The sequence below is a fragment of the Neobacillus mesonae genome, assembly GCF_023715155.1.
Lineage (GTDB): Bacteria > Bacillota > Bacilli > Bacillales > Cytobacillaceae > Neobacillus > Neobacillus mesonae_A.
This window is the reverse complement of the sequence record NZ_JAMBNQ010000038.1, coordinates 1-52,387: the sequence shown is the minus strand read 5'-3', so window position 1 is coordinate 52,387 and position 52,387 is coordinate 1. Positions and strand designations below refer to the sequence as shown.

The 52,387-nt window shown below is 40.0% G+C and carries 44 protein-coding genes, 4 tRNA genes and 1 rRNA gene; 36 read left to right on the top strand and 13 right to left on the bottom strand.

What is annotated here, in order from left to right:
• A 16S ribosomal RNA gene (locus tag M3183_RS21945) occupies positions 1–217 on the bottom strand; the annotation flags it as partial.
• Between the two features lie 410 nt (positions 218–627).
• Between M3183_RS21945 and M3183_RS21940 the strand changes: the two genes are divergently transcribed.
• The gene (locus M3183_RS21940; RefSeq protein WP_251472974.1) at positions 628–1,398 is read left to right on the top strand and encodes a nuclease-related domain-containing protein; all 771 of its coding nucleotides are present in this window, start codon (positions 628–630) and stop codon (positions 1,396–1,398) included.
• A gap of 351 nt (positions 1,399–1,749) precedes the next feature.
• Here M3183_RS21940 and gyrA read toward each other — a convergent pair whose 3' ends face one another.
• The 7 genes from gyrA to dnaA all read right to left on the bottom strand — a co-directional run bounded on the left by gyrA (position 1,750) and on the right by dnaA (position 10,974).
• Positions 1,750–4,323 (bottom strand): DNA gyrase subunit A, encoded by a 2,574-nt coding sequence (gene gyrA, locus M3183_RS21935; RefSeq protein WP_251472972.1) that lies wholly within the window; start codon positions 4,321–4,323, stop codon positions 1,750–1,752.
• Positions 4,324–4,453: 130 nt separating this feature from the next.
• A complete protein-coding gene (gene gyrB, locus M3183_RS21930; protein ID WP_251472980.1) occupies positions 4,454–6,376 on the bottom strand; it encodes a DNA topoisomerase (ATP-hydrolyzing) subunit B in 1,923 nt (640 codons plus the stop codon).
• A 68-nt stretch (positions 6,377–6,444) separates the two neighbouring features.
• Complete coding sequence (gene remB, locus M3183_RS21925; protein ID WP_251472970.1) at positions 6,445–6,696, bottom strand: extracellular matrix regulator RemB; 252 nt, start codon at positions 6,694–6,696, stop codon at positions 6,445–6,447.
• A 41-nt stretch (positions 6,697–6,737) separates the two neighbouring features.
• Positions 6,738–7,853, bottom strand: a complete 1,116-nt coding sequence (gene recF, locus M3183_RS21920) for a DNA replication/repair protein RecF (RefSeq protein WP_251472968.1) — start codon at positions 7,851–7,853, stop codon at positions 6,738–6,740.
• Between the two features lie 53 nt (positions 7,854–7,906).
• The gene (gene yaaA / locus M3183_RS21915) at positions 7,907–8,122 is read right to left on the bottom strand and encodes a S4 domain-containing protein YaaA (protein ID WP_251472967.1); all 216 of its coding nucleotides are present in this window, start codon (positions 8,120–8,122) and stop codon (positions 7,907–7,909) included.
• Between the two features lie 165 nt (positions 8,123–8,287).
• Positions 8,288–9,424: a DNA polymerase III subunit beta gene (dnaN, locus tag M3183_RS21910; RefSeq protein WP_251472966.1), complete on the bottom strand. Its 1,137-nt coding sequence runs from the start codon at positions 9,422–9,424 to the stop codon at positions 8,288–8,290.
• A gap of 203 nt (positions 9,425–9,627) precedes the next feature.
• Complete coding sequence (dnaA, locus tag M3183_RS21905) at positions 9,628–10,974, bottom strand: chromosomal replication initiator protein DnaA (RefSeq protein WP_251472965.1); 1,347 nt, start codon at positions 10,972–10,974, stop codon at positions 9,628–9,630.
• Positions 10,975–11,630: 656 nt separating this feature from the next.
• On the opposite strand from dnaA, the gene rpmH reads away from it, so the two are divergent.
• From rpmH to M3183_RS21850, 11 genes are all read left to right on the top strand, one after another.
• Complete coding sequence (rpmH, locus tag M3183_RS21900) at positions 11,631–11,765, top strand: 50S ribosomal protein L34 (RefSeq protein ID WP_074033983.1); 135 nt, start codon at positions 11,631–11,633, stop codon at positions 11,763–11,765.
• A 148-nt stretch (positions 11,766–11,913) separates the two neighbouring features.
• A complete protein-coding gene (rnpA, locus tag M3183_RS21895) occupies positions 11,914–12,270 on the top strand; it encodes a ribonuclease P protein component (RefSeq protein WP_251472964.1) in 357 nt (118 codons plus the stop codon).
• 162 nt (positions 12,271–12,432) lie between these two features.
• Entirely contained in the window at positions 12,433–13,179 is a 747-nt protein-coding gene (spoIIIJ, locus tag M3183_RS21890; RefSeq protein WP_396953750.1) for a YidC family membrane integrase SpoIIIJ, read from the top strand.
• Entirely contained in the window at positions 13,176–13,799 is a 624-nt protein-coding gene (gene jag / locus M3183_RS21885) for an RNA-binding cell elongation regulator Jag/EloR (RefSeq protein ID WP_251472960.1), read from the top strand. Before spoIIIJ ends, jag begins: the two co-directional genes overlap by 4 nt.
• Before the next feature lie 638 nt (positions 13,800–14,437).
• Positions 14,438–15,823 carry a tRNA uridine-5-carboxymethylaminomethyl(34) synthesis GTPase MnmE gene (gene mnmE / locus M3183_RS21880; protein ID WP_251472978.1) on the top strand — a complete coding sequence of 462 codons (1,386 nt, stop codon included), beginning with the start codon at positions 14,438–14,440 and terminating at the stop codon, positions 15,821–15,823.
• Between the two features lie 120 nt (positions 15,824–15,943).
• Entirely contained in the window at positions 15,944–17,839 is a 1,896-nt protein-coding gene (gene mnmG / locus M3183_RS21875; protein ID WP_251472957.1) for a tRNA uridine-5-carboxymethylaminomethyl(34) synthesis enzyme MnmG, read from the top strand.
• 18 nt (positions 17,840–17,857) lie between these two features.
• The gene (gene rsmG / locus M3183_RS21870; protein ID WP_251472955.1) at positions 17,858–18,574 is read left to right on the top strand and encodes a 16S rRNA (guanine(527)-N(7))-methyltransferase RsmG; all 717 of its coding nucleotides are present in this window, start codon (positions 17,858–17,860) and stop codon (positions 18,572–18,574) included.
• A gap of 148 nt (positions 18,575–18,722) precedes the next feature.
• Entirely contained in the window at positions 18,723–19,586 is an 864-nt protein-coding gene (gene noc, locus M3183_RS21865; protein ID WP_251472954.1) for a nucleoid occlusion protein, read from the top strand.
• Positions 19,587–19,808: 222 nt separating this feature from the next.
• On the top strand, positions 19,809–20,570 hold the full coding sequence (locus tag M3183_RS21860; RefSeq protein ID WP_251472953.1) for a ParA family protein: 762 nt from the start codon (positions 19,809–19,811) through the stop codon (positions 20,568–20,570).
• 4 nt (positions 20,571–20,574) lie between these two features.
• Positions 20,575–21,432, top strand: a complete 858-nt coding sequence (locus M3183_RS21855; protein WP_251472977.1) for a ParB/RepB/Spo0J family partition protein — start codon at positions 20,575–20,577, stop codon at positions 21,430–21,432.
• A gap of 130 nt (positions 21,433–21,562) precedes the next feature.
• Complete coding sequence (locus tag M3183_RS21850; RefSeq protein WP_251472952.1) at positions 21,563–22,264, top strand: DUF554 domain-containing protein; 702 nt, start codon at positions 21,563–21,565, stop codon at positions 22,262–22,264.
• A gap of 39 nt (positions 22,265–22,303) precedes the next feature.
• Here the strand turns inward: M3183_RS21850 and yyaC are convergent, their stop codons facing one another.
• Positions 22,304–22,903 carry a spore protease YyaC gene (gene yyaC / locus M3183_RS21845; protein WP_251472951.1) on the bottom strand — a complete coding sequence of 200 codons (600 nt, stop codon included), beginning with the start codon at positions 22,901–22,903 and terminating at the stop codon, positions 22,304–22,306.
• Positions 22,904–23,140: 237 nt separating this feature from the next.
• On the opposite strand from yyaC, the gene M3183_RS21840 reads away from it, so the two are divergent.
• On the top strand, positions 23,141–24,010 hold the full coding sequence (locus tag M3183_RS21840; protein WP_251472949.1) for a mechanosensitive ion channel family protein: 870 nt from the start codon (positions 23,141–23,143) through the stop codon (positions 24,008–24,010).
• 53 nt (positions 24,011–24,063) lie between these two features.
• Positions 24,064–24,261 (top strand): DUF951 domain-containing protein, encoded by a 198-nt coding sequence (locus M3183_RS21835; RefSeq protein ID WP_251472948.1) that lies wholly within the window; start codon positions 24,064–24,066, stop codon positions 24,259–24,261.
• Between the two features lie 96 nt (positions 24,262–24,357).
• Here the strand turns inward: M3183_RS21835 and M3183_RS21830 are convergent, their stop codons facing one another.
• Together M3183_RS21830 and M3183_RS21825 are read right to left on the bottom strand one after the other, a co-directional pair.
• Positions 24,358–26,352 (bottom strand): molybdopterin-dependent oxidoreductase, encoded by a 1,995-nt coding sequence (locus M3183_RS21830; protein ID WP_251472976.1) that lies wholly within the window; start codon positions 26,350–26,352, stop codon positions 24,358–24,360.
• Positions 26,353–26,498: 146 nt separating this feature from the next.
• Positions 26,499–30,077 carry an SH3 domain-containing protein gene (locus M3183_RS21825; protein WP_251472945.1) on the bottom strand — a complete coding sequence of 1,193 codons (3,579 nt, stop codon included), beginning with the start codon at positions 30,075–30,077 and terminating at the stop codon, positions 26,499–26,501.
• A gap of 277 nt (positions 30,078–30,354) precedes the next feature.
• On the opposite strand from M3183_RS21825, the gene ychF reads away from it, so the two are divergent.
• From ychF to rpsR, 4 genes are all read left to right on the top strand, one after another.
• Positions 30,355–31,455, top strand: a complete 1,101-nt coding sequence (ychF, locus tag M3183_RS21820) for a redox-regulated ATPase YchF (RefSeq protein ID WP_251472943.1) — start codon at positions 30,355–30,357, stop codon at positions 31,453–31,455.
• Between the two features lie 374 nt (positions 31,456–31,829).
• Entirely contained in the window at positions 31,830–32,117 is a 288-nt protein-coding gene (gene rpsF, locus M3183_RS21815) for a 30S ribosomal protein S6 (RefSeq protein WP_251472940.1), read from the top strand.
• Between the two features lie 107 nt (positions 32,118–32,224).
• Positions 32,225–32,737 (top strand): single-stranded DNA-binding protein, encoded by a 513-nt coding sequence (gene ssb, locus M3183_RS21810; protein ID WP_251472938.1) that lies wholly within the window; start codon positions 32,225–32,227, stop codon positions 32,735–32,737.
• A gap of 48 nt (positions 32,738–32,785) precedes the next feature.
• The gene (rpsR, locus tag M3183_RS21805; RefSeq protein WP_251472935.1) at positions 32,786–33,025 is read left to right on the top strand and encodes a 30S ribosomal protein S18; all 240 of its coding nucleotides are present in this window, start codon (positions 32,786–32,788) and stop codon (positions 33,023–33,025) included.
• 39 nt (positions 33,026–33,064) lie between these two features.
• Here the strand turns inward: rpsR and modB are convergent, their stop codons facing one another.
• Positions 33,065–33,721: a molybdate ABC transporter permease subunit gene (gene modB / locus M3183_RS21800; protein WP_251472933.1), complete on the bottom strand. Its 657-nt coding sequence runs from the start codon at positions 33,719–33,721 to the stop codon at positions 33,065–33,067.
• Between the two features lie 4 nt (positions 33,722–33,725).
• A complete protein-coding gene (gene modA / locus M3183_RS21795) occupies positions 33,726–34,520 on the bottom strand; it encodes a molybdate ABC transporter substrate-binding protein (protein ID WP_251472932.1) in 795 nt (264 codons plus the stop codon).
• Positions 34,521–34,687: 167 nt separating this feature from the next.
• Between modA and M3183_RS21790 the strand changes: the two genes are divergently transcribed.
• From M3183_RS21790 to rlmH, 18 genes are all read left to right on the top strand, one after another.
• Positions 34,688–35,632, top strand: a complete 945-nt coding sequence (locus tag M3183_RS21790; protein WP_251472931.1) for a YybS family protein — start codon at positions 34,688–34,690, stop codon at positions 35,630–35,632.
• Positions 35,633–35,657: 25 nt separating this feature from the next.
• Entirely contained in the window at positions 35,658–37,631 is a 1,974-nt protein-coding gene (locus M3183_RS21785) for a DHH family phosphoesterase (RefSeq protein ID WP_251472930.1), read from the top strand.
• Positions 37,628–38,074 (top strand): 50S ribosomal protein L9, encoded by a 447-nt coding sequence (gene rplI, locus M3183_RS21780; RefSeq protein ID WP_251472929.1) that lies wholly within the window; start codon positions 37,628–37,630, stop codon positions 38,072–38,074. Before M3183_RS21785 ends, rplI begins: the two co-directional genes overlap by 4 nt.
• 177 nt (positions 38,075–38,251) lie before the next feature.
• Positions 38,252–39,616 (top strand): replicative DNA helicase, encoded by a 1,365-nt coding sequence (dnaB, locus tag M3183_RS21775; protein WP_251472928.1) that lies wholly within the window; start codon positions 38,252–38,254, stop codon positions 39,614–39,616.
• 321 nt (positions 39,617–39,937) lie between these two features.
• On the top strand, positions 39,938–41,230 hold the full coding sequence (locus tag M3183_RS21770; protein ID WP_251472925.1) for an adenylosuccinate synthase: 1,293 nt from the start codon (positions 39,938–39,940) through the stop codon (positions 41,228–41,230).
• A gap of 439 nt (positions 41,231–41,669) precedes the next feature.
• Positions 41,670–41,745: transfer RNA gene (locus tag M3183_RS21765), tRNA-Lys, on the top strand.
• A gap of 13 nt (positions 41,746–41,758) precedes the next feature.
• A tRNA-Glu gene (locus M3183_RS21760) sits at positions 41,759–41,830 on the top strand.
• A gap of 71 nt (positions 41,831–41,901) precedes the next feature.
• Positions 41,902–41,978, top strand: a tRNA-Asp gene (locus tag M3183_RS21755).
• 105 nt (positions 41,979–42,083) lie between these two features.
• Positions 42,084–42,156, top strand: a tRNA-Phe gene (locus M3183_RS21750).
• A 387-nt stretch (positions 42,157–42,543) separates the two neighbouring features.
• Positions 42,544–43,998 carry a peptidoglycan DD-metalloendopeptidase family protein gene (locus M3183_RS21745; RefSeq protein WP_251472924.1) on the top strand — a complete coding sequence of 485 codons (1,455 nt, stop codon included), beginning with the start codon at positions 42,544–42,546 and terminating at the stop codon, positions 43,996–43,998.
• A gap of 399 nt (positions 43,999–44,397) precedes the next feature.
• Positions 44,398–45,108 carry a response regulator YycF gene (gene yycF, locus M3183_RS21740; RefSeq protein WP_251472922.1) on the top strand — a complete coding sequence of 237 codons (711 nt, stop codon included), beginning with the start codon at positions 44,398–44,400 and terminating at the stop codon, positions 45,106–45,108.
• Positions 45,109–45,114: 6 nt separating this feature from the next.
• On the top strand, positions 45,115–46,941 hold the full coding sequence (gene walK / locus M3183_RS21735; protein ID WP_251472921.1) for a cell wall metabolism sensor histidine kinase WalK: 1,827 nt from the start codon (positions 45,115–45,117) through the stop codon (positions 46,939–46,941).
• Positions 46,938–48,254 (top strand): YycH family regulatory protein, encoded by a 1,317-nt coding sequence (locus M3183_RS21730; RefSeq protein ID WP_251472919.1) that lies wholly within the window; start codon positions 46,938–46,940, stop codon positions 48,252–48,254. The genes walK and M3183_RS21730 overlap by 4 nt, the downstream gene beginning before the upstream one ends.
• The gene (locus tag M3183_RS21725) at positions 48,241–49,038 is read left to right on the top strand and encodes a two-component system regulatory protein YycI (RefSeq protein ID WP_251472917.1); all 798 of its coding nucleotides are present in this window, start codon (positions 48,241–48,243) and stop codon (positions 49,036–49,038) included. Before M3183_RS21730 ends, M3183_RS21725 begins: the two co-directional genes overlap by 14 nt.
• 6 nt (positions 49,039–49,044) lie before the next feature.
• Positions 49,045–49,839: an MBL fold metallo-hydrolase gene (locus M3183_RS21720; RefSeq protein ID WP_251472915.1), complete on the top strand. Its 795-nt coding sequence runs from the start codon at positions 49,045–49,047 to the stop codon at positions 49,837–49,839.
• 158 nt (positions 49,840–49,997) lie between these two features.
• Positions 49,998–51,236 (top strand): S1C family serine protease, encoded by a 1,239-nt coding sequence (locus tag M3183_RS21715; protein ID WP_251472913.1) that lies wholly within the window; start codon positions 49,998–50,000, stop codon positions 51,234–51,236.
• A gap of 128 nt (positions 51,237–51,364) precedes the next feature.
• Positions 51,365–51,523 carry a CxxH/CxxC protein gene (locus M3183_RS21710; protein WP_251472911.1) on the top strand — a complete coding sequence of 53 codons (159 nt, stop codon included), beginning with the start codon at positions 51,365–51,367 and terminating at the stop codon, positions 51,521–51,523.
• A gap of 101 nt (positions 51,524–51,624) precedes the next feature.
• On the top strand, positions 51,625–52,104 hold the full coding sequence (rlmH, locus tag M3183_RS21705) for a 23S rRNA (pseudouridine(1915)-N(3))-methyltransferase RlmH (protein WP_251472910.1): 480 nt from the start codon (positions 51,625–51,627) through the stop codon (positions 52,102–52,104).
• The last annotated feature ends 283 nt before the right edge of the window (positions 52,105–52,387 follow it).

Sequence of the window (52,387 nt, the reverse complement as noted above, 5' to 3'; positions counted from 1 at the left end):
AAACCGACTTTTAACTTATCTGCATGTGCAGATAAGAATTATCCGGTATTAGCTCCGGTTTCCCGAAGTTATCCCGATCTTACAGGCAGGTTGCCCACGTGTTACTCACCCGTCCGCCGCTAACTTTTGGGAGCAAGCTCCCAAAGATTCGCTCGACTTGCATGTATTAGGCACGCCGCCAGCGTTCGTCCTGAGCCAGGATCAAACTCTCCAAAAAAGTTGAGTTGATTAGCTCATAAAAGTTACGTTGGCTTCATCTCATTTAAGAAATGAATGATTATTGTTTGTTGACGTTTTGTTTGTTTAGTTTTCAAAGAACAACTTTATAACCAATCGCTCAATGCGACTTTATTAATATATCATCTGTCTCATGGTATGTCAACATTATTTCTATTTTTTCTACATGTTTTTTAAAATCGTTAGTGTCTTTTAAAATTATAGTAAAATATCTTTTTCGCTTAACCTTGAAGAGTTTTTTTGTATTTTATTTTAACCGTTAAAATAATCACTGAATTTTAAGAGAAATTCTTTTAAAATAGTCCTTATTATATTTAAGGGATGTGAACTTTGAAAAGATTTCGGCCTGTACCATATGAATTAAAAGTATTAAGAGTTTTAAACCCCTGAATGACTACTTCAGAAAAAGAAATGTTTGATTACCTTAATGCTGAGAAGGGATATGACGGGGAATTAATGTTTGATCAACTGACCGATAAGCTGCATGGCGAGAGAATTGTTTTAAAAGACTTGCTTTTAAAAACAAGCAGTACATATTTTCAAATTGATTCAGTTATTATTTCCCAGTGGAAAGTTGACTTATTTGAAGTAAAAAATTATGAGGGAGATTATTTTTCAGAATCGGGTAAGTTTTTTAAAGTCCCAAAAAGAGAAGTAAAGAATCCCTTTAATCAATTAGAGCGGAATACATCTCTTATGCGCCAATGGCTGAATCAACATGGATTTCAAATTGAAGTTAAAGGCTGGGTGACCTTTGTTAACCCTGAATTTTCACTTTTCCAAGCACCTCTTAATTTCCCTGTAATTCTCCCTTCACAACTTAACCGCTTCATGAGGAATTTGGACTTGCAGCCATCAAGATTAAATAATATTCATAAAAAGATTGCTGAAACATTGATTTCAAACCACCACGAAAAGAGTCCTTATACCCAATTACCGGCTTATGAATTGGGACTTCTTAAAAAGTTGATTTCTTGTCCTAAGTGTCTTCATTTTATGATTTTAATGGGTCGGAATAAATGTATTTGTAATAATTGTTCATACATAGAGAAAATTAACTCTTCTGTACTGCGTATTGTAGGGAATCATCAATTACTTTTTCCTAGTAGTAAAAATAACTACCCAAGAAATATTTCAGTGGAGTGGTGGAGTTGTGGCTGAAAAAGTAATTAGAAGGGTATTAAAGGAAAATTTTAATGAAGCAGGCTTTGGACGATGGGTTTATTTCAAATGATAAAGTAATTATTAAAGAGGGGGATAGTTCCAATAACTATTTCCCCTACTTTACTGAATTCTCTTGTGATGCTCCATTTCGAGCAGCTAGAGCCTTTCTACTTTACCCAATTCCTTTGTACTTCTCAGTTTCGGGCAGCTAGAACCCTTTCCACAACTCTATATCTAAATTTCCTTCGTCCTAGACCTATAGCACCATATCAAATTAGATTCCTGTCCTCATACTAAAAAAAGGAACACAATAAACTGTGCTCCTTTCTTCTTACTTTAAAAATGTACTTATTCCTCTTCATTCGATTCAGAAGTATCCTGATCTACAGGTCCACTGTTGTTCTCTCCAGCATCAACTGGGGTTCCTTCAGTTCCTTCACCTTCGACCAGTTCTCCCTCGTCAAGGATTTCTTCTTCTTCTTCATCTTCTTCTTTTTCTACCTTGGCTACGGTGGCTACGTATTCATTTTCGCTTTCCTTTATACTGATCAGTTTGACACCTTGTGTGTTCCGTCCCATTGTGGAGATACCGGCAACATCGATTCGGATCAGTACGCCGCCTGTTGTAATTAACATTAAGTCCTCTTCACCGGTTACGGCTCTTACCGATACCAGGTCACCATTTTTCTCTGTGACGTGGCAGGTCTTGATTCCTTTTCCGCCTCTGCCTTGAATGCGGTATTCGGAGGCTTGGGTCCTCTTGCCGTACCCATTTTTCGTAACAATTAAGACATCATTCTCTTCTTCCAGCACTTCCATGCCGACCACTTCATCATCTGCATCAAGGGTTATACCTTTTACACCAGTGGCTGTACGTCCCATTGATCTTACATCATCCTCTGGAAAACGGATTAACATGCCTTTTTTCGTCCCGATAATGATGTGCTTATTGCCGTCTGTTAAGCGGACAGAAATCAATTCATCACCTTCACGGAGATTCACTGCGATTAATCCATTATTGCGGATGTGGGCAAATGAAGATAATGGCGAACGTTTGGAAACACCTTCTTTTGTGGTAAAGAACAAGAACCAATCATCGACAAATTCCGTAACTGGGATAATGGCATTGACCCATTCCCCTTTATTAATACCCAGCAGGTTCACAATAGGAATTCCTTTAGCTGTCCGGCTGAATTCCGGAATTTCATAGCCTTTAGAACGATATACTTTCCCCTTGTTGGTGAAGAACAGAATGGTATCATGGGTTGAAGTTGTCATTAAATGTTCTACAAAATCATCATCATGTGTTCCCATTCCCTGAATTCCTCTGCCGCCCCGTTTTTGGGAACGATAAGTGGAAACTGGAAGGCGTTTAATATAGCCATTATGTGTAAGGGTAATAACGATATTTTCCCTTGGAATTAAATCCTCATCTTCAATATTCTCAATTCCGCCGGCGACAATTTCCGTGCGGCGCTTATCATTAAACCGTTCCTTTATTTCCAATAATTCCTCGCGGATAATTTCAAGTACCTTTTCATCATCTGCCAAAATTGCCTTTAACTCAGCAATTAATTTCACAAGTCCTTGATACTCGTCCTCAATTTTTTCTCTTTCCAAACCGGTTAAGCGCTGCAGACGCATATCTAAAATTGCCTGAGCCTGCTTTTCGGAAAGGCTAAATTCACTCATTAACCCTTCACGGGCAATATCTGTTGTAGCAGAATTACGAATAAGGTTTATCACAGCATCTAAATTATCCAGTGCAACACGTAATCCCTCTAAGATATGGGCACGGGCTTCTGCTTTACGCAGTTCAAACGCAGTCCTTCTGCGAATAACGACATTTTGGTGGTCCAAGTAATGGACAAGCATCTGCTTCAAGCTTAAAACCTTTGGATGCCCATTTACTAGTGCTAAATTATTAATCCCAAAGGTGGTCTGCAGGGCTGTTTGTTTATATAAGTTATTTAAAACAACATTGGCGTTGGCATCTTTGCGAATCTCAATAACAATTCGCATACCTCTGCGGTCGGATTCATCCCTAAGGTCTGTGATTCCTTCAATTTTTTTATCACGAGCAAGCTCGGCAATTCTTTCAATCAGTTTTGCCTTGTTTACTTGATAAGGGATTTCGTGGACAATAATCGTTTCTTTACCATTTGATTTTTGTTCAATGTCTACTTTTGCCCGCAGTGTAATGGAACCTCTTCCAGTCTCATATGCCTTCCTAATTCCGCTGCGGCCAAGAATGAGCCCTCCGGTAGGAAAGTCAGGACCAGGGATGATGTCCATTAATTCCTGTGTTGTAATTTCCGGCTCACGGCTGACAGCCAGTACGCCATCAATCACCTCACCAAGCTGGTGCGGCGGAATATTAGTAGCCATCCCAACCGCAATACCGGTTGTCCCATTAACCAAAAGGTTCGGGAATCTTGATGGAAGTACGACAGGTTCTTTTTCTTCACCATCATAGTTGTCTTGATAATCAATAGTATCTTTGTTAATATCTCTTAATAATTCCATTGAAATTTTGGACATTCTAGACTCTGTATAACGCATTGCTGCAGCAGAGTCGCCGTCTACAGAACCGAAGTTCCCATGTCCGTCCACAAGCATATAGCGATAGTTAAAGTCCTGTGCCATACGTACCATTGTTTCATAAACGGCTGCATCACCATGAGGGTGATATTTACCGATTACATCGCCGACAATACGGGCTGACTTTTTATAAGGTTTGTCCGCATGAATGCCAAGATCGTGCATAGCATAAAGAATACGGCGGTGGACTGGCTTTAATCCATCCCTTACATCCGGCAGGGCACGAGAAACGATAACACTCATCGCATAGTCAAGAAAAGATGTTTTCATTTCCTGGCTAATATTGACTTCTTTTATATGTGACTTTGGTGTTTCAGCCATTTTTGGTACCTCCTATTTGGATCCCCTTGCTTACTTAAAAAGAAAAGGAGGATAGTGGTTACCCCTCTACCCTTACTTTTTTTATTTACCTTTTCAAGACGTTAGGCCGTCAGCAAAGCGCCTGCCTTTTCTATACATCGAGATTCTTAACATATTGAGCATTTTCTTCGATGAAATTACGGCGCGGTTCAACTTTTTCACCCATTAACATCTCAAAGGTTTCATCTGCTTCAATTGCATCTTCAAGGCTTACTTGGAGCATGGTTCTTGTGTCTGGATCCATGGTTGTTTCCCATAATTGTTCAGGATTCATTTCTCCTAGACCTTTATACCGCTGAATATTTGGCTTAGGCTGGCTTGGCAGTTCAGCAAATATCCTCTCCAGCTCTTTATCATTGTAGGCATATTCGATTCGTTTGCCTTGCTGTACTTTATATAATGGCGGCTGTGCAATATAAACATAGCCTGCTTCTAGGATTTTCCTCATATAACGATAAAAGAAGGTTAGCAGAAGGGTTCGAATATGGGCACCATCAACATCCGCATCTGTCATAATCACAACTTTATGGTACCTGGCTTTCGCGATATCAAACTCTTCTCCAATACCTGTTCCAATGGCCGTAATCATAGCTCTGACTTCATTGTTGGACAGAATTCTGTCAAGACGTGCCTTTTCCACGTTTAAGATTTTCCCCCGGAGCGGTAAAATAGCCTGGAAGTGACGGTCACGTCCTTGTTTTGCTGATCCTCCTGCAGAGTCACCCTCAACGATATATAATTCACTTTCAGAAGGATCACGTGATGAGCAATCAGCTAATTTACCAGGAAGACTTGAAACCTCGAGGGCACTTTTCCTGCGGGTTAATTCCCTTGCCTTTTTGGCAGCCATCCTTGCTCTTGAAGCCATTAAACCTTTATCAACAATTTTTCTGCCAACCATAGGGTTTTCCATCAAAAACTTCTCAAAGGCACTTGAAAAAACTGTATCAGTTATCGCTCTAACTTCCGAGTTGCCAAGTTTTGTTTTGGTTTGCCCTTCAAATTGCGGATCTGGATGCTTAACAGAAACAATGGCAGTCAATCCTTCACGAACATCCTCACCAGAAAGGTTTGATTCACTTTCTTTAATTAATCCATTTTTCCGTGCGTAATCGTTGATAACTCTTGTTAAGGCCGTTTTAAAGCCAGATTCATGGGTTCCGCCTTCATAGGTATGAATATTATTTGCGAAGGAGTATATACTTTCGGTATAGCCCTCATTGTATTGAAGAGCTACTTCAACACTGATTCCCTCACGTTCTCCCAATACATCAATTGGTTCCTCATGAATTACTTCTTTTGAGCGGTTTAAATGTTCTACATAGGACTTTATACCGCCTTCATAGTGATATTCATTCTTTTTATCTTCAACACGCTTATCTTCAATCGTGATTCTAAGTCCGCGGTTTAAAAATGCTAATTCACGAATACGAGTGGCTAAAATATCATATTCATATTCTAAGGTTTCGGTAAAAATCTCACTATCAGGTTTAAAGTGGGTAATAGTACCAGTCTTATCAGTGTCGCCGATTATTTTTAAATCAGCAGCCGGGACTCCGCGCTCATATTTTTGATAATAGATGTGGCCATCCCGATGAACAAAAACTTCCAAATAAGTGGATAGAGCATTAACAACAGAAGCACCAACACCGTGAAGTCCGCCTGAAACCTTATATCCGCCTCCGCCGAATTTACCTCCTGCGTGGAGGACAGTCATAATGACTTCTACCGCCGGCCGGCCCATTTTTTCCTGTATTCCGACTGGAATACCACGGCCATTGTCTGTTACTGTAATGCTGTTATCCTCTTCAATCGTGACATTGATTTCAGTACAGTAGCCTGCGAGCGCCTCATCAATACTGTTATCAACAATCTCCCAAACAAGATGGTGAAGACCTCTGCTGCTGGTTGAACCGATATACATACCAGGTCTTTTTCTTACAGCCTCAAGTCCTTCCAAAACTTGAATCTGATCCGCTTCATATGCTTGCTCCTGAACTGCCTTTTGATCCATTGTCACTTGATTCACCTGCACTTTCTGAACATAAGTAAATCTATATTTTTAAAAAAATAAAAACTACACTAATATGATTCCTGTAAATTTATTTGTGTTGAACGCTTCTTTAAAGTTCCAGAAGCAATAGGGGATAAATAAACATACTGATCGGTTATGATAACTGATTTAAAAGGGTTTTTAGACAAATTCATTACCTTTTCCTTATGCTGGTTTAAGAATTCATCCAGCATTTCGGAATTTTGGACACTTTCCTTATCCAATACTGCAATGATGTCTTTCACCCTGATATTTAGATCCTCACCAATATGAATATACATACTTCACCTCATCCTAGCAATTGCTCAGAAGCCGTAAAAACTCACGCTTTTTTCATAATGCCGGAAGTGACCTCAAATGTTGAAGCCTCTTTTAAAGTTTGGTGGTCAATTCCGTCCACACTAGTGGTAGTAACAAAAGTTTGTACTTTACCCTGGATTGTATTTAATAAATGAGATTGGCGGTAATCATCTAATTCTGATAACACATCATCCAACAGCAATATTGGATACTCGCCAATTTCAGCATGTATTAATTCTATTTCAGCAAGCTTAATCGACAGTGCCGTTGTTCGCTGCTGGCCCTGAGACCCAAATGTTTGCACATCTCTGTTATTGACGAAGAATAATAAATCATCACGATGGGGGCCAAACAACGTTGTCCCCCTCTCCATTTCTCTATTTTTCACTTTTTCAAACTTTTCTTGAAACGTCGTTACCATTTTCGACAAATCTTGGTCTTCTAATACCTCTACAGACGGTTTATATTGAATTTCAAGGGTTTCCAGCCCTCTGGAAATGCCATGATGAATCGGTTTCGCCCAATTTTGCAGCAGCCGCAGGAATTCAAACCGTTTTGTCACAATTTTTACTGCCATTTGAATAAATTGTTCGGTTAGAATTTCAAGCATGGTCAAATCTGTTTGCTTTTTAATCTGCATCATTTTTAAAAAGTGATTGCGCTGCTGGAGAATTTTTTGATATTGGCTCATATCATGTAAATAAATGGGGGATACCTGGCCTATCTCCATATCAATAAACCTTCTGCGGACCTGTGGACTGCCTTTAACTAAATTAAGGTCTTCAGGGGCAAACATAACCACATTCATATTGCCCACATATTGGCTTAATTTTTGCTGTTCAATATGGTTGCATTTTGCCTTTTTGCCCTTTTTGGATATCACTAATTGTAAGGGTAAAGAACTGTGCTGTTTTTGAACCCTACCCTCTATTTTAGCATAATCTTGATCCCAACGGATAAGATCTTTATCATTTGAAGTTCTGTGTGACTTAGCCATGGCTAAAACATAAATGGATTCCATGACATTTGTTTTTCCTTGGGCGTTTTCACCTAAGATGACATTTACTTTATTTTCAAATTCTACGAATAACTCCTCATAGTTTCGATAATCTTTTAAGCTTAGCGATTCAATATACATAACGTCATCCTCTTCAGAAATGCTTGCCGCCCCTGACGCTTGAGCTGGACAGATTATTCGGTTATGACAAATTCACCGATGCTCTTAATTTGAATTTTATCACCCGCTCGAAGCTTCCTTCCTCTTCGCTGATCCTGTTCGCCATTAATAAAAACTTCATGTTCGCTTAAAAACCATTTGGCCATGCCGCCTGATTGAATAACTTCAGCCAGCTTTAAAAATTGACCCAATGTAATAAATTCCGTATCCAGTTTCACTTTTTCAGGCAAATCTTTCACCTTCATTTCCCAATTTCAGTATAGAGTCTTGAATTAGTCTTACGTCGCTCCATTTTTTATCCAAACAAAAGTCTCAATACTTTATTTTACTAAATGTAAAACTTATTTTCAAAAGAAACCCGAAAAAAAGCCACCGGTAATGGCGGCTTCATGTATTTAGTAAGTCCTGACAGGTAAAATAAGCTGCAGAATGGTTTCGTCATTTAACGGACGAATAACGAATGGACGCATGGCTCCAGTAAAGCTGATATTAATGTCTGTCCCCTCTAAGGCCTTGAGGGCATCCATCATATACTTTGCACTAAAGGAGATTTTTAATTCCTCGCCTGTAACCGTCTCACTTTGAACTTCTTCGATTACCTTCCCAATTTCTGGTGTATTGGAGGAAATTTCAATCACTCCTCCCTCATGGGTTGCCAGTTTCACAACGTTGTTTCTGCCTTCCCGAGCAAGTAAAGAAGCACGGTCAATGGCTTGTAAAAAATCCTTTGTATTAACAGTAATATCCGTTTTGCTTTCATTTGGGATTAATCTTGATGTATCTGGATAATTGCCTTCTAACAGTCTGGAGAAGAACAATAAATGTTTCGCTTTAAATAAAATTTGATTTTCAGTAATAACGATATCTATTAAGTCATTTGTATCATCAATAATTTTACTTAATTCATTTAGACTTTTTCCGGGAATGACAATATTATAACTGACATCACTGCCTGCTTCGATTTTTGCTTTACGGAGTGCCAACCGGTGGCTGTCTGTTGCAATACAGTTTAGCTCCCCATTTTCAATATTCCAGTTTACACCTGTCAAGATGGGGCGTGTTTCTGAAGTAGACACTGCAAAATGGGTTTGTCTAACCATTGCTTTTAAAAGATCAGCAGCAATTTGAAATTTATTATTCTCTTCTATCTGCGGCAAGTGAGGATATTCCTCTGCATCAAGGCCAATTAAGTTAAATTCAGACTTTCCTGAGCGAATAACAGTTTGCAGATGATTTAATACTTCAATCTCCACAAAGTCGGTAGGCAGTTTTTTAACAATTTCGCTGAAAAACTTTGCCTGAAGGACAATTGAACCAGGCTGTTTGATTTCAACAATTTCATTGCCTGACTCTTCTTTAGGAATAAAAGATTCAATTGAAATATCAGAGTCACTTCCGGTTAATGTTACACCTTCCTCAGCGGCAGTCATCTTAATTCCCGTTAAGATTGGAATCGTTGTTCTAGAAGTAATAGCTCTCATGACATCTTGAACACTTTGTACGAGTCGATCCCGTTGGATAATAAATTTCATTTTTAATCCTCCGTTTTAGCATAAATTTTTTACAGCAATATATAATAATATTTTTTTAAAAAAATAGAAGAAGTACTAGTAGGGCTTGTTAACATGTGGATAACTCAAGATAATAACGGAAACACAGCCTATCCACATGTGGACAGACTGTGCATATGTTACAGAAGGTTATTCACACTGTTAACAGACATGTGCTTTTCTAATTAAACCTTCAACATTTCATTTAATTCTTTTATTTGCTTTTGCAGCTGTGAATCTGTTTGAAGAAGCTTTGAAATCTTTTCATGAGCATGTATGACCGTCGTATGGTCACGGCCGCCAAACTCTTCTCCTATTTTGGGCAATGAATGGTCGGTTAATTCACGAGATAAGTACATCGCGATTTGTCTTGGGAAGGCAACAGACTTTGTCCGTTTTTTTGCCTTAAAGTCCTCAAGCTTGACGTTATATTGCTCTCCAACTATCTTTTGAATTTCAAGAATGGTAATGACCTTAGGCTTAGAACTTGGAATAATATCTTTTAAAGCTTCAGCAGCTAAATCTGCATTAATGTCTTTATTTATCAGCGATGAATAGGCAACAACACGGATTAATGCCCCTTCAAGTTCACGAATATTGGAATCAATTTGGTTCGCAATATAAAGCATGACTTCATTTGGAATATCCAGTCCATCTGCTTTTGCTTTTTTTCTAAGAATAGCAATTCTTGTTTCCAAGTCTGGTGGAGTAATATCGGTGATAAGCCCCCACTCAAACCTTGATCTTAAGCGGTCCTCTAATGTTGGAATCTCTCTTGGAGGACGGTCGCTGGAAATAACAATTTGTTTACTCTCTTCATGGAGGGCGTTAAAGGTATGGAAAAATTCCTCCTGGGTTGATTCTTTTCCAGCTAAAAATTGAATATCATCTATCAGCAGGACATCAACATTTCGATATTTATTACGAAAGTCTTCTGCACGATTGTCCCTAATTGAGTTGATAAACTCATTTGTAAATTTTTCAGAAGACAAATAGACTACTTTGGCTGCTGGATTGTGCTCTAAAACATAATGTCCAATGGCATGCATTAAGTGAGTTTTTCCAAGTCCAACTCCTCCGTAGATGAAAAGTGGATTATAAGCCTTAGCAGGTGCCTCTGCTACAGCAAGTGAAGCAGCATGAGCGAAACGATTACCGGAACCAATGACAAAAGTTTCAAAAGTGTATTTAGGAATTAATACGCTTGTCGGAAAATCTGTCTGGTCTTCATCCCTTTTTCCCCTTTTTGGCGGGGCTGTCATTTCTATTTCTTCTTCTTTTTGATCCTGCGGAATGATGAACTTTGCTGCTAGTTTTTCTCCGGTAATTTCGTATAAAATGTCCGAAATCAGCGCCGAATAACGTTCCTCAAGCCAATCACGCGCGAACTCGTTTGGAACATGTATGATGAGCAAATCACCTTGAAGGGAATGGGCCTTCGTTGATTTAAACCATGTTTCAAAACTTGGCTTGCTTATTTTCTTTTCAATATTAGAAAGAGCTGCCTGCCAAAGATCCGCAATATTTTCCAACTATTTTCCCTCCCTTTTTTATATAAATGCTGGTATTCTCCGTGCTCCTATTTCGAAATTGTTAATTTTAACGTACGTTCATCTTAAATAGAGCTATAAAATTATCATTATATGAATAGTGAATTGTGGAAAACATATAATAAGGATAAAATGCAGAATTTCGACAATATCCACTTCCTGTGGACAAACTTTTACAGAACCTAAGGATAAGATGTCCACATGTTATCCACAAATTGTGGATAAAGTAATTGTTCTATGAAGTTATTCAGAGTGAAAACATAGATATGATATCAAATTTAAGTAAGCCATGCAATGCTTTTTCAAAACTTATCCACAACGGAAACATTCTGTGCATAGAAATTGTCCACAGATAGATAATTTGTGAAAAACCTGTCAATATCTTGTGTAAAAGGCGAAAAAAATGTCGATTTTTTATCCACAAATTTTTTTATCCTGTTCTTTAGAGAACACTTAACAAAAAATAGGGTATATGCCAGTAGAATAAACTTATTTGTTTTATTCCATGCAAAAAGAAATTGGTAATTTGGTACAATGTTTGGTGAGCAGTTGACAATTTAATGGTGACGTCTTTATAATAAATTAGACTGTCGTCTGAATATGAATTAGGACTTTTCCTTATTAGGGGGGTGTCATATATGAAAAGAACATATCAACCAAATAAACGTAAACACAGCAAAGTTCACGGTTTCCGCAGTCGTATGAGCTCAAGCAATGGACGTAACGTTCTAGCTCGTCGCCGTCGTAAAGGAAGAAAAGTATTATCAGCTTAGACCACTGAAACGTCTCAGTGGTCTTTTTTCTAATTTAAATGTGTGGAAGCGCCTTATCAGGGACTCGTCAGCATATCAACGAGTCCCAATAGACGCTGAAGCTTGATAGTCATCGAAGTTCAGATGCAACCCGATTGAAGGTGACAGAATGAAAAAGGAATTGCGAATTAAAAAAAATAAAGACTTTCAAGTGGTTTTTCAAAAGGGACGTTCATTTGCGAATCGGCAATTTGTTGTTTATGCACTGCCGAAAGAGGATCAAGGTTTTTTCCGGATTGGTCTGTCTGTAAGTAAAAAGATCGGCAATGCTGTTACGAGAAATAGAATAAAACGGTATATCAGGCAGTCTATCTTAGAATTGAAAGATAGTTTGCTGCCAGGTATGGATTACGTGATTATTGCCAGGAAGCCAGCAGCTGAAATGGACTTTTTTGCGGTTAAAAGCAGCATTATCCATGTGCTTAAGGTGGGAAAGGTTTTAAAGAAAAGTGCAAAAAATCAATGAATTGTCCAACACAAGTAAAGCAATTTAATAAAAAAGATGGTAAAATTACCTTTGAATATATAAATAGGGAATATTTACATATAAAAATTTTTTAAATATATTTTCACTTTATTTTTGAGGAGGAAATGCTGGTTGAGAAAAAGAATATTACTTGTATTTGGAATGCTTACTGTCTTTTTGGCACTCGCTGGATGCAGTCAAACCAATAAGCCAATCACATCAGAAAGTACAGGCATTTGGAATGAATACATTGTCTATCCATTATCTTGGTTGATTAAGGAAGCAGCTTATTTACTTGGGGGCAGCTTTGGACTCTCTATTATTATTGTTACAATCTTGATCAGGCTGGTGATTTTGCCTCTGATGATTAAACAGACGAAGAGTTCAAAAGCCATGCAGGCCCTGCAGCCGGAAATGAAAGCACTCCGCGAAAAATACAGTTCTAAAGATCAAAAAACACAGCAAAAGCTTCAGCAGGAAACAATGGCTTTATTTCAAAAACATGGCGTAAATCCAATGGCTGGATGTTTCCCGTTAATCATTCAGATGCCAATTTTAATTGGATTCTATCACGCCATTATGAGAACAAGGGAAATTGCTGAGGGAAGTTTCTTGTGGTTTGACTTAGGTGAAAAAGATCCTTTTTATATTTTACCGATCGTCGCAGGTATTACGACATTTATTCAGCAAAAGATTATGATGGCCGGTACAGCAAACCAGAATCCGCAAATGGCGATGATGGTATGGATGATGCCGATTATGATTGTCATTTTTGCTATCAGTTTTCCATCAGCATTATCTTTGTATTGGGTAGTCGGAAATATCTTTATGATTGTGCAAACCTATTTTATTAAAGCACCGGATATTAAGGCGCAAGAAACCGGTAAAGCAGGAGGAACTAAAAAGTGAAACAGGTAACTGCTACAGGACAAACCGTCGAAGAAGCAGTAGAGTCAGCTTTAGCACAATTAAACACCTCTAAAGATCAGACAAGCATTGATATTATTGATGAAGGTAAAAAAGGGATTTTTGGGATATTTGGATCGAGGCCGGCTGTTGTTAAGGTTTCAGTGATAATTAATCCCATCGATGAAGCAAAGAAATTTCTCATGCAAGTGAGTGAACAAATGGGTTCTCCCGTAGAAGTTGAAGTAAAGCAGGAGGCCAAACAGGTCTATTTTACCCTGTCAGGCGATAAAATTGCGTTGTTAATTGGAAAGCGCGGACAAACTCTAAATTCACTTCAATATTTAACCCAGTTGGTGATAAACCATTTTTCGCAAGGGTATCTAAATGTGATTTTAGACGCGGAAGACTACCGCAGCAGAAGAAATGAAACACTGGTTTTACTGGCCCAGCGTCTCGCACAAAAAGCGGTTAAGACGGGCAAAGATGTGTCATTGGAACCAATGCCATCTTATGAACGTAAAGTAATCCATACCGCATTAGCAGATGATAAGCGGGTAAAGACCAGTTCTGATGGAACTGAACCACATCGGTATGTTGTGATCTCACCGATTAGAAAATAAATTTATATCAATACAAGACATCCTTTCGTTTCGAGAGGGTGTTTTTTTATGCACCTTTTATATTTTTTTACGCTTTTGTCTTTTAAAATGGTCTATTTACATCGCCTGGCCAGTTTTCATTCTGAATAAGTTTTCCGGATACCTTGCGAAAACATTAACTTATTCAGCTCGAGGTCCAATAACTTCAGTCCAGATTGTCTGAAAATAACTTTTAGAGTCGAAGAACATTTGCTTTGCCTGAGGCTCTCTGCTAAGTATGGCTGCCTTCGCTTTTTGTTTTTGTGTATAACTTTCAGTTGTTTTATTCCGAATTAAGGGGCAGTAAGCAGTGAAGTATAAACGAAGGGAACTGCCTCTAAAAGGCTTGATTGGTGAGATAGTGAAGTGAAACTTGCCAATGCGTAAGCGGGGACTTAGCAGAACCAGACAAAATCAGCAGGGATGAAAAAACCCTGCTGATTGAAGTTTCACTTTATTGTTATTCACATGTGGATAAGTTAAAATAATACAAGAATCTTATTCAGTTGTGGATAAACAGAACTTAAAAAAAGTGCTGTTATGTGGTATTCTATTTTTTTGGAGAAAAATTTATTTTTTTATATAGAAAATTTTTATAGTATTGCGGGGTGAAAGAGATGTTGGAATTGGATACAATTGCGGCAATTTCAACGCCAATGGGTGAAGGAGCGATTGCTATTGTTCGGCTGAGCGGAGAAGAAGCAATCCCTATAACCGATAAACTGTTTTCGGGTGTCAGCGGAAAGACATTGGCTGAACAAGGAAGCCATAGGATTCATTATGGACATTTACATGATCCAAAAAGCGGCCAGGTGGTTGAAGAAGTGATGGTCTCCGTAATGAAGGGGCCAAAGACCTTTACAAAAGAAGATGTAGTAGAAATCAACTGTCACGGCGGATTAGTTTCGGTTAATCGAGTCCTTCAGCTTGTGTTGAATAATGGGGCACGGCTTGCTGAACCAGGGGAGTTTACAAAACGTGCCTTTTTAAATGGACGGATTGACTTATCACAAGCAGAAGCAGTTATGGATTTAATTCGGGCAAAAACCGACCGGGCCATGAACGTTGCTCTTGGGCAAATGGAAGGGAGACTTTCCCGGCTGATACGCCGTTTAAGGCAGGAGATTTTAGAAGTCTTGGCCCAAATCGAGGTAAACATCGATTATCCGGAATATGATGATGTCGAAGAAATGACACATACCTTGCTCATGCCAAAGGTGAATTATGTAAAGAGTGAAATTCAAGAACTCTTACAAACTTCACAGCAGGGGAAAATTTTACGTGAGGGGCTTTCTACTGTTATTGTCGGCAGGCCGAATGTAGGGAAATCCTCGTTATTAAACAGCCTTGTTCAGGAAAATAAGGCAATTGTTACTGATATTCCGGGAACTACAAGAGATGTCATCGAAGAATATGTAAATGTGCGCGGTGTTCCGTTAAGGCTTTTAGATACAGCGGGAATCAGAGAAACTGAGGATATAGTAGAACGGATTGGCGTGGAACGCTCACGCCAGGTGCTGAAAGAGGCCGATTTGATTTTATTGGTGCTGAATTATTCGGATAAGCTGACAAAAGAGGATGAAAACCTGTTTGAAGCAGTAAAAGGAATGGATACAATTGTTATTGTCAATAAAACTGACCTTCCACAGCAAATTGATCTTGAGAAGGTAAAGCAATTAGCGAAGGATCACAAGATTGTGACAACCTCGCTGCTGGAAGACCAAGGTGTAAATGAATTAGAAGAGGCTATTTCCTCCTTGTTTTTCACTGGGTCTGTGGAGGCGAAGGACGCTTCTTATGTTTCTAACAGCCGTCATATTGCTTTATTGAACCAAAGTTTGCAGGCAATTGAGGATGCCATTTCGGGTGTGGAAATGGGGACACCGATTGATATTGTTCAAATAGATTTAACGCGGGTATGGGAACTGCTGGGTGAAATCATTGGAGACAGTGTTCAGGACAGTTTAATCAATCAGCTGTTCTCACAGTTCTGTTTAGGTAAATAGAGTGTTTTGGGCTAGGCTTGCGGGATGGTGCTAAGGTAATCTTGCACATGGCCGGAGCCGGATAAAAGAAGAAGTAATGCATTTTTTCCGTGTTTTGCGGAAAAGGAGGAACCAAACGTTATGCAGCAATATGAAGCAGGAAATTATGACGTCATCGTCATCGGGGCTGGCCATGCGGGCTGTGAGGCAGGCCTGGCTTCGGCAAGAGTGGGCGCCAGCACATTAATGATAACAATTAACCTGGATATGGTGGCATTTATGCCATGTAACCCATCGGTCGGAGGACCAGCAAAGGGAATTGTTGTCCGGGAAATAGATGCTTTAGGCGGGCAAATGGCCAAAAATATTGATAAAACCTATATTCAAATGCGGATGTTGAATACTGGGAAAGGCCCTGCAGTGCGCGCGTTACGGGCTCAGGCTGATAAAAATGAATATCAGCATGAAATGAAAAGAACGCTTGAAGAAGAACAGAACCTTACCTTAATTCAGGGAATGGTTGAAGAGCTGATTGTTGAAGACGGCGTATGTAAAGGTGTTATTACTAAAACAGGAGCAATCTATCGTTCTAAAACAGTTGTTATTACAACTGGAACCTTTTTGCGCGGCGAAATTATTATCGGCGAGCTGAAATATTCAAGCGGACCAAATAATCAACAACCATCAATTAAATTGTCAGAACACTTAGAGCAGCTCGGGTTTGAGCTTGTCCGTTTTAAAACTGGGACACCTCCGAGGGTTAACGGCAAAACGATTGATTACAGCAAAACTGAAATTCAGCCTGGGGATGAAGAACCAAGGGCATTTTCATATGAAACAACGAAATTTATTACGGATCAGCTGCCTTGCTGGCTTACGTATACAAATGAACATACACACCGCTTAATTGATCAGAACCTGCATCGTTCACCAATGTATTCTGGAATGATTAAGGGAACAGGTCCGCGTTATTGCCCTTCCATTGAGGATAAAGTTGTCCGCTTCAATGATAAGCCGCGCCATCAAATTTTCCTTGAACCAGAAGGAAGAAATACAAAAGAGGTATATGTTCAGGGACTTTCTACCAGCCTGCCTGAGGATGTTCAGCATGATCTGGTGAGAACAGTGGCTGGTTTAGAGAAGGCAGAAATTATGAGACCAGGTTATGCCATTGAATATGATGCAATTGTTCCAACACAATTATGGCCGACTTTAGAAACCAAGGTTGTAAAGAACCTTTATACTGCCGGGCAAATTAATGGAACATCCGGTTATGAGGAAGCTGCCGGCCAAGGCATCATGGCTGGCATTAACGCAGGCCTTAACGCGCTGGGCAAGGAAAGTTTGGTTTTAAGCCGCTCTGAGGCTTACATTGGTGTTTTGATTGACGACCTTATTACAAAAGGCACGAATGAACCGTACCGCCTGCTTACTTCAAGGGCTGAATACCGCCTCTTGTTAAGACACGACAATGCCGACCTTCGTCTCACAGAGATTGGTCATAAGATTGGTTTAATCGGTGAAGAGCGTTATCAAGCCTTTTTAGCGAAAAAGGAGGCCATTGAAGCAGAGAAGGAGAGACTGCGGTCCACCATTCTGAAACCATCCGATAAAAATGTTCAAGAGTTAATTCGAAACATTGGCGGCAGTGAGCTAAAAGATGGAATTCGTGCATCTGACTTATTAAAACGGCCAGAGATGACATATGAATTGCTTGAAACGGTGGCAAGCCCAGAAACACCTTTGGATGTTGAATTAAAGGAACAAGTGGAAATTCAAATTAAGTATGAGGGTTATATTGACAAATCCCTGCAGCAGGTGGAACGCCTGAAAAAGATGGAGGATAAAAAGATTCCGGAAAATATTGATTATGATGCTATTTCAGGACTTGCAACTGAAGCAAAGCAAAAGCTTAAGTTAATCAGGCCGCTGTCACTTGCACAGGCATCAAGAATTTCCGGGGTAAACCCTGCCGATATTTCCATCCTGCTTGTCTACCTGGAACATGGCAGAATTGCTAAGATAGCCAATGAATAAAATGAGTGAGGATCTCGAATGAATATTGAACAATTTTCAGAAAGTATGAGGGAAAATGGAATCATCCTGACGGAAAAGCAGCTTGAACAGTTTGAAAAATATTATGTGACACTTGTGGATTGGAATGAAAAGATGAATCTAACCGCTATCACGGAAAAGGAAGATGTTTACTTAAAACATTTTTATGATTCACTGACTGCTGCTATCTATTATGATTTTACCAAGCCCTTTCGTCTTTGCGATGTAGGGGCTGGTGCAGGATTTCCAAGCATTCCATTAAAAATTGTCTTCCCAAATATTGAAGTAACCATTGTCGATTCTTTGAATAAACGGATTTCCTTTTTAAACCACCTTTCAGATGTATTAGGGCTTGAGAATGTCCAGTTTATTCATGACCGGGCTGAGACTTTTGGGGTTAACCCAAAATACCGGGAAAGCTATGATGTCGTTACGGCACGGGCTGTTGCAAGAATGTCTGTGCTGAGCGAGTTATGTTTGCCGCTTGTGAAAGTTGGAGGACATTTCATTGCCCTAAAGGCAGCAAATGCTGCAGATGAATTAAACACAGGCAAAAAGGCAATCGCAACCCTTGGAGGCAAGCTGGAAAGTATGTCCACTTTTACATTGCCAATGGAGGAATCGGAGCGAAATATACTTATTATCAAAAAAGAAAAGCAGACACCGAAAAAGTATCCTAGAAAGCCTGGTACACCGGGAAAAACACCTATTGAGTAGTACACATTCAACTATTTACGCAGGGCATCTCAGGGAAAAATCTGCTTTGGGGTGCTGACAAATTTTTTGTAAAAATGTTATCCTTAGCAGGAAGAATTCATTTAAATAGAGAATAAGTAATAGGGAGTTTCGAAAGGTGGTGTTGGGGATGAAGAGTTCGTTTACACGCTTTTTTGGCCTCGGTGACAAAGAAGAACAAACGGTTGAGCTGGAACAAGAGTTGAATGTGGAGCGAAATGAGGAAATCAAAAAAATACCGATTGATCAAATTGCTCCTAACCGTTTTCAGCCGCGAACCATTTTTGATGAAGATAAAATTGAGGAATTATCGCGAACCATTCATATACATGGGATTATCCAGCCGATTGTTGTCAGGGAGTTTGCCAAGGATCAATTTGAAATTATTGCCGGTGAACGACGCTGGAGAGCCATGAAAAAGCTAGGTTGGACGGAGGCTCCAGCCATCATAAAGGACATGACGGATACGGAAACGGCATCTGTTGCCTTAATTGAGAACCTGCAGCGGGAAGAATTGTCTCCAATTGAGGAGGCTATTGCTTATGGCAGGCTGTTAGAACTGCATAATTTGACCCAGGAGGCGTTAGCACAGCGCTTAGGAAAGGGGCAGTCGACTGTTGCCAATAAGCTGAGGCTTCTTAAATTACCGCAGACTGTTCAAGATGCCTTACTGAAAAAAGCGATAACGGAGCGTCACGCACGTGCCCTTATTCCGCTTAAAGACCCGGAAAAACAAACAGCACTGCTTGCTGAAATCATTGAGAAAAATTTCAATGTAAAGCAAACAGAAGACCGAGTGGCAAAAATGCTGGAAGAAAAAACAACAAAACCAAAACCAAAGCGAAAAGCTTTCAGTAAAGATATGAGAATTGCTGTTAATACCATACGCCAATCATTATCAATGGTAACCGACAGCGGTATTAATCTTGATTCAGAAGAAGAAGAATTTGATGATTTCTACCAATTTACCATAAAAATCCCAAAGAAAAAGTAATAGACGAGATAACAAGGAACCAGACAACTAATTTGTTTGGTTCTTATTTTTTAGAATAATTATCCAATTTCTCTCTTTTAACCGAATATTTCTTGGAAAAAAATAAACAACCCGTTGGTTTCATGGTAAAATAGAGAAATGGAATTTTATTTTTTTAGGGATGATAGCAGATTTAAATTTGCTAGAATCATATTTTTTTAGAGGTAAAGGGTGGGTGACAACGTGGGTAAAATCCTTTCAATCGCGAATCAAAAAGGTGGAGTTGGTAAAACAACGACCTCTGTCAACCTAGGCGCCTGTTTAGCATATATCGGCAAACGAGTCTTATTAGTAGACATAGATCCGCAGGGAAATGCAACAAGCGGGATTGGAATTGAAAAGGCAGTTGTCGAGCAATGTGTATATGATGTTTTAGTAGATGATGTAGAGGCAAAAGATGTCATTTTACCAACTGTTATTGAGAATTTGTACGCTATACCTGCAACCATTCAGCTGGCAGGTGCAGAAATTGAACTTGTCCCAACTATATCAAGAGAAGTCCGTTTAAAAAGGGCCCTTGAGGAAGTAAAGGATCAATTTGATTATGTTATTATTGATTGCCCTCCATCATTAGGCCTGTTGACCCTTAATGCATTAACAGCTTCTGATTCAGTTATCATTCCCGTCCAATGCGAATACTACGCCTTAGAGGGATTGAGCCAGCTGCTGAATACTGTAAGACTGGTGCAAAAACATTTAAATAAGAATTTAAAAATTGAAGGTGTTCTGTTAACCATGTTGGATGCCAGGACCAATCTTGGAATACAGGTAATCGAAGAAGTTAAAAAATACTTTCAAGATAAGGTATATAAAACGATTATTCCACGTAATGTTCGTCTAAGTGAGGCACCGAGCCATGGGGAGCCGATTATTACGTATGATGCAAAGTCCCGTGGAGCTGAAGTGTATTTAGATTTGGCAAAGGAAGTGGTCAAAAATGGCTAAAGGATTGGGGAAAGGGTTAGGAAAGGGATTGGATGCGTTTTTCTCCAACATGGAACCTGATAAAGAAGAAGCGGTTCAAGAGATTAAGATTAAGGAATTAAGGCCTAATCCCTATCAGCCGCGGAAGTTCTTTCAGCAAGAAGCCATTGATGAATTAAAGGATTCTATCCTGGAGCATGGGATTTTGCAGCCGTTGATTGTTAGAAAGAGTATTAAAGGCTATGAGATTGTTGTCGGGGAACGCCGCTTCCGTGCAGCAAAGGAAGCAAAGCTCACTAGTGTACCTGCTGTTGTAAGGGAGTTTACAGAACAGCAAATGATGGAACTGGCTGTTATTGAAAACCTGCAGCGGGAAGATTTGAATCCGATTGAAGAAGGACAAGCCTATCAAACTTTGATGGATAAGTTGAAGCTGACCCAGGAAGAAGTGGCGAAGCGCTTAGGAAAAAGCCGTCCGCATGTTGCAAACCATATCCGCTTATTATCCCTTCCTCCTAAAATTCAAGAACTCATTGCGGACGACAAAATATCTATGGGCCACGGACGTGCCTTGTTAGGATTAAGGAAAAAGGCCAGCCTGCCGATGGTAGTTGAAAAGGTCATCAAAGAATCTATGAATGTACGCCAATTGGAAAAATGGATTCAGGAATTAAATGAAAATGTTCCACGTGAAACAAAGAAGCCGGAAAAGAAAAAGGACGTCTTTATTATGGAGAGGGAACACTCCCTCCGCGAACGGTTTGGTACGTCTGTTACGATTAAGCAGAACAAAAATAAGGGGAAAATTGAAATTGAATTTTTCTCAAATGACGATCTGGAACGGATTCTGGAAATTCTCGGGCAGGATCATGACTCACTGTAAGACCATCTATTAGGATGGTTTATTTTTTTAAAAGTAAAGGAATTTGCTGGTCGGGGCTGGCCAATAAGAGCAGCAAAAGAATAATTATCGCAGGCACTTATGTTTTACTTATGAAGGGGAATATTTTGTTATGTTTTTACTAGGAACACTTGTAAATGGATTATTGATTATTATCGGCACGATGCTGGGAAGGCTGTTAAACCGCATCCCTGAAGGAATGAAAAATACAGTGATGTATGCGATTGGCCTCTCAGTGATGGTTTTAGGGCTGCAAATGGGCCTAAAGAGCGGGAATTTCCTCATTGTCATTATCAGTCTTGTTTTAGGGGCGGTAATAGGAGAATGGCTGAAGTTAGAGGATAAATTAAATGATCTAGGAAAATGGCTTGAGACAAAGGTTGGATTAAGCGGAAAGGGCAGTATTTCAGAAGGATTTGTAACGGCCACTTTAATCTTTGTTATCGGTGCTATGGCCATTATTGGCGCCTTAGACAGCGGCATCCGCGGTGATCATGATGTATTGTACACGAAATCTATTATTGATGGCTTTACAGCGTTAATTCTTTCAACAACACTTGGAATTGGTGTAATATTTTCTGCTGTTCCTGTTGTATTGTATGAAGGTCTTATTGCTTTGTTTGCAACCCAGATTAATCAATTTGTGCCGAAAGTCTTGATGGAACAATTTATTACAGAAATGACGGCAGCAGGCGGTATTATGATTTTTGCCATTGGGTTAAACCTAGTTGGCTTAACAAAGGTCAAAGTTGCTAACCTTCTGCCAGGCATCATTGTAGTTGGAATCATTGTAACAATCCTATATAATGTTTAAAAAAAGGGTACCCCGTCTGGTGAATAATGGGGTACCCTTTCAATTGGTCTTTTCTTGTTCTGTAATGGCAGTCTTTTGGTAAAGCAGGCCTGCTAAATAAATCCCTTCGGCAATGGTTTTAGCCATTTTCATGACTAAGTTTAAACGGGTATTTTGTAATACGAAGAATTCCATGAAACCACTCACATTAACAATTCCTGTAATGTGAAGTTCGCCGACTGCGGGAAGTTCCTTATTTACCCCGGCGCCCGGCTTTACTGGGCCGTTTCCAACTTGAATGACACCAACATTTTTTGTTCGACCCAAACAGGCATCAATCCCAATAATATATGGATTCCTATGTTTCATTTGAATTTCTTTTAGTTTATCTTCAAGATTGACTGCATGGATGGGTTGATCAAGAGTTCCATATACATAAAATGATTTTAGCCTTTTTTCCTCCAGCAGTGTACCAATCAGCGGGCCTAATGAATCGCCTGTGGAGCGGTCAGTTCCAATACAGATAAACACTATTGGGCGGCTGGTTATAGCTGGAATATTTGCTAGTAATTCAGCAGCAAGATTTTGAGAAGCAAAATCATCATCATGAGTGATTTGCATTTTATTTCGTTTATCGAAAAAGTGCGCTTTCAGATTCATTCGTCCACCCCTTAACAGAGATCGATATATATCCTTAACATTATACGGAAAATTTTGAATATCTATACATGGATAAATAAAAACTTACCGGGTGGTGGGCTGTAACAGTTCATAAGGCCCTGTCATTTATACAACCTTTTTGAAGAGTTGGAAAAACTAAAAAACACATTGCTATTCTCTATATATAAAAATTGATAAAATAGAGGATGTATGTAAGTCTTGAAAGAAGGTGTATAAATGGATATTACAACGGAAAAGGGGTTCAAAAAGAATATAATTGATAAATTTAAAGATGAAGATACATGGATGAGCCTAGGTGAAGGGGTATTAAAGATTCTTATTATCTTGCTTATTGCCAATATCATTATACGAATTGGCAAAGTAGCGATTCATAATATTTTTAAACTAAGAAATCTTTCCCCATTGAATAAATCAGGGCGGCGTGAAGAAACATTAGCTAAGCTTTTGGATAATACACTTACCTATGTAGTGTATTTTATCGCAATTATGATGGTTCTTTCCGTTTTAGGAATAGATGTTAAAGCACTGATTGCTGGTGCTGGAGTGGTTGGACTGGCTGTCGGCTTTGGCGCACAAAGTTTGGTAAAGGATATCATTTCAGGATTTTTTATTATATTTGAGGACCAATTTTCAGTTGGCGACTATATTCGAATTGAGGGAATTGAAGGCACTGTGGAAGCGATAGGTTTGAGGACAACCATTATAAAGAGCTGGACGGGTGAGGTACATATCTTACCAAACGGAAGTATTTCACGGGTTACAAACTTCTCTTTAAATAATAGTGTTGCTGTTGTGGATATTGCTATTTCTTATGGTGAGGATATTGAAAATGCACAAAGGGTGATTGAAGAAGCTATTCAAATGATGCCAGGCCATTATAAAGGAATGATTGGTGTCCCATCGCTATTAGGTGTACAAACAATGGGGCCTACTGAAGTAGTATTGCGGGTTACCGCAGAAACGCAGCCAATGGAGCATTGGGGTATTGCAAGAGCTATGCGCAAGGATATCAAGGTCGTTTTAGAACAAAATGGAATTAAAGTTCCAGTCCCGAAATATGTTATGTATTCAGAAGGTGAAATGTAATAAAGGTACTGGTGTATATGGATAACTGAAACACTAAAGAAGGGGTGATCAGGATGGAGCAGAAGGAATTTGGATTGAACGATGTGGTGGAAATGAAAAAGCAGCATCCATGTGGGACAAACCGTTGGAAAGTTATTCGCATGGGCATGGATATCCGGATTAAATGTGAAGGCTGCGGCCACAGTGTTATGATTCCAAGAAAAGAGTTTTCCCGGAAAATGAAAAAAATTTTAGTGAAGCATGAAGAATAATCTTTCATGCTTCTTTTTTTTGCACGCAGCATCCAGCTGCTTCATTTCCTGGAACATAAATAACGCTCAGAAAAATCCCTGAGCGTTGTTGTTAGTTTATATTTTTTCAAGATTGACGAGACAGTCATATAGGGTGCTTCCTAAGCCATTGTCAGATTCACGGCTTGAAGTCAGATTATTTACCGGACCGCCAAACTGCCTCCAAATCCCTTCATCGATATTAATGGTATTGGGATGGGCTGCAGGGAGGATGGAAATAGCACCTTTGATTTCACCACGGTCATTCCATACTCTTACTTCATCCCCTTGTATCAGTCCTAAATCTTCTGCAATATTTTTGGCAACTTCCACCTTTGGCTTTATTTGCCCGCCGAGCAAGTGGTAATTCTGTGAGTGATTGGACCGCAGAGGGTGAATGGTTAAAAGGTTATATGGGTATTTTTCAGCATGTTCTTGATTAGACCATTTTGATTCATCTGGAACAGCCAGCGTTAACAAGCCAGAGCCGCTTTTTTGCTGCCCTAAAATAGAGGTGAATTCAAATTTACCTGTAGGTGTTTTGAATTTTCGATTCTGCCAAGGGATTTTTTCCACTGGCAGTTCTAATGTCCCATTTTTCTTTAATGATTCCAGTGTCATTCCTTTTTCCTGAAGCGGCTTAAGGGCCATGTTCAGCCATTCATCTCTTGTAAAATCAAAATCAGCGCCAAAGCCAAGCAAACTTGCAAGCTGCGTCCAAATCCACAAATCTGATTTGGCTTCACCAGGTGCTTCTTGAACAAGCTTAGGTCCATAATTGACATAGTGATGATACATGGAGGAATAATAGAAATCTTCCTCCTCAAAGGCAGTTGTTGCCGGCAGCACATAATCAGCTAGTTTTGCTGTATCAGTCATGAACTGATCAATGACAACCAATGTTTCTACTGAGGTGAAGGCCCTTTCTACCATTGTAGAATCAGGAACCTGGGTCAGCGGGTTGCCGCAAGTAACAATAATCATTCTAATTTCTGGACCCTTCGCCGTTAAAACTTTTTCGGCCTGTTTCATGATGGAAAACTGGCGCGTGTCTGTTCGGCGGTTTGGAAGGGTCAGCTCTTCAAATGCAAAGCTTTGGCCAACTTGAAGATTGGCATAATTAGCACCGCCGCCGGGAATGCCGACATTGCCGCTGACCGCAGCGAGGGCATCAATCAGGCGGATGGTATTGCCGCCATTTTTATATCGCTGCATACCCAGCCCCATAAACGTGGAAGATGGTTTGTCCGCATAAATACGGGCGAGCATTGTTATGACTTCAGCAGATACTTCGGTCATTTCGCTTATTTTTTTAAGAGAAATACCATCAAGGAGATGTGCTAAATCGGAAAATCCATAGGTGAATTCCTCAATAAATGCACGGTCCTCCAGCCCTAAACGCAGGATTTCCTTGATGACTCCAGCAGCTAAAATCCCATCCATTCCAGGCTTGATTGTGATATGTTCATCAGCCATTTTTGCTGTTGCATTATAGAGCGGGTCAATCACATATAGTTTGGCACCTTGTTTTTTGGCTTTTAGCAGATTTTCGTAAAAGTGCATATTGGTGCGTGCTACATTACGTCCCCAAATAATGATATTTTTACTGTTAAATAGATCATGAGGCTCATGGCTTAGAGCATTGCCGAAGTCCCATTTTTGCGCCTCGATTCCTGAACCCCAGCAGAGTGAACCATAAATTTCAGTAACTCCGCCATAGCAATTGAAGAAACGCTGGTCAATGTTTTTTAATATTCCATTATTGGAATAATCATGACTGTGCAGGACAGATGTTGTTCCATACTTTTCTTTGACTTCCGATAATTTAGCAGCAATTTCATTAAGTGCTTGTTCCCAGGAAATTTGTTCAAATCGTCCATTTACCTTTTTTAAGGGATATAGTAAACGGTCAGATGAATTTGTTCTGGTTTCAAGCATCCTGCCTCGGCCGCAGATTTTCCCTTTGGTAATTGGATGATCAGGGTCTCCTTCAATTTTCGTTACCCGGTCATTTTCAACTGTTACAAGAAAGCCGCAGTTATCCCAGCAGTTTAATGGACAGGATGCCTTCATTACTCTCTTCACCCGTATCACCCCTTAAGAAAGCTTACTTTGTAACAAGGATAATACAACTTTTAGAAAAATACTATTATGTTTTACGAGTATCCCTCAACACACTAAAATATCCCATAGGGTTCATCCTATGGGATAAGGTTCTACTAATTATATTTTGGAATCTCTAATACTAGTTTATATGAATCTACTAAACTATATAAATTATGCATTTGATATACTTGTTTTGCTGCCCAGCCTATATCTGTTGCATACTGATGTGATGCCTTACCAGTGGATACAGTAGTTTTCGGGTTCCACTTCATTTTGTATAGGGTGTCCTGGCCTGCATTAATATAGCCATTGGCAATAAATCGTGCTCCGCCAATAATTGCCGCTTCAGGTGTGAACCAGCCGGAATTGTAAGCGAATTGGGCGCCGGTATTGATAGGGTCGGAATCAAAGGCACCAATTCCATACATGTTATAAACGGTTTTTCCATTCACTTTTACACCTTTTGCCAGTATGGAACTTCCATTACTGGTTTCCAATAGTGCATGAGAAATTAAATACATCTCATTCACACCGTATTTTTCTCCAGCGGTCATAAAGGTGGAAGCCTGACCTTGTAAAATGCCTTTTCCTGATAAAACCCGCTCATTTACTTCTTTAACACTAAGGCTTGTTGTTTTTGACAATTTTAAAAATTGCAGAGAATCAGCTGTATTATTTAGGAAATTTTTTGGATTAATATAGTAGTTGACGTCCTCTGGGCTGGCATTAACCCAAGTTCTATTATAAGCCACCTTATACCAGTCATATCCATCATTTCCCTTTACTTTTCCGAGAATCTGCAGTGTTTCTTTATTATTTACCTGTCCTACATTCCAAAAGTTTGCACCGGCGCCGCCTCTTATATTCCACCCAATGCCGTTTACCGTGCCGCTTGCAGGGCTTGTTAAGATGAGTGCATCAGATCGAATGTATGTATCATATTTTTTATCTGTCTGCGGATTCGCGGCCATTTCCAATTTCGTCATATCTTCCAGATTAATATCATAGTTTTCATACAGTTTTTCAATATTCCCGCTTGCTGTATTTGGATTAAATGGTGCTTTATCTGATAAATATTGAGAACTGACATAACCGGTCTTGCCATTTGCCACTACTTGCGACCAGCCATTTGCCTCCGATTTTACCTTGACAATGGTGCCGCGTGCTAATTTTGTAATAATTGCAGCTTTAGTGGATGCAGCGTCTCTCATATTTAGACTTGATCCATAAATAACATTGACATATTTTCCATCTGCGGTTGGTTCGCTCGGCTCTGTATTTTGTTCAGTATCAGTATCAGGCTTTGATGCTGGATTTGATCCATTTTCAGCGGCAGGACCGGGAGTGCTGCTTGAGCCGTTATCAGTACTAGTCCCCGGGGCAGGGGTATTTTCTGTTGTATCATTATTATTGTTTTTTGAATCAGTATTTGAGTCTTCGCCAGGGTCTTTTTCAGATGAAGAATTGGACCCTGGTAGAGGTTTTTCTGCAGTCAGAAAATCTATACTTACATATCCTGTCTTGCCGTAAGCTTGAATCTTTGCCCAGCCTTTTTCTTCAGAGAAAACAGTAACCTGCACCCCTTTAGCTAATTTTAGTAAGATAGATGCATCTGTTGAAGGAATTGTGCGCATATTTAGTGATGATCCAAGGCTGACATTGACGTATTTGGTTTCTGTCTTTGGTTCTTCATTTTGTGCCGGTTTTGAATTAGTGTTCTTGGAGGCCAAAAATTCAGAGCTAACATAACCTATTTGTTTGTTTATCTGAACTTTTGTCCATCCATTCGTTTCTTCTAGAGCCTTTACTTCTGCCTTATTTTCCAGCTTGGTCAAAATGGCTGAACCAGTTGATGGACCTTTTCGAACATTTAAACTAGAGCCAGCATTAATATTTACATATTTAGTCTCTGTCTTTGCTGCTTCCTGGGGAGAACTATTGCTGGTGTTACCTTGTTTTTTATCTGCTAAAAATTCAGAACTGACATACCCAGTTTTTCCATAGACTTCGATTTTAGCCCATCCTCCAGAATTGGAATATACCTTTACAGCTGTTCCTTTTGCCAGCTTTATAATAATGGATGCTGTAAGGGAAGGCTTATTCCGCATATTTAACGCGCCGCTTGTGACATTTACATACTTGGCTGCAGGCGTATTGGCTGTTTCTTTGGAAGTACTATTGGATTCCTTTGAAGAGAGGAAACTTGAGCTGACATATCCTTCTTTCCCATTAGCCTTGACCTTCGCCCATCCATTAGCCTCAGAGTAAACGGAAACGGCTGTCCCCTTAGAAAGGGAGGCAACAACGGCAGAGCTGGTAGAAGCGCGTTGCCTAAGATTGAGCGAGCCGCCCTCTATATTGACATATTTAGTAGTAACGCTGGCCGCAGGCTGCTTAGAAGGCCCGCCGGCATTAGCAGATGAAAGGAATTTCGAGCTGACATATCCCACTTTTCCATTAGCTTTGATCTTCGCCCATCCATTAGCCTCAGAGTAAACGGAAACGGCTGTCCCCTTGGAAAGGGAGGCAACGACGGCAGAGCTGGTAGAAGCGCGTTGCCTAAGATTGAGCGAGCCGCCCTCTATATTGACATATTTAGTAGTAACGCTGGCCGCAGGCTGCTTAGAAGGCCCGCCGGCATTAGCAGAGGAAAGGAATTTCGAGCTGACATATCCCACTTTCCCATTAGCCTTGACCTTCGCCCAACCGTTAGCCTCAGAGTAAACGGAAATGGCTGTCCCCTTAGAAAGGGAGGCAACAACGGCAGAGCTGGTAGAAGCGCGTTGCCTAAGATTGAGCGAGCCGCCCTCTATATTGACATATTTAGTAGTAAAGCTGGCCGCAGGCTGCTTAGAAGGCCCGCTGGCATTAGCAGAGGAAAGGAATTTGGAACTGACATATCCTTCTTTCCCATTAGCTTTGATTTTGGCCCAACCATTAGCCTCAGAGTAAACGGAAACGGCTGTCCCCTTGGAAAGGGAGGCAACGACGGCAGAGCTGGTAGAAGCGCGTTGCCTTAAATTGAGCGAGCCGCCCTCTATATTGACATATTTAGTAGTAACGCTGGCCGCAGGCTGCTTAGAAAGCCCGCCGGCATTGGCAGAGGAAAGGAATTTCGAGCTGACATATCCCACTTTTCCATTAGCTTTGATTTTGGCCCAACCATTAGCCTCAGAGTAAACGGAAACGGCTGTCCCCTTAGAAAGGGAGGCAACGACGGCAGAGCTGGTAGAAGCGCTTTGCCTAAGATTGAGCGAACCGCCGTTAATATCCACATATTTAGTGGTAACGCTGGCCGCAGGCTGCTTAGAAGGCCCGCCGGCATTAGCAGAGGAAAGGAATTTCGAGCTGACATATCCCACTTTTCCATTAGCTTTGATTTTGGCCCAACCGTTAGCCTCAGAGTAAACGGAAACGGCTGTCCCCTTAGAAAGGGAGGCAACGACGGCAGAGCTGGTAGAAGCGCTTTGCCTTAAATTGAGCGAACCGCCGTCTATATTGACATATTTAGTTACAATCTTGCTGTTAATGCTGGTTTGAACTGTTGTGGGCTGTTCCGCAAACACAGCTTCGTGAAAGGCCACTGTTGACAGGACAGCAAAACAGAATGTAGGAATAATAGCTTTTTTTACTGTTTTTCCCGGAACTCGGGTTTGATTTTGTTTCACCCGTGATTGGTTTATGCTATTCATTACTACTCCTCCAATTTTTTACACTTTTATGTATATTTTTCACTCTACTTGGCAATATTAGATATAATTTTATAATAAATTTTACCATATTTGCTAATATAATAGAGAAATTTGTTAAAGTATGCTCACATTTTTTGAATGATTGGCAGACTAAGAGTTTCCTGCAGCTGATGTTTTCTTGTTTTTTTCCTGACAAATGCCTATAATTGTGAAGGGATTTAAGAAGCGAAGCAATGACTTTTAATATAGATATAATTTTTTGAGGAGTGAACGTATCATGGCTTTAACTGCTGGGATTGTCGGTCTGCCGAACGTTGGCAAGTCGACCTTATTTAATGCAATTACACAAGCTGGAGCGGAATCAGCAAACTACCCTTTCTGTACCATTGATCCAAATGTTGGCATTGTAGAGGTGCCGGATTACCGCCTGCAAAAATTAACGGAACTTGTACAGCCGAAAAAAACCGTACCAACCGCTTTTGAATTTACTGATATTGCCGGAATTGTAAAAGGTGCAAGCAAAGGTGAAGGGCTGGGCAACAAATTTTTATCACATATTCGTGAAGTAGATGCTATCTGTCAGGTGGTCCGCTGTTTTGCCGATGAAAACATTACTCATGTTTCCGGTAAAGTAGATCCAATCGATGATATTGAAACGATTAATTTGGAATTAATCCTTGCCGATATGGAAACAGTTGAAAAACGTATTGGCCGTGTAGAAAAAATGGCAAAGCAGAAGGATAAAGATTCGGTAGCAGAATTTGAAGTCCTTACCTTACTGCGTGAGGCCTTTGAAGCAGAAAAACCAGCACGGTCCGTTGAATTTTCTGAAGAGCAAATGAAGATTGTAAAACACTTACATCTATTAACCATTAAGCCTGTCCTCTATGTTGCCAATGTCAATGAGGATGATGTGGCAGATCCTTCTGAAAATGAATATGTGAAGAAGGTTCGTGCATATGCAGCTAATGAAAATGCCGAAGTAATTGTCATTTGTGCAAAGATTGAAGAGGAAATTGCCGAGCTGGAAGGGGAAGAAAAGCAAATGTTCCTTGAAGAGCTGGGGATTGCCGAATCCGGTCTTGATCAATTAATTCGTGCTGCATACAGCCTGCTTGGACTTGCAACTTACTTTACAGCCGGTGTACAGGAAGTTCGTGCTTGGACGTTTAGAAAGGGTATGAAAGCACCGCAATGTGCCGGTATTATACACTCTGACTTCGAACGCGGTTTCATCCGTGCTGAAATCGTCTCCTTTGAAGATCTAGTCAATGCAGGAGGCTATAATGGTGCCAAAGAAGCAGGAAAAGTACGTCTGGAAGGAAAAGAGTATGAAGTAAAAGACGGCGATGTCATCCATTTTCGTTTTAATGTGTAATAAAAAAAGTATTAGCGCCTTCGGAACAAGCACTGCTTGTTCCGAAGATGCAGATTCTCTTAGAAGCTTTCCTTTGTGCTCAGCCCGGACAAGCAAATGTTCTGCGGCCATTACTTAAAGGCGCCTTCTGACCTTAAGAGCATCAGGTTATTTAACCTCGAGGGGCTGCTTGCGCTAGACAATTTTCAAAGTTCAAGATTTCTTTTTTATACGTTTAAACCAGGCCAGCCATTTAACAGCTGGCCGCTATTTTTGAGCAGAACATTGCTTTTAGGATTGTCCTATGTTATAATTTCAACTTGTGAGTAATGAAAATTGCTCCTTGCCCTTTTTTATCGTTAAAGGGCCGTTTAGACCAAAAGGAGGTGACCGTGATGAATAAGTACGAAATCATGTACATCATCCGCCCAAATATTGAAGATGAAACAAAGAAGGCTCTTGTTGAGCGTTTTAACACAATTCTTCTTGATAATGGTGCGGAAACTGCTGAATCAAAAGATTGGGGCAAGCGTCGTCTTGCATATGAAATTAATGATTTCCGTGATGGCTATTACGAAATCGTTAAAACAACTTCTTCAGCAGATGCAGTGCAAGAATTTTCTCGTCTTGCAAAAATTAGCGAAGACATCATCCGTCATATCGTAATTAAAGAAGAAGACTAAGATGAAAAGCGGAGGCGACCGTTGGGAGCTGAAGCTGGATAATGATATAAAATTTTTTCCAGAGTGTTCTACATGGAACATTTTGGGAGGAAAAGGAGTTGATTCTGATGATTAATCGTGTCGTGCTTGTGGGTCGTTTAACAAAGGATCCTGAATTACGCTATACGCCAAACGGAATTGCTGTTGCTACCTTTTCTTTGGCAGTCAATCGTCCATTTTCAAATCAGCAGGGTGAACGTGAAGCAGACTTTATTAATTGTGTTGTTTGGCGCAAGCAGGCTGAGAACGTCGCTAACTATTTGAAAAAAGGTAATTTGGCGGGTGTTGACGGTCGTGTTCAAACCCGTAACTATGAAGGACAAGATGGACGCCGCGTCTATGTGACAGAGGTTTTAGCAGAAGGTGTTCAATTTCTTGAACCCAAGGGCTCTTCTGGCGGCGGCAGTGGAAGAGGCGGCGATTTTTACGGTGCTCCACCAAGAGAATCTCAAGGAGCTTCGTTTGGCGGCGGCAATCAGAATCAACGACAAAATTCCAACCAAGGGTTTACAAGAGTGGATGATGATCCATTTGCGGGAAGCGGTCAAATTGACATTTCTGATGATGACCTTCCATTCTAACAGCCCTACTAAGTACGGATTATTTAAAAACTAAAGGAGGGAATTTTCATGGCAGGAGGACGTAGAGGCGGTCGTGCAAAACGTCGTAAAGTGTGCTATTTCACAGCTAATGGCATTACTAAAATTGACTATAAAGATGTAGATTTACTTAAAAAGTTTATCTCTGAACGTGGAAAAATCTTACCACGCCGTGTAACTGGCACAAGCGCTAAATACCAACGTAAATTAACTGTTGCTATTAAACGCGCTCGTCAAATGGCATTACTACCATTTGTTGCTGGCGAATAATAAATTGAAGACACCTGTCATTTTGATAGGTGTCTTTTTTCATGATTTTGTATAGTGAACACATACCAGCATTATAAGAGAAATGCCAATCATACTCGCTACCCATAGCCAGGCAAGGTGCATATTTCCTGAGTCAATAGCTACGTAAATGGCGGTAGGAATGGTTTGGGTTTTACCGGGTATATTGCCGGCAAACATTAAAGTAGCACCAAACTCACCCAATGCTCTGGCAAAGCTCAAGATAGCACCAGATATAATTGATTTCAAGGCGAGTGGAATGGAAATGGTTAAAAATAAGGAAAGCTCATTCGCCCCGTCAACGCGGGCAGCATCCTCGATATCTTCATCAATTCCTTCAAATCCCGCTTTTGCGGATTGATACATAAGTGGAAAGGCCACAACGGCTGAAGCGATGACAGCGGCCCATTTTGTAAACATAAGCGGCTGATGAAGGAGCCATTCTAGAACTTGTCCCACCGGACTATTTCTTCCAAAAATCACGATCAATAGGAATCCCACAACCGTTGGCGGTAAAACCATTGGCAGAAGAAGGCCTGTTTCAACGAGCACTTTCCCTTTAAAGTTTCTATTCGCCATCAATTTTCCGAAAATCAATCCGAAGATTAAAACAAGGAAACCAGAAATTGAAGCAATCTCTATGGACAGTTTAATAGGTGACCAAAAATCAAATGACATCGGATTAATGCAGCCCTTTAAATCCGTATTTTTCTAATGTTTTAAGTGATTCTTTGCTTTGAAGAAATTTAAAAAATTGCTGTGCTTCCTTTGGGTGTGCACTGTCCTTGATCACCCCTGCTGGATAAATAATGGGTGCGTGTGTTTTGTCCCCGGCAATTGCAGCAATTCTTACCTTTTGTGAGCTTAAGGCATCTGTTTTATATACAACTCCTGCATCCACATTATTTGTCTCTACATATGTAAGTACTTGCCGAACATCTTTTGCAAAAACCAGTTTCTTATCAACGGCATTCCAAATGTGCATCTGTTTTAATGTTTCCTTTGCATATTGTCCAGCCGGAACCGACTCCGGAATTCCGACAGCAATTTTATCTGCTTTAGGCAGGTCCTCAAATGTCTGAATCTCCTTGTTTGAATTTTTAGGTACAACTAAAACAAGTTCATTTCCAACGAGGTTTGTTCCACTTTCTTTTTCAATGAGACCGTCTTTTACCAAATGTTCAAATTTATCCTCTGCTGCTGAGAGGAAAAGATCAACCGGTGCCCCTTGTGAAATTTGCTGCTGAAGGGCTCCTGATCCACCAAAGTTATAATTAATTTTTACATTTGCATATTTTTTTTCAAAGTCTGTTTTTATATCATTTAAAGCATCCTGCAAACTCGCTGCTGCTGATACGGTTAATTCAACCTTCTGCTTTAGTGTTTCTGCTTTATTATTGGGTTCTTCTTTGGGTGAACACCCAGATACAATTAAAAGCAGCAGGATAGAGGAAAGTAACAAGGACAGCTTTTTCATTCATTTCATCCTTTCCTGTTTACATATTTCTAATTATAACTTGTATCATTAATTATTGATAAGAAATTACATAAATTCTTAAAATAGTTCAAATCGATGAGTTGAATTGATACCATTCTTGCAGATACAATAAAGATTAGGTTTCCAGTTAATTTAGGGGTGAAGAAGTGAGAAATGTAGGTAAACTAACAGAAGGTGCCATATTATTGGCAGCATTTGCAGCAATATTATTAATTACGATTTATGTACCATTGCTTGGTTCCATTTTAAACTTTGTGCTTCCGCTCCCGTTTATGATGTTTGCGGCAAAGAATAATATCAGAAATATTACAGCCTTTATCATAGCTGCTGTGATTATTTCCTTTATTGCCGGCTCATTCATTGGGGTGGGATTAATGCTGATTTATGGCATAATCGGCGCGGTGATTGGCTGGCTGCTGCAAAAAAATAGGAGCCGGACCACTATTTTAATTACCAGTTCCCTTGTTTTTATGGTTGGATTAGTAGTGATGTATGCTGTAAGTGCAGCCTTTTTTAAATTTGATATTATTCATGAGTTTACAGAGATGTATAAGCAGTCAGCAAAAATGTCAGAGGATTTGCTGCGTTCTATGGGGCAAGACAGTCAATTGGAGCAATTAAATAAACAAAATGCACTTTTGATTAAGACATTGCAAACCCTTGCTCCCAGCCTGTTAATTATGGTATCCATTATTTCTGTATTTGTTATTCAGTGGATTTGTTTTCCGATTATTAAAAGGTTTGGAATCAAGGTGCAGCCGTGGGGGTATTTTCGAAATTTATCATTGCCTAGAAGCCTTTTATGGTATTACTTAATTGCCATGGCAATCAAAATCTTTGGCCATCCGGCTGAAGGGACTTATTTATATACTGCGGTGATGAATGCAATTTACATATTGGAAATGTTTATGGTGGTGCAGGGTCTTTCGTTCATCTTTTTTGTGTTTTATAAAAAGTCAGTGGCAAAGGGGCTTGGTATCTTTTTGGCAATTCTCACTTTCATGATTCCAATTATTCATTATATAATAATGATACTAGGTGTTACCGACTTGGGATTTAATTTTCGGAGGCGGTTTGATAAAAAAGAGTAAGACTTACGATTGGAGCTGAAAAACTTTGCCGGAATTTTTAGAAAAGAGGTCAATACGGTACCCTTTTTACGGTTTAATAGGCGTTACAGTCATACTGCTCATCGTCCTATTATTATATAATTGGATATTAAGTCTTGCTGGCTTCATCTTCATGATCATTCCTATTTATTATATGTTTGTCATTGACCAGCGTCAGAGACGGGAAATGGAAGAGTATATCTCGACTCTTTCCTATAGAGTAAAAAAGGTCGGCGAGGAAGCACTGCTTGAAATGCCGATTGGGATTATGCTCATTAATGATGAGTATTCTGTTGAGTGGGCTAACTCCTACTTGGCCTCCTGTTTTGATGAGGATACGCTTGTGGGCAGGTCGCTTTATGATGTGGCAGATAATCTGATTCCATTAATAAAACAGGAAGTGGAATCGGAGGTGATTACCCTGCATGAGCGGAAATTCCGTGTTATTCATAAGCCTGAAGAGAAACTCCTCTACTTTTTTGATGTAACAGAACAAACAGAGATTGAAAAAATGTATCAAAATGAGCGGACTGTTATTGCCACTATCTTTTTAGATAATTACGATGATTTAACCCAGGGAATGGATGACCAAATGCGCGGAAGTATCAATAATTTGGTTACTTCCATTTTAAATAAATGGGCACATGATAATGGCATTTTTCTAAAGCGGGTTTCATCGGAGCGCTTTATTGCTGTTTTTAACGAGGAAATATTGCAAATCCTTGAAAAAGGGAAATTTACAATTCTTGATGATGTAAGGGAAATGACTTCTAAGCATAATGTCTCTTTCACGTTAAGTATTGGTGTCGGGGCTGGGGTATCCTCCCTCCCTGAGCTGGGAGTTCTTGCCCAATCGAGCTTAGATTTGGCGCTTGGAAGAGGCGGTGACCAGGTGGCGATTAAACAGCCAAATGGAAAAGTTAAGTTCTATGGCGGAAAGACAAATCCAATTGAGAAAAGAACCAGAGTAAGAGCGCGTGTTATTTCACATGCCTTGAAGGATTTAATTACCGCGAGTGATAAAGTGATCATAATGGGCCATAAAAATCCGGATATGGACTCAATTGGTGCAGGGATTGGCATTTACAAGGTGGCACAAATGAATCAAAAGGATGCCTATATGGTGGTGAACATGCAGGAGATTGACAATGGGGTTAAGCGGCTGATGAATGAAGTCCGCAGCCAGGAAAGCTTATATTCCCGTTTTATTAACCCGGAAGAGGCATTAGAGATTGCCACAGATAAGACCCTTTTGGTCGTGGTTGATACACATAAGCCTTCATTAGTGATGGAAGAACGGCTGCTGAATAAAATTGACCATGTCGTGGTAATAGACCATCACAGGCGAAGTGAAGATTTCATTATCAATCCTCTGCTGGTGTACATGGAGCCTTATGCCTCCTCCACCTCAGAGCTTGTGACTGAATTCCTTGAATATCAGCCGAAGAAGGTTAAAATAGAGATGATTGAAGCAACTGCTCTTTTAGCTGGAATTATTGTAGATACGAAAAGCTTTACGTTAAGAACAGGTTCGAGGACATTTGATGCCGCTTCCTATTTAAGAGCACATGGTGCTGACACAGTACTCGTTCAAAAATTGATGAAGGAAAGCATTGATACATATAAAGAAAGGTCTAAATTAATTGAATCTGTTGTCTTTTATCGTGATGGTATTGCAATATCCAAGGGCAGTGAATTAGAGCTTCATGATCAAGTGATTATTGCGCAGGCTGCTGATACATTATTATCCATGGATGGGGTATCTGCATCCTTTGTTATTGCCAAACGCAGTGATGAGGTTATTGGCATAAGTGCCCGGTCATTAGGGAATGTCAATGTTCAAGTGATTATGGAAAGCTTAAAAGGCGGCGGCCATTTGACGAATGCTGCTACACAGCTTACAGGATTAACCATTGAAGAAACAGAAGCTGAACTAAAGCAGGCGATTGATGAATATTTTGAAGGGAGCAAAAAGGAATGAAAGTAATTTTTCTAAAAGATGTTAAGGGTAAAGGAAAAAAAGGCGAAATTAAAAATGTGGCGGATGGGTATGCCCATAACTTTTTAATTAAACAGGGTTTAGCAGTTGAAGCAACAACTTCCAGTATGAGTTCATTGGAGGCACAAAATAAGAAACAGGAAAAACTGGCAGCTGAAGAATTGGCTGAGGCAAAAAAACTAAAAGAAAAATTAGATCAAATTACAGTAGAATTAACCGCTAAGGCTGGTGAAGGCGGCAGAATCTTTGGCTCGATTACATCAAAGCAAATTGCTGAAGAATTACAGAAAAAACACGGTATTAAAGTGGATAAACGTAAAATGGAATTAAATGACGCTATCCGCACTTTAGGACACACAAAGGTGCCTGTGAAGCTTTATCATGATGTAACAGCAACGCTTACAGTACATGTTCAGGAAGTATAATAAAAAATTCCCAGTTCAAATTTACGTAAAGTCTGATAGAATATAGTAAAATGTAATGAGACGTGATCGGTGTATTGCTGGTCACTTTTCTTTTTGAAAAATAAAAGTGCTGAAGCTGGATTCAGTTCATTTTGATCCCAAAACATACTATTCCTTCTAATTGGAGGTTTTTGCTATATGAGTGATTTATTTGCAGACCGCATGCCCCCGCAAAACATTGAGGCTGAACAGGCGGTAATTGGTGCCGTTTTTTTAGAGCCATCTTCCCTAACACTAGCATCTGAAATTTTAATTCCTGAAGACTTTTATCGGGCGGCCCATCAGAAGATCTTTAATGTGATGTTAAAGCTGAATGATGAGGGCAAGGCAGTAGACCTTATTACCGTTACTGAAGAATTATCAGCAGCTAACTTAATCGAAGATATTGGCGGTGTCAGCTATTTAAGTGAAGTAGCGGCATCTGTTCCAACAGCAGCAAATATAGAGTATTATGCTAGAATCGTAGAAGAAAAGTCTTTACTAAGAAGGTTGATCCGTACAGCGACAAATATTGCACAGGACGGATATACACGTGAAGATGAAGTAGAAACCGTCTTAAATGACGCGGAGAAAAATATTCTTGAAGTGGCGCAAAGGAAAAATGCCGGAGCGTTCCATAATATTAAAGATGTCCTTGTCCGTACGTATGACAATATTGAATTAATGCATGCCCGTGCAGGCGATATTACAGGTATTCCGACGGGCTTTGCCGAGCTTGACCGGATGACGGCAGGATTCCAGCGCAATGACTTAATTATTGTTGGTGCCCGTCCATCAGTTGGTAAAACGGCGTTTGCTTTAAATATTGCACAAAATGTTGCGATTAAAGCCAATGAGACTGTCGCCATCTTCAGTCTGGAGATGGGAGCGGAACAGCTGGTAATGCGTATGCTTTGTGCAGAGGGGAATATTGATGCACAAAGGCTGCGTACCGGTTCCCTTACAGATGATGACTGGGGAAAACTTGTAATGGCGATGGGCAGCCTGTCAAATGCCCCCATTTTTATTGATGATACGCCTGGTGTTAAAGTAAATGAAATCCGTGCTAAATGCCGGCGGTTGAAACAAGAGCATGGCTTAGGCATGATTTTAATTGATTACTTACAGTTAGTTCTCGGAAGCGGAAAATCAGGGGAAAACAGACAGCAGGAAGTATCTGAGATTTCCCGTTCCCTTAAACAGCTGGCACGTGAACTTCAAGTTCCAATTATTGCGTTATCACAGCTGTCTCGTGGTGTTGAGCAGCGGCAGGATAAACGGCCAATGATGTCCGATATCCGTGAATCAGGTAGTATTGAGCAGGACGCCGATATTGTTGCCTTCTTATATCGCGATGACTATTATGATAAGGAATCGGAGAATAAGAACATTATTGAAATTATTATAGCCAAGCAGCGTAACGGCCCGGTTGGAACAGTGAGTCTGGCGTTTGTAAAAGAATATAATAAATTCGTCAACTTAGAGAGACGATTTGATGATGCCATGGCCCCGCCTGGTGCATAAAGGAGCTTCAATCAGAGTTTTTTTCTGCTGCTTGTTACTTGAACTATTCGAACTTTTACGGGAAGCTGGTCACCCGCTTATGCTTTCTGCTTACGATAATTAACGAAGCAGGAGCTTTTTCTGCTCGTTATATTGGGATAAATTTTAAGGTCAGCCGATATATGGCTGGCCTTTTTTAGTAGATTGCTATATTAGCGAACAAATTACATATATTAATATAAAAATGTTCGTGTTTAATTGATTTTTGGATGCAGAATTGGTAAACTATGTAGTGTTAAGTATTTAATGACCTAGAAGTGAATAATTTCGGAGGTGCCTTTCATGTCATCAGTAGTAGTTGTTGGTACACAATGGGGAGACGAAGGAAAAGGAAAAATTACCGATTTTCTTTCTGAAAATGCAGAGGTAATTGCTCGTTATCAAGGCGGAAATAATGCCGGCCACACAATTAAATTTAACGGCGTTACCTATAAATTACACTTGATTCCTTCAGGGATTTTTAATAAAGAAAAGATTAGTGTTATCGGAAATGGAATGGTTGTTGATCCAAAGGCGCTTGTTGAGGAATTGGCGTATTTACATGAACAAGGCATTTCAACTGATAATTTAAGAATCAGCAACCGTGCACACGTTATTCTTCCATACCACCTAAAATTAGACGAAGTAGAAGAATTACGTAAAGGCGATAATAAAATTGGCACAACGAAAAAAGGTATTGGACCTGCTTACATGGATAAAGCAGCTCGTGTCGGCATCCGTATTGCTGACTTATTAGACCGTGAAGTGTTTGAAGAAAAATTAGAGCAAAACTTAGCAGAAAAAAACCGTTTATTTGAACGGATTTATGAAGTTGAAGGTTTTAAAAAGGAAGATATTCTGGACGAATACTACGAGTATGGCCAGCAATTTAAACAATATGTATGCGATACATCTGTTGTATTAAATGATGCATTAGATGATGGCAAACGCGTATTGTTTGAAGGTGCCCAAGGGGTAATGCTGGATATTGACCAAGGCACATACCCGTTTGTTACTTCATCTAACCCTGTTGCCGGCGGTGTTACCATTGGTTCTGGTGTGGGGCCATCAAAAATTACTCATGTAGTGGGTGTTTGTAAAGCCTATACTTCCCGCGTAGGCGACGGTCCATTCCCGACAGAATTATTTGATGAAGTCGGCAATCAAATTCGGGAAGTCGGCCGTGAATATGGTACAACAACCGGCCGTCCGCGCCGTATTGGCTGGTTCGACAGCGTCGTTGTCCGCCATGCCCGCCGTGTCAGCGGTTTAACGGACCTTTCCCTTAATTCCATTGACGTTTTAACTGGACTTGAGACATTAAAGATTTGTACAGCTTACCGTTATAAGGATCAGGTTATTACAGAATACCCTGCAAATTTAAAAATCCTTTCTCAATGTGAGCCAATTTATGAAGAACTTCCTGGCTGGACTGAGGATATTACTGGTGTAAAATCATTAGATGAGCTCCCAGCAAATGCACGACACTATGTTGAGCGGGTAACCCAGCTGACAGGTGTTCCATTGACCACCTTCTCTGTTGGCCCAGACCGTACTCAAACCAATGTAGTCCGCAGCCCATGGAGACAGATCTAATCGGAATATGTGAATTTCCAGGCCCTCTGATTTAAATTTAGAGGGTCTCTCTTCCTTTTGTTGGGATTTTTGGGGAGGCACGTGCAGGAAGCAGGAAGCGACAATATTTAAATGCTATAAATGACAAATTTGAATGCTATAGTGCTAAACCTGTCTGTATCCACAAAAAAACTGTTTTAAAAAACGGTAAATGATCGCCTTTTATAATTTTAATAAAATCATAAAAAAGTGTTGCACTTCATACATAAGACATGATATTATAAAAAGCGTCGTCATAGAAGAAGTATGACATGAGCCATTAGCTCAGTTGGTAGAGCAACGAGCAAAGCTTCTATGAATTAGTTTCGAGTTGTACACGCCGAGCTGCTTCTTGCATAGACTTTCTGAGGCGGGGACATCTGACGACCTAAATAGGGATTAGTGAAGTTTCCTTTTTTATGAGCCATTAGCTCAGTTGGTAGAGCATCTGACTTTTAATCAGAGGGTCGAAGGTTCGAGTCCTTCATGGCTCACCATTTTCATATAAATGGCCCCTTGGTCAAGCGGTTAAGACACCGCCCTTTCACGGCGGTAACACGGGTTCGAATCCCGTAGGGGTCATGGCGTTGGCAGGCTGACAAAAGGCTGGCAAGGACAGTCTCCTTGTTAGTTTGCCATTAAAATTAAAATTTGGTCTGGTAGTTCAGCTGGTTAGAATGCCTGCCTGTCACGCAGGAGGTCGCGGGTTCGAGTCCCGTCCAGACCGCCACTATACATAACAAAAGGAAATAGCTCATTTGCGTTGCAGATTACTTACTTCGATGAATATGCATGTACGGAAAGGGACTATTATTATTACAACTAAATTCAATATGGCTCAGTAGCTCAGTCGGTAGAGCAAAGGACTGAAAATCCTTGTGTCGGCGGTTCGATTCCGTCCTGAGCCATCCAAAAGGCTTGCGTTCAATGGCAAGCCTTTTTACATTCGCTTATTTGCTGTTGTAATAAAACCGTAAAAGAACAGCTATATTTTTACAATTCTCCACAAACCCACACTTATCTGTAAAATATCTCCTCTACTACCCAAGAACTAATTGAACACCTGATTTAATAGGAAATTACGTCTGTTCCTTAAAGAAAATAAATGGGTAAAATTTACTGGCATATTTCATGAAAAATAGGAAAATGTCATCTTTTATACATTTTTATTACATTATTGAGACTCCACATTTTTTCAAAAAAAACTATGGTACAGTAAAATAGGTTTGAAATTAAGAGAAAATTCAAGTAGTCAAAAGTACTAGATTAAGAGTTTTTTTGTGATTTGGGAGGAAATGATGTTATTTTCATATAAGAAGTTATTTACTATAAAGACAACCATTATCTCAGCAATGGCTGCTTCGACACTTGCCTTCAGCAGCGGGCCAATTGCATTTGCAGACTCCAATCAATCCGATCAATCCAATCAGTCCAATCAGTCTGCTACTACATATCAGGTTTATGTTAATGGTACATATGCAGGAAATGTTACGAATAAAAAGATCGTCAACCGTATAATAGCTGAAAAAACGCAGCAGGCTGGTAAATTCCGGATTAAGTCTGCTCCGAAAGTAGAGTACATTCCGAAGAGGGTATTTAACAGCACAGCAAATAATCCGGAGACAATCGAAACGTTAAAGGATGTATTTCAAATTAAGGTGGCTGCTGCTGCGATTGTAATTGACGGCAACCCTGTTACTTACGTTGACAGCGAACAAACAGCTCAAGAAGTGATTAAAAACCTTAAGCTGCAGTATGTGTCTCAAGATCAATTGGAAGAGCTTGAAGCAAGAAAGGCATCCGCGGAAACGGTTTTACCACCTTTAAAGGAAAACGAATCCCGCCTATTAGATGTTCGTTTATCAAAAGGCATTTCATTTGAAGAGCAAAGTATAGAGCCAGAAAAAATTATGTCTCTCAAAGACGCTGTTACCTATTTACAAAAGGGAACATTACTAGAAAAGAAATATACTGTACAAAAGGGTGACGCTATTGAAACGATTGCCCATGATCACGGTTTAAAGCTAAATGAAATCTTAGTGCTAAATCCGGGATTAACGGCAGATTCTATTTTAAGAATAGGAGAAAAGATTAATGTAACGGAACTAACACCGTTTATTGAAGTGATGGTGGAAAAGGAAACAAATCGAAAGGAATCCATTCCATACACAACAAAGACTGTCGAAAATTCATCTAAGCCGAAAGGGCAGACAAAAGTAAAGCAGGATGGCAAAAATGGTACACAGTCGGTAACCTACAGAATTACCGAGCAAAATGGAACAGAGTCAAAGAAGGAAATAGTTAATAAGAAAATTTTAGAGCAGCCGGTAAACCGCCTTGTTGAAAAAGGAACAAAGGTTCTTCCGTCCCGAGGCGAAGGAAGTTTTGCCTGGCCGACAGTCGGAGGCTATATATCCAGTCAAATGGGATATCGCTGGGGAAAATTGCATAAAGGCATTGATATTGCAAGGCCAAGCAATAGGACAATCAAAGCAGCCGATAATGGTGTGGTAGTTTCTGCCGGCTGGGGCAATGGGTATGGCAATCGAATCATCATTGACCATAAAAATGGGTATCGGACCCTTTACGGGCATATGTCATCACTGAAGGTAAAAGCCGGACAAACTGTTTCAAAAGGAACAGCAATTGGTGTTATGGGGTCAACCGGGGACTCTACAGGTATTCATTTGCATTTTGAAGTGTATAAAAATGGAAGTTTGGTCAATCCGTTAAAATACGTGAACAGGTAGAAGTCTCCAGCAGCTGCTGGGGGCTTTTCCATTTTAGAAAATAGTGATGTTACTTTACTGAGTGTCCAGCCGGTTTTTCATCCTGGAATAAGAGTGCCCAGCCAATGCGGCCAGTTAGTTTCCATCCTGGAATAAACTGCTTAAGAATCTTACGCAAAGCTTTAACTTTATGCACCTTGAGTACAGGCCAATATGTCTAATAGTTTAAAAAGCAGCCCTTCAACAGGTCTTATTGTGCCTGCTGGGCTGCCCCGAGATGCTTTTGCCTATCTCTGTAAAAAACTTGTAATTGATGAATTTAGGCTGAAATAATGGTAAAGTAAAATAGTATAGTTATGACTTTTTTAACTGCTTATTAATATAGATTGAAATTCCATGTTAATGGAGAGGAGAACTAGTATGGAAAAGAAAATTCTTATCGTTGATGATGAAAAGCCGATTGCAGATATTTTACAGTTTAATCTCAGAAAAGAAGGTTACGTAGTTTACTGTGCCTATGAAGGGAACGAAGCATTAAATTTAGTTGAGGAAATTCAGCCGGACTTAATACTTCTTGATATCATGCTTCCAGGCCAGGATGGCATGGAAGTATGCCGTGAAGTGCGCAAAAAATATGAAATGCCGATTATTATGTTAACGGCAAAGGATTCTGAAATTGATAAAGTGTTAGGCTTGGAGCTTGGTGCAGATGACTATGTTACAAAACCTTTCAGCACCAGGGAATTAATTGCCCGTGTAAAAGCGAATCTTCGCCGCCAGCAGCAGGTGGCTGCACAGCCTGAGGCTGAAAATGAAACAAATGAGATTACGATTGGATCCCTTGTCATCCACCCTGATGCTTATATTGTTTCTAAACGCGGGGAAACCATTGAACTTACACACCGTGAGTTTGAATTACTTTTTTATTTAGCAAAACATATTGGTCAGGTTATGACAAGAGAGCATTTACTGCAGACGGTCTGGGGATATGATTATTACGGTGATGTCCGTACTGTCGATGTTACGGTCAGACGTCTTCGTGAAAAAATTGAAGACAGTCCGAGTCATCCGGCATGGATCGTAACTAGACGCGGGGTGGGGTATTATTTACGAAATCCTGAACAGGAGTAATGACTAGTGAAAAAGGTTGGATTCTTTCGTTCAATACACGTAAAATTTGTCGTCATCTATGTTCTTCTTATTTTAGTGGCGATGCAGGTGATTGGCGTATATTTCGTCAAACAGCTTGAAACTACATTAAGGACGAATTTTCAGACGTCGATTAAAGAACGTGTAAATTTGCTTGCTTATAATGTCCGAGAGGAAATGGAAAAGGAAAGAACACCTGAAGATCGTACGCTGGAAGAAGCTATTGGGAAAGTTTTAAGAGATTTTGAAGCTGTTGATATTTCCGAGGTGCGGGTCATTGAAGGCAGATCAATGAAAATCTTAGGTACATCGGATGTGAACAATCAGGGGATTGTCGGGCAGCGGACAACAGAGCTGCGTATTAAACAATCGATGGTATTGGAAGAGGATCAAAGCGCGATTCAGATTGATCCGCAGACTGGGCACCGTATTTGGGTCCTTTCTACTCCGATTATGTCTGGTAAAAAGGTGCTTGGCTCTATTTATTTAGTTGCTAAAATTGAAAGTGTCTTTACCCAAATGAAGACAATTAATGGTATCTTTTCAACTGGAACAGCAATCGCCCTATCTATCACTGCAGTACTGGGGATTTTGCTGGCACAAACCATTGCCAAGCCGATTGCAGATATGAAAAAGCAGGCGTTGGCTATGGCAAAGGGGAATTTCTCCAGGAAGGTTAAGGTATACGGCAATGATGAAATTGGTACGCTTGCCAGTACCTTTAACCATTTGACGAAAAGGCTTCAAGAGGCTCAAGCAATGACGGAGGGCGAAAGAAGAAAGTTGTCATCTGTCCTGTCCTCTATGACAGATGGTGTGATAGCCACAGATAGAAAAGGCAGAGTGATTTTAATTAATGAACCTGCCGCTGAGATGCTGAATGTTTCACGTGAAACAGTTTTGTCAGAGCCCATTATGTCTGTGTTAGGTTTGGAAGATGGTAATACATTTGAAGATTTACTGGAAGAGAATGACTCTTTAATTTTAGATTATAGTACAAAGACGGAGCCATATATACTCCGTGCAAATTTTTCCGTCATCCAAAAAGAAACCGGTTTTGTTAACGGACTAATTGCGGTTCTTCATGATATTACCGAACAGGAAAAAATTGATGCTGACAGACGAGAGTTCGTCGCAAATGTTTCCCACGAACTAAGGACGCCGCTGACAACGATGCGCAGTTATCTTGAGGCACTTGCTGATGGAGCATGGCAGGATAAGGAGATTGCTCCAAACTTTTTAGAGGTAACCCGGACGGAAACAGAACGAATGATTCGTCTTGTAAATGACTTATTACAGTTATCCAAAATGGATAGTACAGATTATAAGCTGAACAAAGAATGGGTGGATTTTGCTGTATTCTATGACCGGATTATTGATCGGTTTGAGATGTCCAAACATCAGAATGTAACCTTCAGCAGGAAATTGCCGGAACATGCTGTTTTTGTTGAAGTTGATGAAGATAAAATAACTCAGGTTTTATACAATGTTATTTCTAATGCCTTAAAATATTCTCCAGAAGGCGGGAAGGTAACTTTCTCGATGAAAGAGAAGGAGGATAAAATTATTGTCAGCGTATCAGATGAAGGTGTAGGGATACCAAAAGAAAGTATTGGAAAAATATTTGACCGTTTTTATCGTGTAGATAAGGCAAGGACTCGGAAATTAGGCGGTACGGGATTGGGACTAGCCATTGCAAAAGAAATGGTGAAGGCCCATGACGGCGAGATATGGGCAACAAGTAAAGAAGGAAGAGGAACAACGATTTCCTTCTCACTGCCATACCAACGTACTGAAGAGGATGAATGGTCATGAAATACGAAACAATAAAATCCATTATATTGATTATTTTAATCTTACTAAGTGTGCTATTAACGTGGAATCTTTGGACGTATCAGCCCAATTACGAAAAGATGGAAAGTAATAATACATTGGAAGAAGTCACGTTAAGTGAAAAGCAGGAGGTTCAGAAAATTATCCGTCCTGACCAAGTCCTGTTTCATATTTATGGAAAACATTATGGAACAAATAATAGAGGCGAATTAGATAAGATTATTAAGGAAGTAAGCAAATGGTCCTTTTTTGATTTAAAAAACTACACAAATAAAGTCAACGACTTTGATGAACTGGTTCATGGAACAGGGAACGCAGAAATAATTTTCCCCGGGGAAGTGCCGGTTGAATTATACCGCAGTGTTTTAAAAATTGAGGGTGAAAAACCCCCATCCTTTACATTTGACCGCATGGTGATTAATGTAGAGCATTCGGGAGAGGAAAATGGAATTGTCTATTTTGTTTCATCAGAAAATAACCAGGTGTTTATGGCTCATATTTCACCAGCCAATTTAAATTCCTTCAATCAGGAATTTTTTAAAGGCGGTACGAAATATCCACGCTTTTTTGCCTTTAAAGCAACGGAAACTAGGACGCTTTTTCTGCCTGTAAATGAAACTAAAATGATGACATATAAGTATCTTCCTAAAATCCTTGATTCGGAGGCATTCAAAGAGGCACTATTTGATGACCCTAGTTTTGTTCAAAAAAGTGTCCTGACCAATGGTGAGGAATATACGAATGGTTCAAGTAAACTGACCGTTAATTACGATAGTAATATGCTCTCCTATGTGAATCCGACGATAGATGATAACTATCTGGAAAATGCCTATGACTTGGTGAAGCGGGGCATTGATTTTGTCAATGAGCACGGCGGCTGGACAGATGAGTTCCGCTATGCAGAAAAGGATGAATATAAACGCTCTGTCACCTTCCGGCTGTACAGCAAAGAAGGGTATCCTGTGTTTAGTGATATTGGGCTGTCAGAGATTTATGAGGTGTGGGGGCGAAATAAAGTAAATAAGTATATCCGTCCAAATATTGCCTTAGAACTGCCGCTTGCGGAAAGAACGGTAACGCAGCCATCAGGCTATAAGGCACTGGAATTTTTACAAAGCAAACCAAACTTTAAGCCGGAACTGCTGCAGCAAATGGTTTTAGGCTACCGGATGGAAAAAGATACAGAAGAGAACAGACTCATCCTCTTAGAACCTGAATGGTATTATCGCTACGATAATACTTGGGGGCGTATAACAATGGAAGACCTAGGAGGGCCTGCGCATGGATTGGAATAAAATAAAAACCATTTTTATCGTGACCTTTTTAATTTTAGATGCCTATCTATTATTTCAATTCATGAAAATCCGCGACGCCAATAAATATGAAGTCATTACTAAGACGTCTTTTGAAGAGAAACTGCAGGCAGATGAAATTACGTATGTTGAATTGCCGGAAACGTTGATTAAGGCCCAATATCTAAGTGCAAAGCCAAAAATTTTTACAAAAGAGGATATAGCAAAATTGAAGGGCCAAAAGATGAAGTGGGAGGAGCCAAGCACTACCCTGTTCATGAACCTAGAGAAGCCTATGCAGCTAAGTTCGAAATTTGAACCGGCAGATCTTGCTGACTTTTTGAAGGATAATGTTTTATATGGGGATCAATATCAGTTTTGGGAGAAAGATGATAATCAAAAAACAATTACCTACTTTCAGTCATATGATACCTCTCCCTTATATCAAAATATAAATGGAATGATTATCTTTAAATATAATGAAAAAAACCAGATTGTATCCTATCAGCAGAGCTATTTGGAGGGAGTGGAAGAGTTGACGGCCAAAGAAGAGATACTTCCTCCATTAAAAGCAATTGAAACATTGCATCAAAAGGGACTACTGAAGCCAAAAAGCAAGATTACCAAGGTTGAACTAGGCTATTCGACACTCGTACAGTTAGCAGCATCTCAAGTGTTAGCCCCTACATGGCGCTTTGAAGTGAATAACAAAGAAAGTTTATATGTTAATGCCTTTGAAGGTCAGATTATTGATTTTAAAAATGATGATAAAATGAGTGTGGAGTGAGTTAGTATGTCTTTGCGTTATAGCATCTTAGCCAGCGGGAGTACGGGGAACGCCCTTTATGTTGAGTCTGATGAACATTCCTTCTTAGTGGATGCGGGTTTTAGCGGCAAGCAGATGGAAGCATTATTTCAGCAGATTGACCGTGATCCCAGCAAGCTTTCCGCTATCTTTGTTACCCATGAACATAATGATCATATTAAAGGAATTGGGGTTCTTGCCCGAAAATATAAATTACCTGTATACGCCAATGAGAAAACATGGCAGGCGATGGAAAAATCAGTTGGTGTTATTCCAACTGACCAGAAGTTCGTATTTAATATGGAGTCGGTTAAGAGTTTTGGTTCTATTGATATTGAATCATTTGGTGTTTCACATGATGCGGCAGAGCCGATGTTTTATACATTCCATCAATCTGATAAAAAGCTTGTGTTAATCACAGATACCGGGTATGTCAGCGATCGGATGAAAGGCATTATTTCGAATGCGGATGTCTATGTTTTTGAATCCAATCATGATGTACAAATGCTGCGGATGGGACATTATCCATGGAATCTTAAACGGAGAATTCTAAGCGATGTTGGTCATGTTTCAAATGAAGACGCAGCGATTGCGATGAGCGAGGTTATCGGGGACCGGACCAAAAAGGTGTATCTTGCCCATTTAAGCAAGGATAATAATATGAAAGAATTAGCGAGAATGTCTGTTGCCCAAACGCTGGAAAGCCGAGGTTTGATTGTCGGCGAACAATTTGGACTATATGACACAGACCCTAAAACACCAACGATATTAACTGCGGTTTAAAAACAGAGTGAGGATGCTGCCTGGACAGTCGCCTCACTTTTTTTATGCCTTCCCTATAGAATGACAATTTTTTAGTAAATCCGCTTTAGTAGAGTATAATTGTAATTATAAGCCAAAATATAAATAGCAATCATTCGAAAGAGAGGAATGGTGTAGAATTGGGTTTTTATGATGATCATTCACCAAATCAGTACAGGGGGAATAAAAGCCGAAAAGGCGGAATTTTTACTGCGAGCTTAGTGGGTGCCATTCTTGGTGCCATTTTGGTAATTATTGCAGTACCGGCTCTTTCCAATAAGGGAATTCTCCCATATAAAATTGAAACCAATCAAAATGCTGCGGAAACAAGCACAGATAATGATACCGGAGGAAATATAATCCGCCAGCAGGTATCCTATGATGTAAAAACAGATACCACAAAGGCGATTAATAAAACAGCTGATGCCGTTGTCGGGATCAATAATATCCAGTCAACAAGCTTTTGGGCCGACGACAACAGCAGTGGTGATGAAACAGCCGGCACCGGTTCAGGGGTAATTTATAGAAAGGCTGGCGGCAAGGCCTATGTTGTAACCAACCATCATGTTGTTGAGGGGGCAACCAGGCTTGAGGTAAGTATGAGTGACGGGACTAAGATTCCTGCAAAGCTATTGGGAAGCGATATTTGGACAGACTTAGCCGTTCTTGAAATTGATGCCGGTAAAATAAAAAAAACAGCCGAATTTGGAGATTCTGACAGCTTAAAAATGGGTGAGCCTGTTATTGCTATCGGAAATCCGCTGGGTCCTACTTTCTCTGGGTCTGTTACACAAGGAATTATTTCAGGACTTAAACGGACTATCCCTGTAGACATTAATCAGGATGGTGTTATAGACTGGCAGTCAGAAGTATTGCAGACAGATGCAGCGATCAACCCTGGAAACAGCGGTGGTGCACTTATTAATATAGCCGGCCAGGTGATCGGCATTAATTCCATGAAAATTGCCCAAAATGCAGTAGAAGGAATCGGTTTATCGATACCCATTAATTCAGCGAAACCAATTATCCATGACCTTGAGTCGTTTGGGAGTGTGAAACGTCCCTATATGGGTGTGGACTTAAAGTCAGTGAGTGAAATTCCAGCCTATTATCAGCAGGAAGCTCTAAAGCTGCCGCGGAATGTGACCCATGGGGTAGCCATTCGTCAGGTCGTTCCAGCATCACCAGCTGCACGTGCGGGACTTGAAGAAATGGATGTCATTGTGGAAATGGATGGTCTAAAAATTAATGATGTCATTGATCTTCGCAAACATCTATATCAGGATAAGAAGATTGGCGAAAAGATGACCATTAAGTTTTACCGTGATGGCAAGCTGAAGGAGACCAGTCTGACATTAGTGGGAGATAAATTGCAATAAGTATGATGAAAAACAGGATGGCGGGATTGCGCCCTCCTGTTTTTTATGCCATTGGTCATTTAACCGCAATATGATATAGTACGTGTAGTAAAAAGGAAGATTAGCTAATAAGAAAGGTGAAGTTATGTATGATTTATTGTTGTGAGGAACATGTAGAACTTGGATTAGATATGATTGTGGATGAATATGAGACATTTCCGGTTTTAACTAAAATTGATGTGGATAACTTATCAACAAGCTGTGAATTTTGTCGAAATAAGGCTGTATATCTTGTGGCGAACAAATGATTTCATACAAGATGTGGATAAAAAATGTGCATATGTGGATAACTGCTGTGGATATCTTGTTTGTAAGCTGTTTGTAATCAATTTGAAAAGGGCTGTGGATTGTGAATATCTCCATCATTACAGTTGGGAAATTAAAAGAGAAGTATTTGAAAATGGGAATTGAAGAATATGTCAAAAGATTATCTGCCTATGCGAAGGTAGAAATGATTGAAGTAGCCGATGAAAAGGCACCTGAAGAATTAAGCGAACTGGAAATGATCCAGGTGAAACAAAAAGAAGGCGAACGGATCCTTGCCAAGATTAGTGCAGATACATATGTGATAGCTTTAGCGATTCAGGGGAAAATGAGGTCATCGGAGGAATTAGCAGATATGCTGGATAAGCTGGCCACCTATGGTAAAAGCAAAATTGCTTTTGTCATTGGCGGATCACTCGGATTAAGTGACGAAGTATTGAAGCGGTCAAATGAGCAGCTGTCTTTTTCACGGATGACCTTCCCTCACCAGCTGATGAGATTGATTTTGGTCGAGCAGGTGTACCGGGCGTTTCGGATTAATCGGGGGGAACCGTATCATAAGTAAATGAGGTTTATTGGAAGTTGCAGTATAGGAATTTATAAAGTCGATTTTATTAAACCTGTCAGTGAAAAGACTTGACATAAATAGTGTAAATAGGGTCCTTGGTTTCTGTTGACTTTAAATCCTATTGAAAGCAAAAATCCCCCTCATCTTTTTAAAGAGGCCACTGAAAAAGTTCTCCTAAATAATGTAAAAAAGGTATAATACCTCATTATCTGAGGGAATTATACCTTTTTTGCTGTATAATTATAGTATCAATTTTGAACGGGTGTGTACTATGATACAA

What these genes read in the sequence shown, in the direction of transcription:
- M3183_RS21940 (WP_251472974.1), top strand. Translation starts at nt 628, where the DNA reads ATGACTACTTCAGAAAAAGAAATGTTTGATTACCTTAATGCTGAGAAG.
- gyrA (WP_251472972.1), bottom strand. Translation starts at nt 4,323, where the DNA reads ATGGCTGAAACACCAAAGTCACATATAAAAGAAGTCAATATTAGCCAG.
- gyrB (WP_251472980.1), bottom strand. Translation starts at nt 6,376, where the DNA reads ATGGATCAAAAGGCAGTTCAGGAGCAAGCATATGAAGCGGATCAGATT.
- remB (WP_251472970.1), bottom strand. Translation starts at nt 6,696, where the DNA reads ATGTATATTCATATTGGTGAGGATCTAAATATCAGGGTGAAAGACATC.
- recF (WP_251472968.1), bottom strand. Translation starts at nt 7,853, where the DNA reads ATGTATATTGAATCGCTAAGCTTAAAAGATTATCGAAACTATGAGGAG.
- dnaN (WP_251472966.1), bottom strand. Translation starts at nt 9,424, where the DNA reads ATGAAATTTATTATCCAACGGGATCGACTCGTACAAAGTGTTCAAGAT.
- rpmH (WP_074033983.1), top strand. Translation starts at nt 11,631, where the DNA reads ATGAAAAGAACATATCAACCAAATAAACGTAAACACAGCAAAGTTCAC.
- rnpA (WP_251472964.1), top strand. Translation starts at nt 11,914, where the DNA reads ATGAAAAAGGAATTGCGAATTAAAAAAAATAAAGACTTTCAAGTGGTT.
- spoIIIJ (WP_396953750.1), top strand. Translation starts at nt 12,433, where the DNA reads ATGCTTACTGTCTTTTTGGCACTCGCTGGATGCAGTCAAACCAATAAG.
- mnmG (WP_251472957.1), top strand. Translation starts at nt 15,944, where the DNA reads ATGCAGCAATATGAAGCAGGAAATTATGACGTCATCGTCATCGGGGCT.
- rsmG (WP_251472955.1), top strand. Translation starts at nt 17,858, where the DNA reads ATGAATATTGAACAATTTTCAGAAAGTATGAGGGAAAATGGAATCATC.
- noc (WP_251472954.1), top strand. Translation starts at nt 18,723, where the DNA reads ATGAAGAGTTCGTTTACACGCTTTTTTGGCCTCGGTGACAAAGAAGAA.
- M3183_RS21850 (WP_251472952.1), top strand. Translation starts at nt 21,563, where the DNA reads ATGTTTTTACTAGGAACACTTGTAAATGGATTATTGATTATTATCGGC.
- yyaC (WP_251472951.1), bottom strand. Translation starts at nt 22,903, where the DNA reads ATGAATCTGAAAGCGCACTTTTTCGATAAACGAAATAAAATGCAAATC.
- M3183_RS21840 (WP_251472949.1), top strand. Translation starts at nt 23,141, where the DNA reads ATGGATATTACAACGGAAAAGGGGTTCAAAAAGAATATAATTGATAAA.
- M3183_RS21835 (WP_251472948.1), top strand. Translation starts at nt 24,064, where the DNA reads ATGGAGCAGAAGGAATTTGGATTGAACGATGTGGTGGAAATGAAAAAG.
- M3183_RS21830 (WP_251472976.1), bottom strand. Translation starts at nt 26,352, where the DNA reads ATGAAGGCATCCTGTCCATTAAACTGCTGGGATAACTGCGGCTTTCTT.
- M3183_RS21825 (WP_251472945.1), bottom strand. Translation starts at nt 30,077, where the DNA reads ATGAATAGCATAAACCAATCACGGGTGAAACAAAATCAAACCCGAGTT.
- ychF (WP_251472943.1), top strand. Translation starts at nt 30,355, where the DNA reads ATGGCTTTAACTGCTGGGATTGTCGGTCTGCCGAACGTTGGCAAGTCG.
- rpsF (WP_251472940.1), top strand. Translation starts at nt 31,830, where the DNA reads ATGAATAAGTACGAAATCATGTACATCATCCGCCCAAATATTGAAGAT.
- ssb (WP_251472938.1), top strand. Translation starts at nt 32,225, where the DNA reads ATGATTAATCGTGTCGTGCTTGTGGGTCGTTTAACAAAGGATCCTGAA.
- rpsR (WP_251472935.1), top strand. Translation starts at nt 32,786, where the DNA reads ATGGCAGGAGGACGTAGAGGCGGTCGTGCAAAACGTCGTAAAGTGTGC.
- modB (WP_251472933.1), bottom strand. Translation starts at nt 33,721, where the DNA reads ATGTCATTTGATTTTTGGTCACCTATTAAACTGTCCATAGAGATTGCT.
- modA (WP_251472932.1), bottom strand. Translation starts at nt 34,520, where the DNA reads ATGAAAAAGCTGTCCTTGTTACTTTCCTCTATCCTGCTGCTTTTAATT.
- rplI (WP_251472929.1), top strand. Translation starts at nt 37,628, where the DNA reads ATGAAAGTAATTTTTCTAAAAGATGTTAAGGGTAAAGGAAAAAAAGGC.
- dnaB (WP_251472928.1), top strand. Translation starts at nt 38,252, where the DNA reads ATGAGTGATTTATTTGCAGACCGCATGCCCCCGCAAAACATTGAGGCT.
- M3183_RS21770 (WP_251472925.1), top strand. Translation starts at nt 39,938, where the DNA reads ATGTCATCAGTAGTAGTTGTTGGTACACAATGGGGAGACGAAGGAAAA.
- M3183_RS21745 (WP_251472924.1), top strand. Translation starts at nt 42,544, where the DNA reads ATGATGTTATTTTCATATAAGAAGTTATTTACTATAAAGACAACCATT.
- yycF (WP_251472922.1), top strand. Translation starts at nt 44,398, where the DNA reads ATGGAAAAGAAAATTCTTATCGTTGATGATGAAAAGCCGATTGCAGAT.
- M3183_RS21730 (WP_251472919.1), top strand. Translation starts at nt 46,938, where the DNA reads ATGAAATACGAAACAATAAAATCCATTATATTGATTATTTTAATCTTA.
- M3183_RS21725 (WP_251472917.1), top strand. Translation starts at nt 48,241, where the DNA reads ATGGATTGGAATAAAATAAAAACCATTTTTATCGTGACCTTTTTAATT.
- M3183_RS21720 (WP_251472915.1), top strand. Translation starts at nt 49,045, where the DNA reads ATGTCTTTGCGTTATAGCATCTTAGCCAGCGGGAGTACGGGGAACGCC.
- M3183_RS21710 (WP_251472911.1), top strand. Translation starts at nt 51,365, where the DNA reads ATGATTTATTGTTGTGAGGAACATGTAGAACTTGGATTAGATATGATT.